Below are 55400 nucleotides of genomic sequence, written 5' to 3'. Positions count from 1 at the left end.
CGCCGTGCTCAAGATCAAGAGCCCGGACGACATCCGGGCGATGCCGATCGGCGATTCCGACCATCTCGAGGTCGGCGACTTCGTGATGGCGATCGGCAATCCCTTCGGCGTCGGCCAGACGGTGACCCAGGGGATCGTCTCGGCGCTGGCCCGGACGCAGGTCGGTTCCTCCGACTACCAGTTCTTCATCCAGACGGACGCAGCGATCAATCCGGGCAATTCCGGCGGCGCGCTCGTCGATTTGCGCGGGCATCTCGTCGGCATCAACACCGCGATCTACTCGCAATCCGGCGGCAGCCACGGCATCGGCTTCGCCATCCCCGCCAGCATGGTGCGCACGGTGGTCGAGACCGCCAAGAACGGCGCCAGCATGGTGCGCCGGCCCTGGCTCGGCGCCCGGGTCCAGACCGTGACGCCGGACATCGCCGAGAGCGTGGGCCTCGACCGCCCGAGCGGCGTGCTGGTGGCGAGCCTGCAGGCCAAGAGCCCGGCGGAGGAGGCCGGCCTGAAGCGCGGCGACGTGATCCTGACCATCGACGGCCAGCAGGTCGACGACCCGGAGGCCTTCGGCTACCGCTTCGCCCTCAAGGGCATCTCCGGCTCGACGCATTTCGGGATCCTGCGCGGCTCGAAGCGGCAGACGCTCGCCGTGAAGCTCGGCCCCGCCCCGGAGACGCGCCCGCGCGACCCGATCAAGGTGAAGACCCGCTCGCCCTTCGTCGGCGCCACCCTCGTCAACACCTCCCCGGCGGTGGCCGAGGAGATCCAGGTCGATCTGCCCGCCGAGGGCGTCGCCGTGACCGCCGTCGATGACGGCTCGATCGCCAACCGGGCGGGGTTCCGCAAGGGCGACGTGATCGTCGCCATCAACGGCACGCCGATCACCTCGACCAAGGACGTCGAGAAGGTCTCCCGCAACAGCCTCGGCATGTGGGAGGTCTCGATCAACCGCGGCGGCGAGGTGCTGACCTCGGTGTTCGGGGGCTGAGACCGCGTCCGCGGTATCGGCAAGCCAGCGCGGCGCCTGAGCGAAGGCGGAATCCGCATCGCGAAGCGATCGGCGGGATTTCGTATGACGTCAGCCCTGTGGGCGCGGCCACCGGGGGCCTTGCTTGATCGGCCACAGCGGAGTGTTGATGCGGCCATGTCCGATCTCTTCGCCTCGGCCGGCCTCGACCGGGCCGCGCCCCGGCCGCTGGCCGACACCCTGCGCCCGCAATCCCTCGCCGAGGTGGTCGGCCAGGAGCACCTGACCGGCCCGGACGGGGCGCTGACCCGGCTGCTGGCCTCCGGTACCCTCGGCTCCCTGGTGTTCTGGGGGCCGCCGGGCACGGGCAAGACCACGGTGGCCCGGCTGCTCGCCCGCGAGACCGACCTGCATTTCGAGCAGGTCTCGGCGATCTTTTCCGGCGTGGCGGACCTGCGGAAGGTGTTCGACGCCGCGCGCAAGCGCCGTTCGACGGGGCAGGGGACCCTGCTCTTCGTTGACGAGATCCACCGCTTCAACCGGGCCCAGCTCGACGCCTTCCTGCCGGTGATGGAGGACGGCACGGTGACCCTCGTCGGCGCCACCACGGAGAACCCCTCCTTCGAGCTCAACGCGGCGTTGCTCTCCCGCGCCCGGGTGCTCCTGTTCCGGGCGCTCGACGAGGCGGCCATCGCCAAGCTGCTCGCCCGGGCCGAGGACCTGACGAAGAAGCCCCTGCCGCTCACCGAGGAGGCCCGCTCCGTCCTCGTGCGCATGGCCGACGGCGACGGGCGCGCGGCCCTTACCCTGGCTGAGGAGATCTGGCGCTCCGGACGGCCCGGTGAGACCCTCGATGCGGAGATGCTCCAGACCCTCGTGCAGCGCCGGGCGCCCATCTACGACAAGTCGCAGGAGGGCCATTACAACCTGATCTCGGCCCTGCATAAGACCGTGCGCGGCTCGGACCCCGACGCAGCGCTCTACTATCTCTGCCGCATGCTCGACGGGGGCGAGGATCGGCTCTTCATCGCCCGGCGGCTCGTGCGCATGGCGGTGGAGGATATCGGGCTCGCCGACCCGCAGGCCCTGGTGGTCGCCACCGCCGCCAAGGACGCTTTCGATTTCCTAGGCAGCCCGGAAGGTGAGCTCGCCCTCGCGCAGGTCACGGTCTATCTCGCCTGCGCGCCCAAATCGAACGCGGTCTACACCGCCTACAAGGCGGCCACCCGCGTCGCCAAGGAGCACGGTTCCCTGCCGCCGCCCCGCACCATCCTCAACGCCCCGACCAAGCTGATGAAGCGCATCGGCTACGGCGAGGGCTACCGCTACGACCACGACGAGCCGGACGCCTTCTCGGGCCAAGATTACTGGCCGGAAAAGCTCGGCCGCCAGCAATTCTACGCGCCGACCGACCGGGGCATGGAGACCCGCTACGCCGAGCGCCTCGCATGGTGGGAGCGCCTGCGCCGGGAGCGGCGGGAGACGGAATAGGGGGCTATCCCGCCAGCAGCCGTTCCTCCAGCCGCGCCAGCAGCCGCGTGAACAGGGCCGGGTCGCGCAGGGCCCGGGCGGCGACGAGGCCGCCCTGGATCGCGGCGACCGCGTCCTCGGCCCGGGCTCGCGCCTCCACCGCGTCGAGACCGTAGCGCCGGAGGGCCTCGGCGAGGGCATCCCGCCAAGCGGCGAAGTAGCTGTCGATCCGCTCGGCGAAGCGGTCGCGGACCTCCCCGAGCGCCAGCACCCCGACGAGGCAGACCCGCCGGCCCGAGCGGAAATACGTGTCCGTCGCCCCGAGCATATTCCGCACGGCCCGCGCCGGATCCTCCGCCTCCCGCAGGGGCCGGAACATCTCCGCCTCGAACCACGCTTCGATCGAGGCGAGCACGGCCTCGGCCATCTCCTCCTTCCCCCCGGGGAAGAAGTGGTAGAGGCTGCCCTTGCCGAGGCCGGTGCGCTTCCCGATCAGGGTCAGGCTCGCACCCTCGAAGCCGTGCTCGCGAAACACCTCCGCGAGCACGGGTAGCAACTCCTCCCGCCCGGACGCCACCCGCGCCATCGGCGGCCCGTCAGAGCCCAAGTTCGGTCAGGCCCGGATGGTCGGCCGGGCGCGGACCGGAGCGGTCCCAGTGGAACAGACGCTCGCTCTCTCGGATCGGGATGTCGTTGATGCTGGCATGCCGAACCCGCATCAAGCCGTTGGCGTCGAACTCCCAGTTCTCGTTGCCATAGGCGCGGAACCAGTTCCCGGACGCGTCGTGGAACTCGTAGGCGAAGCGCACGGCGATACGGTCGTCGGTGAAGGCCCACAGCTCCTTGATCAGCCGGTACGCGTCCTCCTGCCCCCATTTGCGGGTCAGGAACGCCACGATGGCCGGGCGACCCTGGAAGATCTCCGAGCGGTTCCGCCAGCGGCTGTCGACCGTATAGGCCAGGGACACCTTCTCCGGGTCGCGCCCGTTCCAGCCATCCTCCGCCGCGCGAATCTTCTGAATCGCCGTCTCTCGGCTGAAGGGCGGGAAGGGCGGACGGGACTCGACCATGGCTGCGCTCCTGGCTCCTGGGCTTCTGTACCGATCGGTACAGAAACGAGGGGTAGGCCGCGATGCCGGGCGTGTCAACGCGGCCGGCGCCGCAGACCCAGTCCCGCCGCAGCGCCGCGCTGACAGCTACCCCTCGCCCCCGTCACCCCCTAAACAGGCTCAACCCTCATCCCAAGGACGCCGCACGATGCAGGCCTACGACGCCCTCGCCGCCACCTTCATCCGCATCGGCGCCATCCAGGACGCGGCGGGCATCCTGGGCTGGGACATGCAGACCCTGATGCCGGACGGGGCGGCGGAGGGGCGGGCCGAGCAGCTGGCGCAGTTGAGCGTGGTCGCCCACGAGATCCTGGTGGCACCGCGCACCGGCGACCTCCTGGGGCAGGCGCAGGACGAGACGAAAGACCTCGGCGAATGGGAACGAGCGAATCTGCGCGAGATGCGCCGGGCCTATCTCCACGCCTCCGCCGTCCCGGCCGACCTGGTGGCGGCCAGCTCCAAGGCGGCCTCGCGCTCAGAGATGGTCTGGCGCGAGGCGCGGCAGAATTCCGACTTCGCCCTGCTCGCCCCGCATCTGGCCGAGACCCTGCGGCTGCAGCGTGAGGTCGGGCAGGCCAAGGGGGCCGCCCTCGGGCTCGATCCCTACGATGCGCTGCTCGACGGCTACGATCCCGGCATGCGTCGGGCTGCCATCGATCCGCTCTTCGCGGCCCTGCGGGCGGAGCTGCCGGGCCTGATCGCCGCGGTGCAGGAAAAGCAAGCAGCGGAGGCCGCGCCGCTGCCGCTGCCCGGCCCCTTCCCGGTGGAGGCGCAGAAGGCGCTGGGCCTCACCCTGATGAAGGCGGTCGGCTTCGATTTCGCCCGCGGCCGGCTCGACGTCAGCCTGCACCCGTTCTGCGGCGGGGCCACGGACGACGTGCGCATCACCACCCGCTACGACGCGGCGAGCGCCACCGGCGCTCTGATGGGCGTGCTGCACGAGACCGGCCACGCCCTCTACGAGCAGGGCCGCCCGGCCCGCTGGCACCACCAGCCGGTTGGCAGCGCGCGGGGCATGAGCCTGCACGAGAGCCAGTCGCTGCTGGTGGAGATGCAGGCCTGCCGCAGCCCGGAATTCTGCGCCTATCTCGCTCCGCAGCTCGCCGCCACCTTCGGCGGGGAGGGGGCAGCCTGGACGGCGGAGAACCTCCACCGGCTCTATACGCGGGTGGCACCGGGCTTCATCCGGGTCGATGCGGACGAGGTCACCTACCCGGCCCATATCCTGCTGCGCTACGCCCTCGAATCCGCGATGGTCGCCGGCGACCTCGCCGTGGCCGACCTGCCCGGCGCCTTCAACGAGGGGATGCGCGACCTGCTCGGGCTCAGCGTGCCGAACGACCGCCTTGGCTGCCTGCAGGACATCCATTGGCCCGGCGGCAGCTTCGGCTATTTCCCGACCTACACACTGGGCGCCATGGCCGCCGCGCAGCTCTTCCGCGCCGCCTGCGCCGCGGAGCCCGGCATCTTGCCGGGCCTCGCGCAGGGCGATTTTACCCAGCTGCGGACTTGGCTGCGCGACAACGTGCACGCGAAGGCGAGCTTGCTCGAGACCGACGAGATTCTGCTCGCCGCCACCGGCAAGCCGCTGGGCGCGGAGGATTTTGGCCGGCACCTGCGCCGGCGCTATCTCGGCGAGGCTTGATCCGTTCTCCGGAAGCCGGGATTGCGCGGCGCAGCAAGGCGCCTTAACGGAGCCGCCCCCCTTCCTGAGCAAGACCGGTTCCCATGGCGGCCTGCGGCCTCGATTTCGGCACGTCCAACACCACCCTCGGCCTCGTGAAGGCCGGGCTGCCCACTCTGCTGCCCCTGGAAGGACGCCACCGCACCATCCCGAGCGCGATCTTCTTCCCGCCGGGCCGGGAGCCGGCGATCGGTCGGGCGGCAATCGAAGCCTATGTCGAGGGCGTGCCGGGCCGGCTGATGCGGGCGCTGAAATCCGTGCTCGGTTCGCCGCTGATCGAGGAGACCACCCCGGTCGGGCGTGAGCGCATCCGCTTCCGCGACGTCATCGCCCGCTACCTCACCGCGGTGAAGGCGCGGGCGGAGGCGGAGGCCAATGTCTCCTTCGACACGGTGGTGCATGGCCGCCCGGTGCACTTCGTCGACGGCGATCCGGAAGGCGACCGCAAGGCGGAGGAGACCCTGCGGGAAATCGCGCAGAGCATCGGCTTCCGCCATGTCCGCTTTCAGTACGAGCCCATCGCCGCGGCGCTCGACTACGAGCAGCGGGTGACGGGGGAGGAGATCGCCCTCATCGCCGATATCGGCGGCGGCACCTCGGATTTCTCGATCGTGCGACTCTCCCCGGAGCGGCATCGCCGGGACGACCGCGTCGAAGACATCCTGGCCAATGACGGCGTGCGCATCGGCGGCACGGATTTCGACCGCGGCCTCAGTCTCGGCGCGGTCATGCCGCTGCTCGGCCTCGGCAGCCCGATGAAGCGCGGCGACCTCGCCGTGCCCAATGCGTATTTCCACGACCTCGCGACGTGGTCGAGCATCAACCGGCTCTACAATCCCAAGACCCTGCGCGAGATCGACGAGGTGATTCGCGACGGCGCCCGGCCGGATCTCGTCACCCGCCTGCGCAGCGTGGTGGAGGCCGAGCGCGGCCACAGCCTCGCCATGCAGGTGGAAGGAGCCAAGATCGCCGCCTCGGAGACCGGGCGCGGTAGCGTCGATCTCGGCTTCGTGGAGCGGGAGCTCGAAGTCGGGATCGACCGCGACCGCCTCGTCGGGCACACCGAGGACCTGTCGCGCCGCGTCGCCGCCCGGATCGGCCGCTGCCTGGAGCAGGCCGGCCTGCCGGCGGAACGGATCGACGCCCTGTTCCTCACCGGCGGCTCCACCGGCCTGCCGCATGTGCGCGCCGCCCTGACCGCGAGCCTGCCCCGCGCCAAGGTGGTGGAGGGCGACACCTTCGGCTCGGTCGGCCTCGGCCTCACCATCGAGGCGGGGCGCCTGCCGGGATAAGCATCAGGCCTCGCCCGCATGTGTGCTCTGGGCGGCAGCTTGCACCCTCGGACTGGGCGAAGACGGCCCGTCAGAAGGCGACCGCCTCCTCGGCTTCCGAATCGAACCGGAGTCAGGGGGTGATCCTGGGCATTGGGGACATTTCCACGCTCGTGGCGGGCCCGTTCTTTCCGGGCCACCCGCGGCAAGGACGTGGCTTTTCCCCCGTGCCCGACAGGCCGCGGGAGACTTTTCGCAGCGGTCGCCCGCGCGGAGGCCGCTTTGCGGCGCCGGGGCACGGTGTTAGCAGCGAGCCATGAAGGGAAGACCACCACATCGCGGCGGCAAGGGCTCCGGAGGCGACGGGGCCGGAGGCAAGGGCTTCGGCGGCCCGCGCAGCCGTCCGCCCCGCGCCGGCAGCGGGCCGCGCACCTCCGCCCTCGAAGCCGCGCGCCGCGCTGCCAAGAACCGCGGCGAGGACGTCGCCGACCGTTCCCCCTGGGCGACCGAGGACGCTGCGCCTGCTCCGGAGAAGGCACCGCGCAAGCCGCGATCTGCGCCGCCCAAGGCCGCGTCCCGGGCGCCGAAGGCCGCCGTCGCAGCGGAGGCGCCCACCCGCCGGGAGCAGCGTGCCGCGGCCTCGGAGACGCTGGCCACCGGCGTGCAGACGCTGACGGTCGAGACGGACGAAGCCGGGATGCGCATCGACCGCTTCCTCACCGCCCGCTTCCCGCAGCTGCCCTTCGCCCGGGTGCAGAGCATCGTCCGCAAGGGCGAGCTGCGCGTCGACGGCAAGCGCGCCAAGCCCAACGACCGGTTGGAACCCGGGATGTCGGTGCGGGTGCCGCCGCTGAAGCTCGATCAGCCGGCCGACCGCCCGCGCAGCCCAAGCAAGGTCGCCGGGGATGCCGAATTCCTCCGTTCGCTGATCCTCTACGAGGATGCGGACATGATGATCCTCAACAAGCCGTTCGGGCTGGCCGTCCAGGGCGGTTCCGGCACCGTGCGGCATGTCGACGGGCTGCTCGACGCGCTCACCGAGCCGGGCGGCCAGCGCCCGCGCCTCGTTCACCGCCTCGACAAGGACACGGCGGGCTGCCTGATCATCGCCAAGACGCGGCTCGCCGCGGCGACGCTCGCCAAGAGCTTCCGCTCGCGGGCGGCGCGCAAGATCTACTGGGCGCTCACCGCCGGCGTGCCGCGGACCCGCCAGGGCCGCGTCTCGACCTATCTCGCCAAGGAAGAGCCGACGGATGCGGATGCCCGCATGCGCATCGCCAAGCATGGCGACGAGGGCGCGAGCCATGCGCTCACCTACTACGCCGTGGTCGATCAGGCAGCGCAGAAGCTGTCCTGGCTGTCGCTCAAGCCGGTGACCGGGCGCACCCACCAGCTCAGGGCGCATGCCGCCCATATCGGCCATCCGATCGTGGGGGATCCCAAATATTTCGACGTGGAGAACTGGGAGCTGCCCGGCGGCATCCAGAACCGGCTGCACCTGCTGGCTCGCCGGATCGTGATTCCGCATCCGCGCACCGGCAAACCGGTCGATGTCAGCGCGCCGCTGCCGCCGCACATGGCCCAGAGCTGGAACCTGCTCGGCTTCGACGCGGCCCGCTACGACCCGATCGTCGAGGCACCCGAGGCCTGACAGGAACCACCCCGACAAGGCCCGATCCGGCTGCTGAGACGATCGGCCGGGTTGGCAAATGCCAAGCGAGCGATATCCTTGCCCCATGGCTGCGCTCCGGGCCAGCGGCACGGCGCCTTCGCCGGTCGCGAGGCACCGGTCCCCGCACCGACGTGTCTCGCCGGGAACCATGAAGCCAGCGACCTTCCTCCTCCTCGCCCTTGCCGGGCTTGCCATGGCCGGACCGGTGCAAGCGGCCGCCGTAAAGCGGACGCCGTCCACCCCGACGTCCGCACCACAGACAGAGCAGGACCTCGAGACGGCGGACAAGGCCGCCCCTCAGGCGCCGCCGCCGATCAAGGCAGCCGCTCAGGCACAGACGAAGCTACCGAACGCACCCGCAGGGACGCCACGAAGCGCGAGTCGCCGGCGCGTGTCTTATGCGAGCTGCAACCGGGAATCGCATCGGCGCAATCTTCGCGGGGGTGCCCGGCGTCGCTTCCTGATCCGCTGCCGCCTTGGCTACGAACGGCGCGCACAGCCGCCGGGCCAGGGCCAGCCGCCCGCATCCGGCCGCCGGCCGTGAGGACAGTGCGCGAGGCAAACCCGTGGTGAGGCTCGTCGTCTTCGACGTGGACGGGACCCTCGTCGACAGCCAGCACCTGATCGTCGAAGCCCAGGCGCGAGCCTTCGCGGCCCATGGCATGACCGCACCCGCCCGTCGGGAGGCCCTGTCCGTCGTCGGTCTTTCCTTAGGCGAGGCCTTTCGTCGGCTCGTGGGCGATGCCGGCCCCATCGATTCGCTCTCGGACAGCTACCGCAACGCCTTCCAGGCGCTGCGCATCGATCCGAACTACGAAGAGCCTCTGTTTCCCGGCATGGGCGAACTGATCGAGCGGCTTCATGCCCGCGGGGACGTCCGGCTGGGGATCGCAACCGGCAAATCCCGCCGCGGCGTCGCCCACCTGGTCGAGAAATACGGCTGGGAGCGCTGGTTCACGACCATCCAGACCGCGGACGATGCGCCTTCGAAGCCCGACCCGACCATGCTTCGCCAAGCGATGGCGGAAGCCGGCGCCGAGGCCCCCATGACCGTCATGATCGGCGACACCACTTACGATATGATGATGGCCCGGGATGCGGGCGTGGCCGCCATCGGTGTCGGCTGGGGCTATCATACGCCGGGCGCCCTCTACGGAGCCGGCGCGGTTACCGTCGTGGACTCGGCCCAGAACCTGAACGATCTCTTCTCCGGTTCGCTCGACGACGCGCAGCAAAATTCCCTCGCCGATGCCCTGAACGCGCGCTGACGGCACCTCGCCCGAGGCCCCTCGATTGGTGTAAGGCGCCCAGAATGAGCGACGATGTTACCCGCGACTGGCTCGGCGATCCGGGCGATTCACCGCGTACCGACCCGCTGCAGGCGGCGCGGGCTCAGACCAAGCCGCCCCTGCCCAAGCGCTTCTACAAGCAGGCCGCTGCCGAGGCGGGGGAGGGCGGCTTTCGTCTGACGCTCGATGGCCGCAACGCCAACACTCCGGCCCGCAATCGGCTCTCCGTGCCGGATCGGGCCATCGCGGAAGCGCTCGCCGCCGAATGGGAGGCGCAGCGCGCGTTCATCGATCCCGCGACGATGCCCCTGACTCGGCTCGTCAACTCCGCCATCGATGGCGTAGCGTCCCGCATGGAGGCTGTGGCCGAGGATCTGTGCGCCTATGCCGGCACTGACCTCGTCGCCTATCGCGCCGCAGAGCCCGAGCGGCTCGTTGCCGCCCAGGCGGAAGCCTGGGACCCGGTGATCGACTGGGCGCATGAGGCTTTCGGCGCACGCCTGATCCTCAGCGAGGGCGTCATGCATGTTGCCCAGCCGGACACCGCGGTCGCAGCTCTCCGTCAGGCCGTGCTGACCGAGCGGAACCCTTTCCGCCTCGCGGCTCTCCACGCCATGACCACGCTGACCGGTTCGCTGCTGATCGCACTCGCCGTGCTGCATCGCCGGCTCGATGCCGAGACCGCCTGGGCCGCGGCGCATGTCGACGAGACCTATCAGGCGAGCATCTGGGGGCCGGACGCGGAAGCCGAGGCCCGGCTCGCCTACCGCAGGGCGGAGTTCGATGCCGCCGCGAAACTGGCTGCGATCTCTCCGTAGCCCCTGACGGCTGACCGGGGCTCGTCCTCTCCACCATGAAGGGCCAGGCTGAGCCCGCAAGGCCCAAGACACGCCGGCAACAGGCCTTTTTGCATACAATTCGCCCCGTTTCCGGAGGCGGCAACGCATGCTAGAGGCGGTCAGCCTGCCATGGCCAAGCCGGGCCAACGACCCGGACGGACGATTCTGGCCAGGGCAAAAATGATCACGAAGGGTGGGGCCGCCGGAAGACCATGAAGGACATCCTCGAGAAGCTGGAAGAGCGGCGCGCGCAGGCCCGCCTCGGCGGCGGCGAGAAGCGCCTCGACGCCCAGCATAAGCGCGGCAAGCTCACGGCCCGCGAGCGCATCGAACTCCTCCTCGACCATGGGTCGTTCGAGGAGTTCGACATGTTCGTGCAGCACCGCTCGAACGATTTCGGGATGGAGAAGCAGAAGATCCCCGGCGACGGGGTGGTCACCGGCTGGGGCACGGTGAACGGCCGCAAGGTCTTCCTGTTCTCCAAGGACTTCACCGTCTTCGGCGGCTCCCTCTCCGAGGCGCATGCCCAGAAGATCGTCAAAGTCCAGGACATGGCGCTGAAGATGCGCGCGCCGATCATCGGCATCTTCGATGCCGGCGGCGCGCGCATCCAAGAGGGCGTCGCGGCCCTCGGCGGCTACGGCGAGGTCTTCCGCCGCAACGTCATGGCTTCGGGCGTCATCCCCCAGATCTCGGTCATCATGGGCCCTTGTGCGGGCGGAGACGTCTACTCGCCGGCCATGACCGATTTCATCTTCATGGTCCGCGACACGAGCTACATGTTCGTGACCGGCCCGGACGTGGTGAAGACCGTAACCAACGAGGTCGTGACCGCCGAGGAGCTCGGCGGCGCCAAGGTCCACACCACGAAGTCCTCCATCGCCGACGGCTCCTTCGAGAACGACGTCGAAGCGATCCTGCAGATCCGCCGCCTGCTCGACTTCCTGCCCGCCAACAACATCGAGGGCGTGCCGGAGATCGAGAGCTTCGACGACGTCAACCGCCTCGACAAGTCGCTCGACACGCTGATCCCGGACAATCCGAACAAGCCCTACGACATGGGCGAGCTGATCCGCCGCGTGGTCGACGAGGGCGACTTCTTCGAGATCCAGGCGACCTATGCCCGCAACATCATCACCGGCTTCGGCCGGGTCGAGGGCCGCACCGTCGGCTTCGTGGCCAACCAACCCCTGGTGCTCGCCGGCGTGCTCGACTCGGACGCCTCGCGCAAGGCGGCGCGGTTCGTACGCTTCTGCGACAGCTTCGGCATTCCGATCGTCACCTTCGTGGACGTGCCGGGCTTCCTGCCGGGCACGGCGCAGGAATATGGCGGCCTGATCAAGCACGGCGCCAAGCTGCTCTTCGCCTATTCCCAGGCAACGGTGCCGCTCGTGACGATCATCACCCGCAAGGCCTTCGGGGGTGCCTACGACGTCATGGCCTCGAAGCATGTCGGGGCGGATCTCAACTACGCTTGGCCGACGGCGCAGATCGCGGTGATGGGCGCCAAGGGCGCCGTCGAGATCATCTTCCGCGCCGAGATCGGCGACGAGGCGAAGATCGCGGAGCGCACCAAGGAGTACGAGGATCGCTTCCTCTCGCCCTTCGTCGCGGCCGAGCGCGGCTATATCGACGAGGTGATCATGCCGCACTCGACCCGTAAGCGCATTGCGCGGGCGCTGGGCATGCTCCGTTCCAAGGCCATGGAGCAGCCCTGGAAGAAGCACGACAACATCCCGCTCTGAGAGAGCGGAACCGGCGGCAGGGCCGAAGCACTGCCGCCTCTTCCCCCTTACGATCCTGCTGGGCCTCAGGCCGCGTGCACGCGCGACAGGAACGTCGCCACTGACGCCTGCAGGCTCGCACTGCTTTCTCCGACACGCAGGGCCCCCGTTCGCACCTGGGCCGCCTGCGTCTCGTTCGACGAGGCGGCAGCCCGTACCCCGGCCACGTTCTCCGAGACCGTGCGGACCTCCATCGCCGCCTGACCGATCGCCTGGGCGATCTCCTGGCTGGCCTGCCCCTGCTGACCGGCGGCCGCGGCGACCTCCGTGGCGATGTCCGTCATCTGCGCAACCGTCCTGCGGATCGAGCTGATCGCCTCGGCCGTCCCCATCGAAGCGGCCTGGATCGCGCCGACCTGACCCACGATCTGGTCGGTGGCCAGCGCCGTCTGACCGGCGAGCGCTTTCACTTCGGCCGCGACCACCGCGAAGCCACGGCCGGCGGCGCCAGCGCGGGCGGCCTCGATCGTGGCGTTGAGGGCGAGCAGGTTGGTCTGATCCGCAACGCTGCGGATGAGGGCGACCACACTTCCGATCTCGGTGGCCGCCTTGGAGAGGCTCTCCACCGTCTCGCCGAGGACGGTGGTGTCGGTGAGAGCGACGCCCGCGATTTCCCGGGCATACCGGACCTGATCCGCGATCGATCCGGCCGAGCTGGAGAGTTGCTCCGCCGCGCCGGCGATGCTGTTCACGACACCGGCCGAACTGCTGGAGGAATCCGCGACGACGGAGGCCCGGCCGGTGGTCTCGGAGGCGGTCTCGGAGAGGGTGTCGGCGGCCGCCTGCATCGCCTCGGCGGAGCGGGCGAGTTCGGCGACCGCCATCCCGCTCTCCGCCTCGAACAGGCGCGTCGCCTCCGCGAGCTGCGAGGCCCGGCGCACATCCTCCGCCTGGCGATGCTGGGCGTTGAGATCGAGTTCGCGCCGCTCGATGAGCGCCTGCTGAAAGGCCGCGATCGCCTGCGCCATCTCGCCCACCTCGTCGCGACGCTGCGTGAAGGGGATGGTCTCGTCGAGACAGCCCGCCGCAAGGCCGAGCATCGTCTGCTTCAGGCGGTGGAGAGGACGCTGGATCTGCGAGATGGCAATCCAGAAGGCTGCCGCGAGCCCCAGGGTGAGGCCGACCGCGGGAATGGCCAGCAGGGCGATCGTGGCTCGGTGCTGCGACTGTGCCTCTGCCTCGCGCTGTGCGTCGAGCTTGGCGAGCACCTCGGCGCCGAGGGCGTTGATCTGTGCCACCATGCGCTCGCGGTTCTTCACCGTGGCTTCATCGGTCGCCTGGATCAAAGCGGCCTTCGGTGACACGGAGAGGCCGAGTTCGGCGGTATCTCTCTGGTAGGCGACGAACTCCTTCACGGCGAGGTCGAGCCTCCGGCTCTGCTCGGGCGTAAGCTGCCCCTCCATAGCCGAAAGAAATGGCTCGCGGGTCCGCTCCACCTGGGCCAGGGCGGTCTGCAGGGCGGCGAGGCGCGGGCGGGCTTCGTCGGCATCGGCCGCCGTGTAGAGCGCAGTCGCCTCGACCACCGCGTGCTCGATCGCATGGGCGAGGCTGCGCGCCTGCAATCCCGCATTCCAGACGGCCTCGGTCCGCTCGGACCAAGCCTGCCGCTCCGATGCCTGACCGATGGCGAAGGCCGCGATCCCGAGGGCAACGAGGCCGAGAAGGCCGACGACGGCGAACAATTTGACGCCCAGAGAGATACGCATAGGACTGCCGACAGCTATGGTGTGGGGGTTATCGCACCTATAGCCATGCATCCCTTGCATCGATCTTAAAAAGAGCCGACTAACATTGTGACACTACTATTACAGATCGTTACAATTGCTTGAATTAATTCGCTGCCAGCTGAACTGCTGCACGAACATGCATCTGAGCTTTTACAGCCGTGCGCGACCACGCCGGGTCCAGCGGATCCCAGCCTCTCTTTTGACGCCCTGGATTCTGTCGAGCCGTCGCAGCGCTCTGGAACTCGGATACCGGGCAATGCACCAGGCTTCGGCTCCGCGGCACCTTGCTTAGAAAGACAACAGCCGGCCTTCCGACAGCGCCCGAAGATCGGATCCGACCCGATGGCATCCGGCCGGCTGCTCTCGTGACATCGCGCCGTCTTTCGACGAACCGGTCTCCGCTTCGTCGGAAGGCGCCCTAGCTGCGATCCGCCTGCTCGATCACGGCGCAGAGGGTGAGCGGCCCCTTCTCCGATTTCATCAGCGAACAGGTGACGAGCGCGCCGCCCGCCGAAACGTTGCTGTGACGGGTCCGGGTCGCCGCATCGCGGGCACTCCGCGCCGCCGCCTCGAGAATATCGGGAGCGATGCCGGTGACCGCGTGCCCGGCTCGCGCGAACAGCGCGTAATAGGGATCCGGCGGCGTCTCGCCCCGGTGCTGCGCCCCGACAGAAGAGGGATGGATGCCCCCGCAGGACAGGGTCAGCGTCATGTCGGGGCCGGCCTGGAAATTGGCGAAATCCGCTGTGCGGTTGCCGACCTCGGCCTTGGCTTCGGCTGCGACCTTGTCGATCAGGTCCCCGCATTCGTCGGCCATGGCCGGTGCGGCGAAAAGGAAGACCGGGAGGAGGAAGACGGCGCGCATACCAGGAACCATAGCGCCGTCGCCCGGCGCCGTCCCCTCGAACGCTGAGGCGTTTCGACGCCGGCCGTTGCTCGTCAGGCGAAGTCGCCGGACCGGCTCGCCGCGAGGGCGGGGCGGTCCGCCAGAAGCCGCCGCTTGAGCCGTGCGACAGCCTCGCGCTGCAACTCGCTCGGGCTCGAATGGGCACCCGCGACCTTGGTCAACATCGCGACGAGCTCTAGCCGCTCTTCCGGCGTCAGAGCGTCCCTCAGCAGCGGCAGCAGTTCGTCCGCGACGAGGGAGAACGGGCGACGCTCCTGCGTGTAGGTCCAGGCCCGTTCGAACAGGGCCGGGGCGTTCTCCACCTGCAGCGGAGTCTCCAGGAAGGCGAGGATCTGCGTCTTCTCGGCGGCCGTGACCGGGCTGCCGGTGCGCACAATCTGGATCATCAGAATGGTCGCGGCGAGGCGCACGTCGCGGACGCGGGCGAGCGGCGTCCCGATCAGGTCCTGCAAGGCGGATCGGGCACGGCGCTGCAGGCCCTTGGTGTCCCGGTCGACCTCCTGCAGACCCTTCACCGTGCCATGGACCCGAAGGACCCAGAACAGCACGCCGCCCAGCACCGCGATCACCAACAGCAGAAAGGGCATCCGACCTGCCTCCCAAAAGCTCCATCGCACGCGAATCCCGGCGGCGACCGAACCATGGCCGGCAGGACGGGTCAAACCGTGGCGGGCGTCCCCAATTCGACCAGCACGATCTCCGGCGGCACGCCGAAACGGACGGCGACCTTGCTCACACCGAGGCCGCCCGAGACGATCAGATGGCGTCGACCCTCGACGACATGGCCATAGGCATAGCGCTCGCGCGGCGTCCCGATCAGCATCGGCGAGGTCCCGAAGATCCGGATCTGTCCGCCATGGGTATGGCCCGCCAGGGTGAGGGCGACCCGCTCGGGCACATGCAGGAAGATGTCGGGCTCGTGCGCCATCAGGATCACCGGCGCCGCGTCGCTCACCTTAGCCAGAGTGCCGGGAAGATCGGCGAGGCTGCGGCGGCTCCCGACCGGCAGGAACGGCTCCTGGTCGGCGAGCCCGGCGAGCCAGAAAGCATGACCGTCCTTCACGAGGCGGATGGCGTCGTTCTCCATCACCGGGATGCCCTGGGCCTCCAGCAACCGGCGTGATTCGACGGGTCCCTTGCGGGCGCGCATCGCCGCTTCGTCGTCCCACCAATCGTGGTTGCCCAGAATGGCATGTACGCCCAACGGCGCCCGCAAGCCGGCGGCGAGCTTCGCAAAATCGGTGAGCGGCACGCGCCGCCACGTCACCGTGCGGCTTGCGGGATAATCACCGAGGAGCAGGATCAGGTCCGGGGACAGCGCGTTCGCCGCCGCCACGATCTCCTCGACGCGGGCGAGCGGCATCCAGGGTTCGCAGACATGAATGTCCGCGATCACGGCGATCCGCAGATGGAGGCCCGGTGTCCAGCCGGGCGGGGTCAAGGCATAGGCCGTGGTGACGAGCCGGAAGCGCGGCTCGACACAGAAGGCGTAGCCCGCTGTCGATCCTCCGGCGAGCAGGCTCGCCGAGAGGCCGCCGAGAACCTGTCGGCGGCTCGGGAGAAGCAGCACCTGAGGGTGGCTCAGAGAGCCGGCTCGTCCTCGTGCACCATCCGCTTCGCGAAGCGGGCCGCAGCCTTGGCACGAGCGGCCTCGGCCGTCTGCGCCACGCTGCGCATCGCGGCAGCGAGCGCCGGGAGCGCTACCGGCCGGAAACGCTCATGGCCGTTCGTGGCCGCACCCTGCGGCTGCGTCTCCAGCGACGCTTCCGGGTTCCGGCTGGAGGAGTCCATGGTCTTCGTCCTGTCCGTTCTTGGAGCGGCCGTGTTCGGCCTTGGCTCTCGATCCTGGTCCGTGATCGCGACGGCGTTCGGGCGCCATTGCGGCCCGATCCGGGCAAACGCCGGATCTGCAGCCTGCTCATTGGCCGGCAAATGAGATGAACGGAAGCTTAAAGCCGAACCTCTGCCTGACATTCACGCAAGCCTGTCGCGTAGGCAGCACGCTCGATTGAATAGACTGCATTCAAGATTTCAGGCAGCCTGCATCTTCTCGACGCCCGTCTCCACAATCCATGCTGCAGTGCGATCAAGCGCCCGCAGCAGGCGCTCGAACAGAGCGTCGATCTCTTCCCGGGTGATGATCAGCGGCGGGCAGACCGCCAGCCGATCGCCGGGGAAGGCACGCAGGATCAGACCCTCGTCCTGGGCGAAGGCGACGCAGCGCGCGGCGACGGCGGCACTCGGCAAGTACTGCGCACGGCTCGTCTTGTCGGCGACGAGCTCGATGCCGCCGATCAGGCCGAGCCCCTTCGCCTCGCCGACGAGAGGATGTTCGCGCAGCGATTCGAGGCGCGCCTGGAAATGCGGCGCCTTTTCCGCCGCGCCCTCGACAATGCGGTCGCGCCGGTAGATCGCCAGGGCGCGGTTGGCCACCGCGCAAGCGACGGGATGACCGGAATAGGTAAAGCCGTGTCCGAAGCCGCCGAGCTTGCGGCTCTCGTCCAGCATGGCCTCGTAGAGGGGGGCATCGATGGAGAGGCCGCCCAGAGGCAGGTAGCCCGAGGTGACGGCCTTGGCGAAGGAGAGCGTGTGCGGGCGCATGCCCAGCGCCTCGGAGCCGAACCAGGTGCCGAGCCGCCCGAAGCCGCAGATCACCTCATCGGCGATCAGCCGCACGTCGTAGCGGTCGAGCACCGCCTGGATCTTCTCGAAATAGGTCGCGGGCGGCAGGATCACGCCCCCGGCGCCCATCACCGGCTCCGCAATGAAGGCGGCGACCGTCTCCGGTCCCTCCCGAAGGATCAGGGTTTCGAGTTCCTCCGCAAGACGGTCCGCGAAGGCCGCCTCGTCCTCATCGGGTCGCGCGCCGCGATAGGGATGCGGGCAGGCCGTGTGCAGGAAGCCCGGCAACGGCAGGTCGAAATCGGCATGGTTGCCAGGCAAGCCGGTCAAGGACGCCGTGGCGACGGTGACGCCGTGATAGCCCTTCAGCCGGGCGATGATCTTCTTCTTGGCCGGACGCCCGAGGGCGTTGTTCATGTACCAGGCGAGCTTGATCTGGGTGTCGTTCGCCTCCGAGCCCGACGAAGTGAACAGGATCTTCGAGGTCGGGACCGGCATCAGGCCCTTCAGGGTCTCGGCAAGCTCGATCGCCGGGTCGTGACTGCGGCCGGAGAAGAGATGCGCGAAGGGCAGGCGGGCCATCTGCTCGCGAGCCGCCTCCACCAATTCGGCATTCGAGAAGCCGAGGGCCGCGCACCAGAGCCCCGACATTCCTTCGAGATAGGGACGGCCCTGGACGTCGTAGACCCAAACACCTTCGCCGCGCTCCAGAACCAGCGGACCCGCTTCCCGGAAAGCCGCGAGATTCGTGTAGGGATGGATCAGGGTTTCGACGTCGCGGGTGGCGAGGTTCGACAGCATGGCGCTCGGCGGATCGTTCTGAGGGTGCGGCCACACTAACGACCTGAAGCGGCGTCAGGAACCCGGTCGACGAAGGCAGCCCCCACCCCGAACGCGATGCTCGACCCCGCCACCATCGTCGCCACGCCGGCCCCCGGCCGGGCCTGCGGCGCCTGCACGCTCTGCTGCAAGGTCTACGACGTGCCCGACGTGCAGAGCCTCGCCGGGCAATGGTGCCGCCACACCCGGCCCGGAAAGGGCTGTGGCATCCACGAGGCCCGACCGGGCCATTGTCGCGCCTTTCACTGCCTCTGGATGACCGAGAGCTGGCTTGGGCCGGAATGGAAGCCGGATCGGGCCAAGATGGTTCTCAGCCTCGATCCGGTAACACGATTCCTGAACGTGCAGGTCGATCCGGGGCAAGCCAATGCCTGGCGACGCGAGCCCTATTATGGGCAGTTGCGCAAATGGGCCGCGGCCTCGCTCCCCCTGCAGCGCTACGTGCTGGTGCACCTGAACAAGACGACGACCGTCGTGCTGCCCGATCGCGACGTTCCCCTGGGCACCTTCTCCCCCGGCGATCGCCTGGTGGCTCGGGAGCGGATGTCGCTTGCGGGCCTCACCGCGGATGTCGAAAAGATCGACGGCAGCGTGTGAGCACCTTCAGGCCATGCAGCGGCCAGGCACCATGCGTCGAGCCTCGGGACCGGCAAGGGAGCTGATGGCCGTCTCGCAACCCTCGCGGGTCATGCGCTTCGGACGGGCGGGGGTCTCCTGCACCAGTTCCGGACGGCTCGGGGCGGGCGCCACCTTCGGCTCTGGCCGCGGGGCGTTGGCCAGATGCAATGGGCTTGTCGGCAGGAGAGCCGAGCGCTGGCCCGGAAGATCCTGCACCACGCTCCGGTTCACAGCCGCCGGACGAACATCCTGCGCCATGGCCGCATCCGCGCTGGCGCGGACGGAGGGAAGAACGAGGAGGGTGAGGATCGCAGCAGGCCCGCCAACACCGAGGATGAACCCTGACCGAAGCATCTTCGCGATCTCCGACGAGCTTGACCGATTGACTTGACAACGCCTCTTGAACGCTACGGTTCCGCACCTGTCCCGGTTTGGAGCACGATGCTATAAACCCTTGTCAATCAATAACTTGATCGAAAATTCACCCGCTCTCACATTGCGTGGTCTCGTGATGAAAATGCACCACTCCACGAAAAAATAAGTGGTTCTGTGGAAAAAGTGGAACTGGGGAGGCGCCTCCTCGTTGAGAAAACACCCGGCCACCTGGTCCTCCCCGCATTCCCCTTGTGCATTGGCCGGAACCTCTGAACACGGGTCGGACATTGTCCGACCCGTTTTTTGTGCTCGTTCCTGGGCTCGCCCATCAAAAAAGCCCCGGACGAGCCGGGGCTTTTGTCGCCGAATTGAGGGCGAAGCGTCAGGCGCTCTTGGCTTCTCTGCGACGAGCCGTCTGCTGGAAGAACAGCGCTTGGCTGATCACCGCAGAGACGTTGGCCGGCTGGAACGGCTTGGCGATGAGGAAGGCCGGCTCCGGACGCTCGCCGGTGAGGAAGCGTTCGGGATAGGCGGTGATGAAGATTACCGGGACCTCGAAGGTCTTCAGAAGATCGTTCACGGCATCGAGGCCGGACGAACCGTCGGCGAGCTGGATGTCCGCGAGGATCAGGCCCGGGCGGGTGCCCTCCGAGGCGATTTTCACGGCCTCCGTACGCGTACGGGCGACGCCGATGACATTGTGCCCAAGGCCTTCCACCAAGGCCTCGAGGTCCATGGCGATCAGCGGCTCGTCCTCGATGATGAGGATCTGCGTCGCCATGTCAGCCGCGAGTTCGCGGCCGGCCTCGTCGACGAGCTCACGCACCTGCGCCACATCCACCTCGAGGATGATCGCAGCGTCCTCCTCCGAGAATCCCTCAAGGCAGGAAAGCAGGAAGGCCTGACGTGGCAGCGGCGTGATCTGCCCGAGCCGGACCTCGGCCGGAAGATCATGCTGCACCTGCTCGCTATGGCCGTTCACGGAGAGCGAGTTCCAGATCCGCGTGAAGACGCGGAACAGGTCCGCCTTGACGTTGCTGCTGCGGCCCAGCGTCTCCGGCTCGTTCACCAGCGTCTCGAGCGTGGCAGCCACGTAGGCGTCGCCCGCGACCTGACTGCCGGTGAGCGCGCGCGCGTAGCGGCGCAGATACGGCAGGTGCTGCACGACGAGTTGCGCTGTGGACATGTCTTCCCCTGACCTTTGCCGGTCTTGCGTTGCTTCCGCCCTAACGCAGCCGGAACGACTCCGTTCCGGTCAAACGGAACCCTTCCCAGGCAGGGGCGTTTGCGCGAAAGCCATGGCTCATATGGAGCTGCAAGACAATCGCGGTACACCGCGGGTGCAGCGCAAGGGATGTTCGGGCGGATGAGTAGCGAAGAGGATGCCGGGGCGCCGCAGGGCGGCCACCGACAGTGGGGGCCGCGCACGCGCAGCCGGGGGATGGAGGAGCAGACGCAGAAGCGGATCGGTATCCATCTGCGCGCCCTCTACGATTCCGTCGTCGAGCAACCGATTCCCGATAGGTTCAAGGACCTGATCGCTCGCCTCGACGACTCCGAAAGCGCCCCGCCGGCGTCGACCGAGAGCTGAACAGGGCTGACCGCGCTGCAGAAGCAGCGCGGCCCTTTTCCTGCGGACGCGTCAAAGTGTCGACGAGCGACCGCGGATGAGGCCGATGACGGCCGAGATCGCGAACAGGACGATCGCTACGAAGAAGACGAGCTTCGCAGCCTCCATCGCCGTGCCGGCGATGCCGCCGAAACCAAGCAGGGCGGCAACGAGGGCGACAACGAGAAATGTGACGGCCCAACCGAGCATTTGCCGATTCCTTTCGAAGACGTGGCGCGACCCGTGCCGCGGCCTTTGACCCAAATAACGTCAAGGTTTGAGCGCCGGTTCCGCTCCTTTCGGCGCTATCCACGACTTCCTCAGCCTTGATCCGGCTGCGCATTGGTCCGACGTTAAGGATCGATGCCGAAGATTTGCGACGGCAGGCGGTCCGAACGGCCCAAATCCTGCCGCAACCACCGGGATGCTGACACAGCGCCGGAACCGACTAGCGGGACGCGGGGTTCGTCACCATCTGTTCGATCGTACCGAGGCAGGGAGCAGCGATGACCACACGTCCGAGAACAGCTGCGAAGAGCCGCTTCGGCGGCGCCATTCGGGCGGTCGTCGAGAAGATCGGGCGCGCCCTCGAATCGCTGCAGCCGGTACCCCGCTATCAGCCTGTCCCCGTACGCGTTCGCCGCAGCTCCGAGATGCGTCGCTGACGTCTTCGGACGGTCTGATCCGTGACGTCGGTCGGCGCCGTCCTCCCCCGGGCGGCGCCTTTTTTCTGACACCTCAAAGGGTCTGGCGTCCCGCCCTTGCTCGAAGACGAAGAGATCAGTCTGCTTCTCAAGGGCCATCCCGAATTTCGGAACTTGCCGGAGTCCTCGAAAGTCCCTCGCCCGGGTTTGAGGATCCGCTGGGGCTGTCGTAGGGCAGGAAAGAGGCGCGGCGCCACCGGTCGGGCCGCCGACAATCGGCCTCCGGAGCCACGATGACGCTTTCCTCCGCGAGCGGCCAGGACAACCCCGCCCTCGATCCCTCCCTGCCGGCGAATGGCCGGCTCGAACAACTGACGCCGCTCGTGCGGCGACGAATCTGCACGAATGCCGGCCCGTTCACCGCGAGCGGCACATGCAGCTACATCGTAGGCCAGGGGCGCGTCGCCGTGATCGATCCGGGACCGGAGGATCCGATGCATGTGGACGCGTTGCTGGAAGTCCTAGCCGGCGAAACGGTGGACGCGATCGTCGTCACCCACACCCATCGTGACCATTCCCCCGGTGCACGGCTGCTGCAGGCCCGCACCGGCGCCCCGATCGTCGGATGCGGCCCCCATCGCGCTGCCCGTGGTCTCGCCGAAGGGGAACTTCCGGCGCTGGACGCCAGCGCGGATCGCCAGCACCAGCCCGACCGCTCCCTCAGCGAAGGCGACGCGGTGTCGGGGCCGGGCTGGACGCTCATCGCCCTGGAAACGCCGGGGCACACCATGAACCATCTCGCTTTCGCCTTCCCGGAGGAGAACGCCTTGTTCTCGGGCGATCACGTCATGGCCTGGTCAACCACCGTCGTGGCGCCCCCGGACGGCTCCATGCGCGCCTACATGGCCTCCCTCGAACGCCTCCGGGACAGAACCGAGACGGTGTTCTGGCCCGGCCATGGCGGCCCGGTGCGCGACCCGCGCCGCTTCGTGAGAGGGCTTGCCGCCCATCGCCGCCAGCGCGAGGCCGCGATCCGTGCGCGGCTCGCGGCCGGCGACCGGGAGATCGGTGCGATCGTCGCGGCCGTCTATCAGGGCTTGAGGCCGGCCCTGCGGGGGGCCGCGGCCCTCTCGGTCTTCGCCCATTTGGAGGACATGGTGGAACGCGGCCTCGTCCAGGCGGACGGGCCGCCGACCCTGCACGCTCGCTTCGCGCCGGCCTGAAGACTATTTCAGCGCGATCGCGAGATTGGCGATCTCATCGAGATAAGTGCGGATCCGGTCGGCATTGTCGCCGAGGTCGCGGCTTCCGAACCGGGAGGCCGAGCGCACGTCGATGCGCGCCCCGTCCGCCCGCGGATGGATGCGGATCGTGACGTCCGCGGGCAGGTTCAGGACGCGGCTATAGGCGATAGCATCGATGCGCCCGTTGCCGACCCGGCCGCCCGGGCGCAGGGCTTCGACGATCTGCCACTTGCGATTGACCGCCGCGGTGCGGGCTAGGGTGAAGGCCTCGTCGGGATCCACGTCGAGGGTGAGCGGCGCAATCTGCGGATACGCCGCCTTTTGGGCCTGACGCGCCTCCGGGCCCGGATCCAACGGAAACCGGCCGCCACGGGCGGCGAAGGCGGCACGGGAACGGGAGAAGGCCGGAGCATTGTCCGTATCAGTGCTGACATCCGCAATCGCCGGCAGACGCAGACCACGCAGGGCGGCATAGGCCGGATAGGCCAGCACCACGCAGGCGATCGCCACCCCGACCAGAGCCGCACCGAGACCGCGCGCGCCCTCGCGCCAGACCCTCAGAAAAGCGAAACCTGCCAGGACGAGGGCGAACACCGCGACGAGGAGACCGCCCGCGAGCGTGGCAAGGGCGGGCCCCGTCTCCGTCCCTGGCGCACGCACGACGAGCACGGCGATGGCGCAGACCAGCAGGGCGAACACGGACAGATTGCGCGCATAATGGCCGGCGCGGGTGACGGGTTCCTCGATCAGCAGGCGACGCATGACAGGACAGGCATGAGAGGAAACCGCTTTCAAACGCGCGCCCGAGACCAAGGTGACCGGACGCGACAGCTCAAGCCTTACAGGGCGGGAGCGTCCATCGCCAAGCGAATGAGCAAGGGATCAAAAACCTGAGGTCTGCTATATCCTGGCGCGTGATGCCAATTTCTCCTTCGCGCCAGAACCCTGCACCCGACGCGCAACTGATGCGGGTCTGGTTCCGCTTCCTTCGCCTCAACCGGCGCGTCACCGTCGCGGTCGCAGGAGAGTTGCGCGAAGTGGGATTGTCGATCCCCCAGTTCGACGTGCTCTCGACTCTCACCGAGCAGCAGGGCCTCACCCAACAGGATCTCGCCGCGCGTCTCTACGTCACGAAGGGGAACGTCTCGGGTCTGATCGACAGGCTCGTCGATGCAGGGCTGGTGGAGCGGCATCCAATCCCGGGCGACCGGCGCTCCCATGCCCTCCATCTCACCGCCCATGGCGCCGATCTCGCCCGGCGCGGCATGGCCGTGCAAGAGGGTTACGTGCGCCGCACCTTCGGACGCCTTCCGCCCGAAGCCATCGCCGAGTTCGAGCGGCTGATCCTCCTCTGGCGCGGCTATGCGCGGGAGGATTCCGAGACCCAGGCATAACGGAGCAGGCGCCCCCGCCCTGGGAGCGCCCGCCCGGCACCGTCAAGGTCAAAGCCTTTCCGGAGGCGAGCTCCGGAACGGGAGGCTCAGGCGTCGCCGGCACGGCCGGTCGACTGGCCACCCTTCCGCCCGGCTGTCGAGGCGAGTTCGCGGTCCTGCGAGAAAGAGCGCTTCTCGGCCGGCACGGAGCGGCCGCCCTTGCTCGCGATTTCGCGTTGCCTTTCAATATTCATCGAGGCGAAACCTCGCTTGGAGGTTGAATTCCCAGTTGCCATCTGCGCCTCCTCGGCTTTTTCTCACACCGGTGACAACCTTCAGCAATATCGATGGTTCCTTGGCCGTAACGGGCGGCCTCCCGAACCCCCGGCAGCGGCGGAGCGTTGACGGGTCTGGAGAGGGGCGCTTGCGCGGCCAAAATCGCCAACTCAGGATGCTCACATGACCAACCGCTCGATGGTGAAGCCGTCGGCCACCGTAAAGGCCAACACGACGCCGTTACCCCCGATGCCTGCGCCGGAGGACAGCCCCACGCCGACGACGACCCACGAACCGACCGATTCTCCGCAGCCGAATGCCAGCGCGGCGCACACGCCGGGCGATAAGCCACGACCGAAGGTCTGATGTCCTGTCCGGTGGAACGCTCCGCCGCCTCCTACCTCAGATCCAGCCCTGCAGCTCCTTGCGCACGATGTGTTCGATCACACGCATGCCGAGGTCCGTGTCATTGAGACAGGGGATATAGGCGAAGCGCTCGCCGCCATTCTCCTCGAAATAGTGGCGGTTCTCGCCGTCGAGCTCTTCGAGGGTCTCGAGGCAATCGGCGGAGAAACCCGGCGCGACGATCGCCATGCGCTTCACGCCGGATTTGGCGAGCGCCTGCACCGTCTCGTCCGTATAGGGTTTCAGCCATTCCTCGTTGCCGAAACGGGACTGGAAGGTGACCTGCATCTTCTCCGGGCTGAAGCCGAGCGCTTCCCGGATCAGGCGCCCGGTCTTGCGGCACTGGCAGTGATAGGGATCACCCTTGAGCAGGTAGCTCTTCGGCACGCCGTGGAACGAGGTGAGGATCACCTCCGGCTCGAAATCGAGCTTGGCCAAACCGTCGCGAATCGAGTCGGCCATGGCCCGGATGTAGACGGGATCGTCGTGATAGGGGGGCGAGACGCGCACGGTAGGCTGCCAGCGCATCTGCATCAGCGCCTTGAAGGCCTGATCGCAGGCGGTCGCCGACGTCGCCGCGGCATATTGCGGATAGAGCGGCACCAGCAGGATGCGGTCACAGCCCTGGTCGAGCAGGGCCTGGATGCGGAGCGAAACCTCGGGCTTGCCGTAGCGCATCGCCCAGTCGACCACGACCGCATCGCCCATCGCCGCCTGCAGCTTGTCGCGCTGACCGCGGGTGATGGTCTTGAGCGGGCCCTCGTCGAGCTCGTTGTTCCAGATGCTGGCATAATCGCGGCCCTTCGGCCCCGGGCGCTTGCTGAGGATGACGAGGTTGAGGAGCGGCCACCAGATCAGCCGCGGCACCTCGATGACCCGACGGTCGGACAGGAACTCCTTGAGATAGCGCCGCATCGGCCAGTAGGTCGTGCCCTCGGGCGTACCGAGATTCATCAGCAGCACCCCGACGCGGCCGCTGCGCACGACCGGATGATCGGAGGGGAGGGGGCTCGCCGCCACCGGACGGGCGGTTTTCAGCACGTCGGGTTCCACACGTTCGTTCATCGGGCTTCCGGTCGGGGCTTCGGCACCCGCGCCAGGATCGGTCGCAGCGCTCATGGGGCAGCGGTCCGGTTGTGCACGGGCTGAGTTCGATCTAGAGGACGCGGCTTGCCAGCGAAGATCCCGAAGGTCAGCGCGACATGCCGTCTCCCCGGTATTTCCTGAAGCACTTCGTGCCCTTCACGGGGTACCCCTACACGGGCTCGCCCACGGCCTGCAATCTATGCGGCTCGCCGCATTCGGTCACCGTCGCCGAGACCGATCGCCGGCTGAAAGTGCTCAAATCGGTCGCCTGCACCGATTGCGGCCTGATCCGCACCGATCCGATGCCGACCCCGGACGAGCTGTCGGAGTATTATGCGACCGCCTACCGGGCCGATTACCAGCTCGCCTTCGCAGGCGGCCCGCCGCGCCATCACCTCAACCGCTCCGCCCGGGAGGCAGCGTTCCGCGCGGACCTGCTGGCGCCCAAACTCGTGCCGGGGGCTCGCCTGCTCGATTTCGGCTCGGGCTCCGGCGAATTCCTGGCTGCGGCCCGCAGTCGCGGGGTCGAGGCGATCGGCGTCGAACCGGGCCGCGACTACGCGAATTTCGCGCGCGCGCAGCACGGCGTCGAGGTGCTGGACGATGCGGGGGAGGGCCGCTTCCCCGATGGGCATTTCGACGTGATCTCCTCGCATCACGTCTTCGAGCACCTGCGCAACCCGGCGGACGTGATGGAACGCCTCGCCCGCTGGCTGAAGCCCGACGGCATCATCTATGCGGCGGTGCCCAACATGGCCGCCACCGGCAAACCGCCGCATGAGCGGTTCCATTTCGCCCATGTGCACGGTTTCGTGCGCGAGACCTTCGACCTGATGGCGCGCCGCGCCGGTCTGGTGCCGCATACGGACTATCAGCGGGAGGACACCACGGTCGTCTACCGCAAGACCGATGCGCCGCCGGTGCGCCTGACCAATCCGGGCCTCGCGAACAGGCTCGTTTCCGAGCTTCGCCCGATGAATCCCGGCATCTATCTCGCCTCCGGTGCCTGGATCTGGCCAGCTCTGCGGCGGAACGCCAAGGCCGTGCGCGACGGGCTGGCACGGCGCTAGGCAGGGCGCCTGCGTCGTCAGCCCGTCACGGAAGGCGGCGAGAGCACCAGCATGGCCTCGTCCCTCAACCGCCGTGACCTCATCGGTGCCGGTCTCGCCTCGGGCCTCGCCGTGCAGAACGGCCCGGCCCAGGCTCAGGAGAGTGCGCGGCCAACCTTCAGCCTGCTCCTCGTCAACGACATCTACCTGATGAGCGCGGTCGAGGGCCGTGGCGGCTTCGCCCGGCTCAACGCCGTGGTGAAGGCCGAACGGGCCCGCGGCGTGCCCATGCTCTACTGCCACGCGGGCGATTGCCTTTCGCCCTCGTTGATGTCGGGCTTCGACAAGGGCGCGCACATCGTCGCTCTCCACAACCTCGCGCCGCCGGACGTGTTCGTGCCGGGCAATCACGAGTTCGATTTCGGGCCGAAGAACTTTTCCGAGCGCATGGCGCAGGCGCGCTTTCCCTGGTTCGCCGCGAACCTGCGCGATGCGGAGGGCCAGAAGCTCCCCGGCGGCCGCGACCGAGCCCTGTTCGAACTCGGCGGCGTGAAGGTCGGCCTCGTCGGCATTGCCCTGCAATCGACACCGCAGAAGTCGCAATCGGGCGACCTGCGCTTCGGCCCCGAAATCGAGACGCTGGCGCGGGAGGCGGCGGCCATCCGCGCCGAGGGTGCCGAGATCGTGGTCGGCGTCTGCCATACGGCGCGACCGGTGGACGATGCGATCCTGCGCGGGCGCGTGGTCGACATCCTGCTCTCGGGCCACGACCACGATCTTTACCTGCACGATGACGGGCAGGGAGTCGTGGTCGAATCGAGCCACGATGCCCTCTTCGTCACCGCGGTCGATGTCACGGTGACGCGTAACGGCAAGGGCAAGCTGGCTTGGCGCGCGGGCTTCCGCATCCACGACACCGCGCAGACCGTCCCCGACCCAGAGACGGAAGCACTGGTACGCCGCTACGAGGGCGAACTCTCGAAGGAGCTCGACGTACCGATCGCGACGACGGCGGTCCCCCTCGACAGCCGGGTGGCGACGGTGCGCGCCAGGGAATCGAGTTTTGCTGACCTCGTCGCCGACGCGGTGCGCGCTCGGACCGGGGCCGAGATCGGCCTGATGAACGGCGGCGGTATCCGCGGTGATCGGCTCTATCCGTCCGGCACGGTGCTGACCCGCCGGGATGTGCTGACCGAACTGCCCTTCGGCAACACCACGGTGCTGGTCGAGATCACCGGCAACGTGCTGCGGGCCGCGATCGAGCACGGCTATGCCGATCTCGGTCGAACCTCGGGCCGCTTCCTCCAGATCTCCGGCCTCCAGGTCACTCTCGACCCGACCTCGCCACCGGGTAAGCGACTCGTCTCGGCCCTCGTCGGCGGCGTGCCGCTGCAGGACGAGAAGCGCTACCGGGTCGCCGCCAATAACTTCATGCTGGATGGCGGCAACGGCTACGGCATGCTGGCCGAGGGTCGGGTGCTGATCGGCCCCACCGACGGCACGCTTCTCGCCGATGCGGTGATGACCTATCTGCGCGAGCGCTCGCCCGTCACGGTCGAGGAAGGACGGATTCTTCTACGCTGATGCCTGCTCCGGTCGCCGCTGCCCTTTCCGCCTTCCGGGCTACCGGCTCACCCTGGCTGGCGCTCCCCTTCTTCCGCGACGGCTCAGCGGAAGCGGTGGCGCGGAAGGTCGACGACCGGGTCGCGACGGGGGCACAGGTTCTACCGGCCCCTGAGAACATCTTCCGCGCGCTCACCCTCACGCCCCTCGACCAGGTGAAGGTGGTGATCCTGGGCCAGGATCCTTATCCGACGCCAGGAGATGCCAACGGGCTCGCCTTCTCCTATGTCGGCCCCCGCCGCCTGCCGGCTTCCCTCAAGGTCATCCTAGCCGAGGTCGATCCGCCCCCGGAGGGCGTGAAGCCTGTTTTCCGCACCGGTGATCTGACGCCCTGGGCAAAGCAGGGCGTGCTGCTCCTCAACTCCGCGCTCACTGTCGAGAAGGGGGCTGCCGGAGCGCATCTGCGCTACGGCTGGGCGCGGCTCGCCGACGAGGCCGTGGCCGCTGTCTCGGCCCGCCCGGGACGAACGGCCTTCCTGCTCTGGGGGGCGCAGGCGCGGGCTCGCAAGGTGCTGATCGACACCGGCCGCCACCTCGTGATCGAGAGCGGCCACCCCTCACCCCTCAACCGGGCCCGGGACTTCCCCGGATCGCGTCCTTTCGCCAAGGCCAATGCCTGGCTCGACGAGCAGGGCCTCGACCCGATCGACTGGTCCCTCGAGAAGACCGCCTGAGGCGAGCTGCCCCCTTGCGGGTTGAGGCCCCTCCTGTATCCGGAACCGGCTTAAGCGGCTCGTAAGATGCCGCGGCCCCGAGGAACCGCCCGATGACCACCCGCCCGCTGCTCGCCGCCTTGCTCTTCGCCGGCCTGTCCCTACCCGCCTTCGCGGAGGAGGCGGCCAAGCCCGATGCGCCGCAGACCCCGGCCCCTTCGGAGCCCCGCCCGATCCGCAATGCGCCGTCGCCCCGGGCGCTGGAATTCGCCGCCTACATCTTCTCCGCCGCCAATGTGTGCGGCTATCGGATCGGCGTGAAGGACTTCGAGGCGCTGCTCGCCAAGCAGAATGTCCGGCCCGAGGACGTGAGCCCGCGCGGGCCCTTCGGCGCCCGCGTCCAGGGCATCTTCGCCCTGATGTCGAACCAGATGCAGATCAACCGCGAGCAGGCCTGTTTGGCAGTAGCCGGTGAATACGGCCCCGAGGGCAACATCGCCAAGAACGTTCTGCTGCCCCCCGGCAGCGGCGAGCCGGCGCCCGAAACCAAGCCCGCACAGTAAGCACGAAAGGCCCGCGATGCGTCGCAAGCCGGATCACGGCCGCTATGAGTACAGTGGCCTGCCCGACAGGCCGGTCTATGACTGGCCCGGCGGCAAGCGCCTCGCCGTCTACATCGCCCTCAACCTCGAGACCTTCGCCTTCGGCGAGGGCCTCGGCGCCGAACTCGCCCCCGGCGGCCCGCAGCCGGACGTGCTGAACTATGCGTGGCGCGATTGGGGCAACCGGGTCGGCGCTTATCGCCTACTCGACCTGTTCGACAGCCTGTCCCTGCCCGTCGCCATCCTCGCCAACAGCGATCTCTACGCGGATTGTCCGGGCCTGATGGAAGCGGTGCGGGTGCGCGCCGCCGCACTCGGCCACGAGATCGTCGGGCACGGCCGCACCAATGCCGAGCGCCAGGGGGACCGCGACGAGGCGGCCGAGCAGGCGCTGATCACGGAGGCGACCGCGACGATCGCGGCGCAGGAGGGCAGGGCGCCCGCGGGCTGGCTCGGTCCCTGGATCTCCCAGTCCCGGGTCACGCCCGACCTCCTGAAGGAGGCCGGCTACACCTACCTGCTCGACTGGGCCCATGACGACCAGCCAGTCTGGTTCGCAACGCGCGATGGTGGCCGGATCCTGTCGGTGCCCTATCCCCAGGAATTGAACGACATTCCGGCCATCGTCGCGCGCAAGGAGACGGGCCGCGCCTTCGCCGAGGCGATCGAGGAGGCCTTCGCGGAGATGCTCATCGCCGCCAAGGCGGCACCTCTCGTCATGGGCATCGCGCTCCATCCCTACATCGTGGGCCAGCCCCACAGGCTTGGCCCGCTGCGACGGGCTCTGACGCGAATCGCCGCCCATCGGGACGCGATCTGGATCACGACCCCGGGCGCCATCGCCCACCACGTGGCCGGACTGCCGGAAGGCACGATTCCGGCTTGAGGCGCGGCGCTTGCGAGAGAGGCGGGATCCGTCGAAAAGCAGAAGCGTGCCACCTGCCGGCCGGAAGCGGAACTGACGAAAGATCCGGATGACGACACGCAGCTATTTCCACCTGCATCTCGTCTCGGATTCGACCGGCGAGACGCTGATCAATGTCGGCCGCGCCGCCGCCGCGCAGTACGAGGGCGTCTCGGCGATCGAGCACGTCTACCCGCTGGTGCGCACGGGCACGCAGCTCGCCCGCGTCATCTCGGAGATCCGCGCGGCCCCGGGCCTCGTACTCTACACCCTGATCGGCCACGAGCTGAGCGAGCAGCTCGAATCCGCCTGCCGGGAGGCGAACTCGCCGACGCTCAACGTGCTGGAGCCGGTGCATTCCCTGCTGCGCTCCTATCTCGGCGCCAGTTCCACGGAGCGGCCGGGCGCCCAGCACATGCTGAACGCGGAGTACTTCAAACGCATCGACGCGATGAACTTCACCCTCGCCCATGACGACGGAAACCTGCCCGTCGACATCGACGAGGCGGATGTTGTCCTGATCGGCGTCAGCCGCACCTCGAAGACGCCGACGTCGATCTACCTGGCGAATCGCGGGCTCAAGACCGCCAACATTCCGCTGGTGCCCTCCATGCCGATCCCGCCGGCCCTGGAGAACGCGCGCAAGCCCCTCATCGTCGGGCTGATCGCCTCGCCGGAGCGCATCGTACAGATCCGCCAGAACCGGCTCCTCAGCCTCAAGGCGGATGACAGCTCGATGTATGTCGACCGCGATTCCGTGGCGAGCGAAGTCGCCGCCTCCCGCCGGCTCTGTGCCAAGTACAATTGGCCGACGATCGATGTGACCCGGCGCTCCATCGAGGAAACGGCGGCGGCGATCCTCGACCTTTATCGCGAGCATCGCCTCAAGTTCATCTCGACCTGACCGGAAGCCCATCGTGACCGAGCAACCGACCGGCATCGCCCGGGAGCCGATCATCCTCGCTTCGACGAGTCGCACGCGCCGCGATCTCCTCCTCGGCGCCGGGATCGAAGCCGAGGCGGTCGCGCCGCAGGTCGATGAGCGCGCGATCGAACGGGAGGCCGAGGGCCTCCCCCCCGCCGATCTCGCTCTTCGTCTCGCCGAGGCGAAGGCCCGCGCCGGGGCGACCCTGCGGCCCGGCCGCCTCGTGATCGGGGCCGACCAGGTGCTGGAGGAAGGCGGCCGCGTCTTCCACAAGCCCGCGGATGCGGAGGCCGCTTGCGCCCAGATCGCGGCCCTGCAGGGGCGGACCCATCGCCTGCTCTCGGCGGTCGCCGTCGCTCGCGACGGCGCGGTGGAGTCCTTCGTCGAGGAGGCGCGCCTGACCATGCGGTCGCTCCCCGGGGAAGCCATCGCGCGCTACGTCAGCCTCGCCGGCGAGCGTGCGGTGACGGGAAGCGTCGGCGGCTACCAGCTCGAAGGGCTCGGCGTGCATCTGTTCGCGCGCATCGAGGGCGACCACAGCACCATCCTCGGCCTGCCCCTCCTCCCGCTGCTCGCACGCTTGCGGGCCCTGGGCGCACTGGCCTTCTGAATCTCGAGGACACAGACGTGACGCGCAGAGCCTTCGTGGTCGGCCATCCGATCGCCCATTCCCGCTCGCCGCTGATTCACGGCCACTGGCTCGCCGAGCTGGGTATCGACGGCACCTACGAACGCATCGACGTGGCACCGGCCGACTTCCCGGACTTCGTGCGAAGCCTTGCCGCGAAAGGCTTCGCCGGCGGCAACGTCACCATCCCGCACAAAGAGGCCGCCTTCGCGCTCTGCGATACCCTCACCGAACGGGCGGACAAGATCGGCGCGGTCAATACCCTGATCGTCGACGCGGATGGGCGAATCAGGGGTGACAACACGGATGCCGAGGGCTTCGTGCGCCACGTCGAACAGAGCGTCGGCGCGGAACGGCTCGACGCCGTCGACCGGGCTCTGGTTCTCGGAGCGGGGGGCGCGGCTCGGGCGATCGTGGTCGGTCTGCGCGAGCGCGGCATACCCTGCGTTCTTGTCGCCAACCGCACCCTGGAGCGGGCGCAGAGCCTCGCGTCGATTGAGAAGGGGATCGAGGCTATCGCCTGGGACGATCTGCCCAAAGCGCTCGCGGCGACCCGGCTTCTCGTCAACACGACCTCGCTGGGAATGACCGGACATCCGCCCCTCGCCCTCGACCTGTCGACTCTCCCACCCGACGCCATCGTGTCGGATATCGTCTATACGCCCCTCGACACCGATCTGCTGCTCGCCGGCCGTGCCCGCGGCCTCGCGACGGTCGACGGGCTCGGCATGCTGCTGCATCAGGCGGTGCCGGGTTTCGCGGCCTGGTTCGGCGTGAGACCCACCGTCACCGCGGCCCTGCGCGAGACGATCGTGGCCGATCTCACGGCGACACGTCGATGAGCGCTGCCGGGCGCCCGACGATCCTCGGCCTGACCGGCTCGATCGGCATGGGCAAGTCGGCCACCGCCGCGATGTTCGCCGAGCACGGCGTGCCAGTGCATGATGCCGATGCCGCCGTACACGCCCTCTACGCTCCCGGCGGCGCGGCCGTCGACAAGATCGGCGCTCGCTTTCCCGGCACCCTCAATGCAGCAGGCGGCGTCGACCGCGCCAAGTTGCGCGCCCTCGTCCTCGACGATCCGGAGGCGATGCGCGATCTCGAACAGCTGGTTCATCCCCTCGTGGCCGAACAGGAACGGGCCTTTCTTGCCCGCCACGCACAGGCGCCTCTGGTCGTTCTCGACATCCCCCTCCTGTTCGAAGGCGGGGCGGCGGCACGCTGCGACGCCGTCCTCGTGGTCACAGCGCCACCGGAAATCCAGCGCGAGCGGGTGCTCGCACGGCCCGGCATGACGGAGGAGGCTTTCACGCGTATCCTCGCCAAGCAGATGCCCGATGGGGAGAAGCGCGCCCGGGCCGATTACCTGCTCGACACGAGCCTTGGCTTCGCGGAGGCTGGAGCGCGGGTGGCCGAGATCATTGTGGATCTCACCCGAGGCCGGGCTGCCCAGCGGCCTGTTTCGGAGGGATGATCGGGCTAGACCCGCGAAACGGAAGACAGATGCTGCGCGAGATCGTTCTGGACACCGAGACCACGGGCACCGACGCCCGCGGCGGCGACCGCATCATCGAGATCGGCGGCGTCGAGCTGATCAACCACATCCAAACGGGACTCACCTTCCACGAGTACATCAACCCGCAGCGGCCGGTCTCTGAAGGCGCCTTCGCCGTGCACGGCCTGTCCGATGCCTTCCTCTCCGACAAGCCGGTCTTCGCAGATGTCGCCGAGAAGTTCGCCGCCTTCTGCGGCGATGCCCGCCTTGTGATCCACAACGCGGCCTTCGACGTCGGCTTCCTCAATGCCGAGTACCAGCGGCTCGGCCCTGCCGCTCCGCCACAGATCGTGCTCGAAGAGGTCGTCGACACGCTGATCATGGCCCGGCGCAAGCATCCGGGCGCCGCCAACAACCTCGACGCGCTCTGCAACCGCTACGGCATCGACACGACCCGCCGCACCAAGCACGGGGCGCTCCTCGACGCGCAGATCCTGGCGGAAGTCTATATCGAGCTGCTCGGTGGCAAGCAGACCCATCTCAGCCTGACGGTCGAGGAGGCGCCCCCGCCGATCGCCGAGATCGCGACCACGGCGGAGATTGTCGCGCTGCCTCAGATCGTCGCCCGCAGCCGCCTGACGGCGGAGGAACGCGAGCGCCATGCCGGCCTGCGCCGCAGTCTCGGCGCTCATGCGCTCTGGCTCGACTACATTGCGGACGAGGCGGCGGGCGCCTGACCGGCACCGTCACCGCGTGACGCCCTCATGCGGGCGTCACCGGCAGGTTGTCGATGAGGCGGGTGTTCCCGAGATAGGCCGCCGCCAGGAGCCGCGCCGGCCGTGACGCCGTCGTGACGGACGCCAGCGTCTCGGCATCGCGCAGTTCAAGATATTGGGGACGGAAACCCGCCGTCTCCAGCGCAGAAAGGCCCTCGCTCAGGAGTGGGCCGGCGGCGGCGCCCGCACCGAGGCGGCCGGCAAGATCGGCCATCACCCGATGCAGTTCCGGCGCCTTGGCGCGCTCCTCCGGGCTCAGGTAGCGGTTGCGCGAGGACAAGGCGAGCCCATCCGGCTCGCGCAGGGTCGGTACGCCACGGATGTCGAAGGGCATGTCGAGGTCGCGCACCATGCGCTGGATGACCTTGAGCTGCTGGAAATCCTTCTCTCCGAACAGCGCGATCTCGGGCCGGACCTGATGGAGGAGCTTCGTCACCACGGTGGCGACGCCGGAAAAGTGGCCGGGGCGCAGGTCGCCGCAGAGTCCCCCGCTCGGACCGCCGACTTCGATGCGGGTCGCGAAGCCCTCCGGATACATGATCTCGACGCCGGGCAGCCAAGCGAGATCGGCCTGCGCCTCCCGAAGCAGGACGAGATCGGCCTCGAGCACCCGCGGATAGCGCGAGAAATCCTCGTTCGGCCCAAACTGGGTCGGGTTCACGAAGATGCTCACGACGACACGCTGCCCGACCCGTTTCGCCTCCTCGACGAGGCTCAGATGGCCGGCATGCAGGGCACCCATGGTCGGCACCAGCACGATTGTCTCGCCGGCCGCCCGCCAGCGGCCGGTGGCATCCCGCAGGGCCTCGATGGTCCCGACCCGGAGGAGGGATTGATCCGACATCGCAACACGACCTTCGCCAGCACGCTTCTCGGCCGCCTCATAGCGGATCCCGCCGATAGCGCCACGGGAGAAGCCGCATGTCGGGATCCCGCGCCAGAGCGGAAAGGTCAGGGGCAGTAGCGTAGCGGCCGGCCGAAGGGATCGTCGCGGCCAAGGGGCGGCCTGAAGCCGTAATAGCTCGGCTTGCCGAGGCCGTAGGGCGAGCCGACGTAGCTCGGATCGTCCGGCGCGTCGGTGGGCACGGGCGCACGCCGCGGCGCGCAGCCGACCACCCTCTGCGGCCCTGCCGGCACACCCGTCACCACCCCGTCCCCGTCGCTGCGGGGGAAGAAACGCGCCGAAGGGGGAGGGGCGGGATAAGGCTCGTACAGATCCGCGGCCGAGGCCGGGAGACCGGCCGCGCCGAGACAGAGGAAGGCCGCGAGGCCACGCCACCGAGCCATCGCCCTCTCCGCAGACAGAGCCGGACGATGGCGCAGCATGGTAAACAGCCGGTTAGCGCCGCGGCTCAGCCGAAATGCCGCCCGAGCACTTCGCGGACGCGATCGACCATCTCGGCCACTGGCACGGAGAACTGCGCCGGCCGGGCAGCCTTCCACTCGGCGTTGCTGGCGATGGACTCGGCCGCCTTGGCGCCCTCGATCAGGTCCTTGATCTGGACCTCGCCGGCCTCGCGCTCGTTCGAGCCCTGGATGATCGCCACCGGCGCCCCGCGACGGTCGGCATACTTCATCTGAGCTTTCATGCCTGAGGCGCCGAGATAGAGTTCCGAGCGGATGCCGGCCGCGCGCAAAGCCGCGACCAGGGCCTGATACTCGGCGATGTTCTCCCGATCCAGGACCAGCACGACCACAGGGCCGGCCTTGGCAGCGCCAGCGAGCAACGGGCTCTTCACGAGCTGCAGCGCCGAGAACAGGCGGGAGACGCCGATGGAGAAGCCGGTTGCTGGCACGGGCTCGGACCGGAAGCGGCCGACGAGGCCGTCGTAACGGCCGCCGCCTGCTACGGAGCCGAAGCGCACCACCTGTCCCTCCTCGTTGGTCACGGGGAAGGTCAACTCCGCCTCGTAGACGGGACCGGTATAGTATTCGAGGCCGCGCACCACGCTCGGATCGGCACGGACCCGGTCGGGCCCGTAGCCGGCAGCCGCACAGAGGCGCAGGATCGCATGCAGCTCGGCGATGCCCTCGCGACCGGTCTCGGAGCTGCCGACCACGTCGTGCCAGGCACCGAAGAAGCTCTCCCAGAAAGCCATGCGGTCGCCGTCCTGGGTGGGCGAGGCCTGGAAGGCGACATAGGCGAGGATGCGCTCGATCGCGTCCTCGGCCAAGCCGGCGCCCTTGGTGAAGTCGCCGCTCTCGTCCTTGCGGCCGGCGCCGAGGAGAAGCCTCACGCCATCCGGGCCGAGACGGTCGAGCTTGTCGATGGCGCGTAACACCGTAAGCCGCTGACCCGCCTTGTCGGCTCCGGAGAGGCCACAGGCCTCCATCACCCCATCCAAAACCTTCCGATTATTGACCCGCACCACGTACTGGCCGGCGAGGCCGAGACGGTCGAGGGTATCGGCCATCAACATGCAGACTTCCGCATCCGCAGCCACGGAACCGGCACCGACGATGTCCGCGTCGAACTGCATGAACTGACGGAAGCGGCCCGGCCCCGGCTTCTCGTTGCGGAACACGTAGCCCGCGCGGAAGCTGCGATAGGGCTTCGGGATCACATCGAAATGCTCCGCGACATGCCGGGCGAGCGGCGCCGTAAGGTCGTAGCGCAGCGATAACCAGGATTCGTCGTCGTCCTGGAACGAGAAGACTCCCTCGTTCGGACGGTCGAGGTCGGGCAGGAATTTTCCGAGCGACTCCGTGTACTCGATGAAGGGCGTCTCCAGCGCCTCGAACCCGTAGAGCTCGAAGGTCGCGCGGATCGTCTCCAGCATGCGGCCCTGGGCGGCGATCTCCGCCGCACCGCGGTCGACAAAACCGCGCGGGAGGCGGGCTTTCAGGGTCTCGGCCTTGGCCATTTCAGGCTTTCAGAACAGGGGGCAACGTCGTTCGGCTCTATCGCAGGCGCGCGGCGGGCGGCAAGCGCCCTCGGGATTCACCGGCTTCGCACAGGTCACGCCCGCTGCTCCGCACCTGCCCGACGCCGTGCCCGGCGACGCTCCCGCGCACTCTCTTCCGTCGTCGCGCTGAGCCAGAACACCAGCACCAAAGCTGCGACACCCGCCACCCCGAGGGCGAGGAAGGCGGCTTCCCAGCCGAACCACGCCTGAACCAGGCCGCCGAACCCCGCAGAGACCGCGCCACCGACACCCTGCACGGCGTTGATCGAACCGAAAGCGGTCTGCGTACGTCCCGACCCCCAGGTCAGGTCGGCCACCACGACCGGTACCGCCACGCCGATGATGCCGGAGGCGACGCCGTCCAGCACCTCGGCGGCGATGAGCCAAGCCGGATCGTCGATGAAGGCGGAGAGAGCCGCCCGCAGGGGCAAGGCGAAGCAGGCGGCGATCAGGAGCTGACGCCGCCCACGCCGATCCGCGAGCGAGCCCGCGAAATAGGCGACCGGGATCATCACCCCCTGAGCAATCATCACATAGGCTGCCGTCCAGCCCGTGGCGCTGAAGCCCGTCGCCACGAGCTTCTGCCCGAGGAGGGACAGCATGCCCCCATTGCCGAGCTGGAACAGAGCAAGGGCGATCGCCAGCACGAGCAGGCGGCGGTTCGCCAAGACACTGAGGATCGAGGAGCGCTCGGGATCCTGCTGGTCCTCCTCCTTCCAACCCACGGCCCTACGCTTGTTCCAGCAGCGAGCCGGCGTCGCGATCGTGGCAAGGATCGCCGCGACGGCCATCGCGCCGAGCACCCAGAATGCGATGGAAGGTCCGAGGCGAACGGTCCCGAGCCCGACGGCCGCGGCCGCAGCGAGGATGCCGAGATGGTTGAAAGCCTGATTGCGACCCTGCTGCCGGGGAAAGGCGTCCTTGCCGACCATGCCGAGGGTGAGCGCCGTGACGGCTGGCAAAAGCAGCGTGCCTCCCGCCGCCGCGATCATCTGCGCGGCGAACACGGCCGCAAAGCCCCGGGCGGGGAGAAGCAACAACGTTCCCGCAAGAATCGCGACGCAGGCGACGATGATGAGGAGGCGCGGCCGCCCGAGCCTGTCGACCAGCGCTCCGAACGGGCCGCTGAGGAGCAGCGCCCCGATGCCGGAGAGCATGGTGACCAATCCGACCCGAGAAGGGCTCCAATCGCCGAGCTGCGCGAGCCAAGTCCCGAGAAAGGGCCCCAATCCACCCTGGATGTCGCCGATGAAGACGTTGATCAGGGCGAGATGAGTCGCGGGCGCCATGCGTTTCCGTCATTGCCGCGCGCATGCCGGGCCAAGCCGGCCGGCTGCAAAGGCAGCTCTGACCGTTCGGCCAAGCGGATAGGCGGGCGGGAAGTTCCGGAGCGGTTGTCCGGACGGGAAAGACGGAGACCCTCCGCGGGCGCGCCGCGGAGGGTCTCGACGATAAAATCGAACCTACGAACCAGATCAGGAAGCCAGCGGCGCGCCGGGCTGACCACCGGCCTGCTGAGCTTCCATCATCTTCTGGCGGTACAGGCTCACGAAATCGATCGGGTCGATGTACAGGGGCGGGAAGCCACCGTTGCGCACGGCCTCGGCCACGATCTGGCGAGCGAAGGGGAAGAGCAGACGCGGGCACTCGATCATCACAGCCGGATGGATCTGGTCCTGCGGGATGTTCCGCATGCGGAAGATGCCGGCATACTTCAGCTCGAAGGCGAAGAGCACATCGTTGTTGATCTTCGCGTTGCCCTCAAGGGTCAGCTCGACCTCGAAGTCGGCCTCGGCGATCTGCTGCGCGTTGACGTTGACCTGAATGTTGATCTGCGGGCTCGCCTCCTGCGGCTGCAGGGAGCGCGGCGCGTTCGGGTTCTCGAACGAGAGGTCCTTCGCGTACTGAGCCAACGCGTTGATCGCGGGGGCGAGATCCCCGCCCTGCGCCGCCGCGCCGTTGCCGTTCGGAGCCGGGTTGTCGGCCATGGCGTTTGTCCTCTCTATCGAAAACACGTCTTGCGCAGGTCCGACCGTCCGGCCCACACTCGTCCGATGATGGGTTGGGAACGGGTCTCGACGGACAACCCCCCTCGACGGCCGTGCCGCTATCACGCCCGTTTGCGACGAACAAGCGCAGCGCCCCGCGGAGAAGGGCTCACGTTTCCTCACAAAGCTGTCCCGGCAAGCGCGAACCCGCCTGGATCCCGCTCGCGGAGCACACCATATCGATTCCGGTCTCGTGCCGAGGACGTCGGACTGCTATGCGGCTCGTTCTTTGCGCCCGGAGCCCCTGCCGGATAACGGGCGGCCGAGGGGGTTTTCGTCGAGGCGCCCCGGAGACCGCCGCGTTGGCCAACGCGCGACACGATTTGGATCGGTGATGCAGGATTCCTTCGACGTTACGACCCTGATCTTCCTGGCCCTGGCCGTCTTCGTCATCTGGCGGCTGCGTTCGGTGCTGGGGCAGAAGACCGGCGCCGAGCGCTCGCCGTTCCGCCCGATCGAGCGCAATCGCACGGAGCCGCAAGCGGGCCGGAACGAGGGCGACAATGTCGTGCGTCTGCCTGGGGCCGACCGTGTGCAGCCGGCAGCCGCCCCGGCGACAGAGACGCGCGATTGGCGCGGGATCGCCGAGCCGGGCTCGGCGGTCGCGCGCGGACTCGAACTCGCCGTGCAGGCCGAGCCCGGCTTCGATCCCCGCGCCTTCCTCGAGGGGGCAAAGAGCGCCTACGAGACCATCGTGATCGCCTTCGCGAAGGGTGACCGGAAGACCCTGCGCTCGCTTCTATCCCGAGAGGTCGGAGAGGGCTTCGAGAGGGCCATCGCAGAGCGCGAGAAGCGGCGCGAGACCGTCGAGACCACCTTCGTCTCGATCGACAAGGCCGAGATCGTGGCCGTGGACGTGCGCAACCGTGTCGCACAGATCACGGTCCGCTTCCTGTCGAACCTCATCACCGCGACCCGCGATGCAGACGGCAAGGTCGTGGATGGCAGCCCGGAGACCGTAGTCGAAGTCCCCGACGTTTGGACCTTCGCCCGCACTCTCGGCAGCCGGGATCCGAACTGGCAGCTCGTGGCGACCGAGGCCGGCAACTGACCTGCCCGGGCGATGGCGCGCCTTGCACGATATAGGTTCGCTTTCGCCGCGGCCGTCTGCGCCCAGGCCGGGTTGGCCACGGCCGACGACACGGTCAAGGTCGGCGGTGCGCTTCTCGAACCGGTGCGTCTCGGGAGCCTTCCCGGCTTCCACAACGATGATCTCGGGGCCGCTCTCGACACCTTTCGGCAGAGCTGCGCAACCCGCCAGACGGTTCCGGCCCAACTGGATGCTGCGGGGAATACGGATGATCTCGAAGCCGCCTGCGCGGCCTCGAACGGGATCACCTTCGAGAAGGCCAACGACTTCTTCGAGCAGAACTTCAACGCCTACCGCATCCTGCGCCCTGACCGTTCGGGAAACGAGATCCGCCAGGGCTTCCTGACCGGTTACTTCGAGCCCGAACTGATCGGCTCCCTTGTTGAGAAACCCGGCTTCACGACTCCAGCCCTGGCACGCCCCGACGATCTTGTCAGCTTTGAACAGGGACAGAGTGCGCCCGGCCTGGATCCCGAACTGCGCGCGGCACGTCGGATCGGTGAGGGTTTCGTGCCGTTCCCCACGCGCGCCGAGATCGAGGATGGAGTCCTGGGAAACGGCACCCGGCCCGTCCTATGGCTACGCGATGCGGTCGACCTCTTCGTCCTGCAGGTGCAGGGCTCGGGACGGGTTCGCCTGCCTGATGGCCGCATCGTGCGCCTGACCTATGACGGCAAGAACGGGCGCCCCTATACCTCGATCGGGAAGCTGATCGTACAGGAGGGCCACCTTCCTCTTGAGGGACTGACGCTCGCGCGTTGGACAGGCTGGCTGCGGGCGCATCCGCAAGAGGCGCGGCGCCTGATGCGTGCCAATGCATCCTATGTCTTCTTCCGCCCGGAAGACATCGCAGATCCGCGGCTCGGGCCGCCGGGCGCGGCCAAGGCGCCGCTCACGCCGGGTCGCAGCCTGGCGGTGGATGGGGGGATTTGGCGGTATGGGTTGCCGTTCTGGCTGGAGGGGCGTCTGCCGGGAGGCACGGCGGACGGCCGGATGGTGATCGCGCAAGATACCGGAAGCGCGATTATTGGCCCGGCACGGGGCGATCTCTTCGTCGGCACCGGCGAGGCGGCGGGAATCGCCGCCGGAAACTTGCGCGATGCTGTGGGCTTCGTCGTTCTGCTTCCCAAGCACATCGGCAAGACTGGGACGGCGGACGCCGCGCGATGAGGAAGCCCCGCCGGCCCCGGACGCTCACGGAGGGTGAGGCGCGTCTCTGGGGGGAGATCGCCAAGCTGATCACCCCGCTGCGCGCGCGCGCGAAACGCGGCCCGACGACGGCCGCGCCTGAAAAAGCCTCACAGCAAACCATTGAAAAAGAAAAGATTTCCCGGCCAGCCGAGCACCCGGCTCCCCCGCGTCCGAAGCCGGTCGCAGCGGCCCCCAAGCCCGCGCCCGTGCTGCCCGCGGCGCGCCCGGGGCAGCGCCCGCTCAAGCTCGGCGACCTCCATCCCAGCGTCGCGGTGCCGAAGCCGAGCCCCCCTGCGGTGGCGGCAGCGAAGCCGACGCGGACCGCCCCCTCCGGCCTGGAGCGGCGCGAGCATCGCGGCCTGAAGCGCGGCCTGCTGCCGATCGAGGCGCGTATCGATCTACACGGTCTCTACCAGGCGGAGGCGCATGCGGCCCTGGTCGGCTTCCTGATGCGCTCGCGCGCGGCCGGCCATGCCCGCGTCCTCGTCGTCACGGGCAAGGGCGGGGAGGGCGCCCGCGATCCCTTCTCCGAGCGGGGCGTGCTGCGCCGGAGCGTGCCGCACTGGTTGCGCGGGCCGGACCTGCAGAGCGTCGTCGTCGGCTTCGAGGAGGCGGCCCGCCATCATGGCGGAGCGGGAGCCCTCTACGTGCGACTGCGACGCCGCTGACCGCAGCTCCAAAAAAGATCATATAAATCATAGACTTACAGCATCCACAGCCCGCATTGCCCGCGCCGCGCCGGGGGACTTGAGCCAGATCACGAAAAGCGGTATTGACAATTGCTCTCCTTGTTGAGCCATGCCGCATCCCCAGGGCCTCCCGGCTCCGACGAGACGATGTGCGGGCTCCCTCGCTTCCTGCGATGACGAACCGGATCGTGGTGCCCCCGGCACCCGGTGCAAGGCTCCCCAACCGACCCGCGCCACCCCGCCTTTCTCGCCTTCTCCTGAAGTCATCAATCACCACATGACGTCATCGAACGACGCTCTCGCTCCCGCAGACATTCCCGCCGAGCCGACCCTGGCGGCGACGGATCTCGACACGGTTCGTGAAGTAAAGCTTCAGGACCTGAAGTCGAAGACGCCGACCGAGCTCATCGCCTTCGCCGAAGAGGTCGAGGTCGAGAACGCCTCGACCATGCGCAAGCAGGAATTGATGTTCGCGATCCTGAAGCAGCTCGCTGCCAAGGAGGTCGAGATCATCGGCTCGGGCACCGTCGAGGTCCTGCAGGACGGTTTCGGCTTCCTGCGCTCGTCGGATTCCAACTATCTGCCGGGCCCGGACGACATCTACATTTCCCCGACCCAGATCCGCCGCTTCGGCCTGCGCACGGGTGATACCGTCGAAGGTCCCATCCGGGGGCCGAAAGATGGCGAGCGGTATTTCGCGCTGATCAAGGTCAACACGATCAATTTCGAGAACCCCGAGAAGATCAAGCACAAGGTTCACTTCGACAACCTGACGCCGCTATTCCCGACGAAGCGCTTCAAGCTCGAGCTGGACAATCCCACCAAGAAGGATTTCTCGCCGCGCATCATCGACATCGTCTCGCCGATCGGGAAAGGCCAGCGCGCCCTGATCGTGGCGCCGCCCCGGACGGGTAAGACGGTGCTGATGCAGAACATCGCCCAGTCGATCACCCTGAATCACCCCGAGTGCTACCTGATCGTGCTGCTCATCGACGAGCGGCCGGAGGAAGTCACCGACATGCAGCGCTCGGTGAAGGGCGAGGTCATCGCCTCCACCTTCGACGAGCCGGCCACCCGCCACGTCCAGGTCGCCGAGATGGTGATCGAGAAGGCCAAGCGTCTGGTCGAGCACGGCCGAGATGTCGTGATCCTTCTCGACTCGATCACCCGTCTGGGCCGCGCCTACAACACGGTCGTGCCGTCCTCCGGCAAGGTTCTGACCGGCGGCGTCGACGCCAATGCTCTGCAGCGGCCGAAGCGTTTCTTCGGCGCGGCGCGCAACATCGAAGAAGGCGGCTCTCTGTCGATCATCGCCACGGCGCTGATCGATACCGGCTCGCGCATGGACGAAGTGATCTTCGAAGAGTTCAAGGGCACCGGCAACTCCGAGATCATCCTCGACCGGAAAGTCTCCGACAAGCGCATCTTCCCGGCGATCGACATCACCCGCTCGGGCACGCGCAAGGAAGAGCTTCTGGTTCCGCCGGATTCTCTCAAGAAGACCTATGTCCTGCGCCGGATCCTCAACCCGATGGGCGTCACCGACGCGATCGAGTTCCTGCTGGACAAGCTGCGCCAGACCAAGAGCAATGCCGATTTCTTCGACTCGATGAACACCTGAGCCGAAGAAGCACAGCCCAAGTCTTCGCAAGTAACGCGAAAAACGCAGCCCCGCTTCCGGCTCCGGCACGGCTCCGAAGCCGGGCGCCCGGGGCTTCGAAGCCCTGGCCTCGGGGCTTCGAGGCGGCTGAGCAGAACCCCGCTCCGCCGGGATTGTGTCGCCGCCCCGCAGCCAGACGTCGCATCCGCCACCCGGTCACACCAGGACCGGGTGCGGACCCCGGGAAGGACGGGAGCCCGGAGCACCCTTGCCCGACGAGGCCACCATCTTCGCCCCCGCGAGCGGCTTCGGCCAGGCCGCGATCTGCCTGATCCGCATCAGTGGCCCGGCCTCGGCGCCCCTGCTCGCATCGCTGTCCGGCGCCCTGCCGCCGCCCCGCCGCCAATCGCTGCGAACCCTGCGCGCCGCCGACGGCACGCTGCTCGACCGGGCGGTCGTGGTGTTCATGCCCGGCCCGGCCACCTTCACCGGGCAGGACATGGCCGAGCTGCACCTGCATGGCGGGCTCGCCGTGCGCGCGGCGGTGCTGCGGGCGCTGCACGCCTTTCCCGGCTGCCGGGCGGCGGAGCCGGGTGAATTCGCCCGACGGGCCTTTCTGGCCGGGCGCATCGACCTGACCGAGGCGGAGGCCACCGCCGACCTGATCGACGCCGAGACCGAGGCCCAGCGCCGGCAGGCCCTGCGCCAGCTCGAGGGCGCCCTGGGCCGCCAAGTCGCGGAATGGCGCGAGACCGCGATCGGGCTCCTCGCTCAGGCCGAGGCCGCCCTCGATTTCGCCGACGAGGGCGATGTCGCGGACGAGGCGCTGGACGCGGCCCTCGGCCGAGCCGCTTCCGCCCTGCGCGACGCGATCCGCGCCGCGCTTCGCGACGGGCGCCGGGGCGAGCGCCTGCGCGAGGGCTTCTGCGTGGTCCTGGCCGGCCCGCCCAATGCCGGCAAATCGACCCTGCTCAACACCCTGGCCGGCCGCGACGCGGCCATCGTCTCCCACATCCCCGGCACCACCCGGGACGTGATCGAGGTGCGCTGCGATCTCGGCGGGCTGCCCGTGGTGCTCGTCGACACGGCGGGCCTGCGCGAGACCACCGACCCGATCGAGGCCGAGGGCGTCGCCCGCACCCGCCGCCGCATCGCCTCCGCCGACCTCGTCCTGCATCTCGTCCCGCCGGAGGGGGCGGAGGAGCAGGCACAGGGCGAGGTGCCCTGCCTCGTCGTGCGCACCAAGGCGGATCTCGGAGAGGGGGGAGCGGAGGAGGCCGAGGCCCTCGCCCTCTCCGCCAAGACCGGGGAGGGGATCGAGGCCCTGCTCGCGGCGATCCAGCGGAGCGCCGAATCCGCCCTCGGCGGCGGCGAGGCCCTGGTCACCCGCGAGCGTCACCGCGACGCCCTCACCCGCGCCGCCGCGCATCTCGACCGCGTCGCCGCGCCCGCGACCGACCTGCCGGAGCTGATCGCCGAGGACCTGCGCCTCGCCGTGCGTGCCCTGGGCGAAGTCGGCGGCCATGTCGGTGTCGAGGAGATGCTCGACCGGTTGTTTTCGGGGTTCTGTATCGGGAAGTAGCCGAGGCGCCTCCGCGGTGTCCGGCTGGGCGCGCCGGCCGCGCGCAGTCCCTCTCTCCGCGTGCGGGGAGAGGAGGGTGCCTCCACGGTGTCCGGCTCGCGCGCCAGTCGTGCGCAGCCCCTCGCCCCGCTTGCGGGGAGAGGGCCGCGACGACCTCGTCGTCGGCGCGGCGAGGCGGCAGCCGAGGGTGAGGGGGCGCAACCGGATGAGGCTCTTCCGGAATCGCCCCCTCACCACCGCTCCGGCTGCGCCTGCGCTTCCCGCATGGACGACGAGGTCCATGCGGGCCTCTCCCCGCGTGCGGGGAGAGGGGGGTGCTTCTGCGGTTTCCGGCTCGCACGTCGGTCGCGTGCAGCCCCTCGCCCCGCACGCAGAGAGAGGGGGGTGCCTCCGCGGTTTCCGGCTCGCGCATTGGTCGTGCGCGTCCCCTCGCCCCGCTTGCGGGGAGAGGGCCGCGACGACCTCGTCGTCGGCGCGGCGAGGCGGCAGCCGAGGGTGAGGGGGCGCAACCGGATGAGGCTCCTCCGGAATCACCCCCTCACCGCCGCTCCGGCTGCGCCTGCGCTTCCCGCATGGACGACGAGGTCCATGCGGGCCTCTCCCCGCGTGCGGGGAGAGGGGGGTGCCTCCGCGGTGTCCGGCTCGCGCATTGGTCGTGCGCATCCCCTCTCCCCGTGTGCGGGGAGAGGGGTGGCTCTGCGGTTTCCGGCTCGCACGTCGGTCGCGTGCAGCCCCTCGCCCCGCTTCCCACGTTCCGATCCGGCCGAAAGCCGTCCCGAACGAGAACGGGCCCCAAAAGGGGCCCGCTTCGTGTCCGTGGCCGCGGCGGCTTACCGGTAGGGGTTCAGTCCGGTGCGGGAGACGTAGGAGGTCGGGTCGATCGCGTCGACCGCCGAGAAGTCGACGTTGCGGATCGCGGTCGAGCGGGCGCCGATGAACGGGCCGTTGGTGATCGGGTCGGGCAGGTTCGAGCCGCCATAGAGGTCGTTGCGGCCGTAGACCGGGCTCAGGGCGTTCGAGGCGGCGATGAAGGCCGGGTTGGTAGCCGGGTTCATCACGGAGCCGTTGCCGGGCTCGGTGACGTTGCCGGCGTCGAGCCAGCTGCGCGGACGGATGCGGATCGGCAGCGGCTGGCTCACGCGCACGTAGCCCGGATTGCCGTAGGGGCCCTGTGCCTCGGCGGCCGTGCCGAAACCGATGGCGGAGAGCGTAAGGGCGCCCAGCAGGGCTATCTTGGTCGAGCGCATGGGACCACCTTGTTGAAACCGGGGACAGTATGGCCAAGCTTCCTTAAGGAATCCGGCCTTTGGCGAATAGACGTGTGAGCGGGGCCGTTGTTCCGGCCCTAGCGCGAAGCTTGTGCGTTTTGCCGCAATAACGCCTCATTTTTTCGTGCGCGTTTCTGAGCGGCGGAATGCGCGGTGGGCTTAGCCCCGGCTTTCGCAGGGGTGATCGAGCCGGTGGCCTCCCCCGCCTGGGCCGCCTCGGCGCCCGTGCCGGCCTTGCAGGAGGGGTCGCGCCGCGCCTCGGCCTGGGTGAAGGCGGTCTCCAGCGGCGACACCGATGTGCCCTTCAGCACCAGCCGATCGACGGCGCAGGCCAGATCCCGCGGTTCCGGCATCTGGCCGAGGATGCCGCAGAGCCAGCCATCGAGGCGCATGGCCTGGGTCTCCAGGCTCTGGAAGCCGAGGCAGGCCCGGCTGCCCTCGCCGGACAGCGTCGCCGCCACGGTCTCGAAAGCGCCGAACTTGGTGGCGAGCTGCCCGCGCTCGCCCGTGCGCGTCACGGCGAGGCCGCGCCCGTCCGCCGCCCGGCGGGCGAGGGTGACGAACAGGCTCGACCCGGTCTCGGCGCCATCGGTCATGGTCAGCACCAGATAGGGCGCCTCGATCGCGTCGAAGCTGCCCGAGGTCAGCGCGTCCTCGCGCAGGCCCGTGGCGGCGTTCCAGCGGGGCGGCTCCGTGCGCAGGAGCAGGTCCGGCTGCGCCGGCTCCAGGCCGAGCAGGGGCCCGCCGGCGGCCACGGGCGTGGCCGCGCGGACGGGGGCAAGCGCCCGGGGCGGGTCGCTCCAGGGCGCCGGGGCCGGGGCGCCGGGCCGCGGTCCCGGGCCACCAGGGCGAGGCCGGCGATCAGGGCGGCGGCGCTGGCGATCTGGCCGGCGCGCCGCAGGCGGCGGAAGGGTTTGGCCCGCACCAGCAGGCGCGGGGCGGGCTCCTCGGCGGCGCTCTCGTCGGGCTCGAAGCTCGGCTCTCTGCGCATCGGCGGCACTCCCGAAAGGGGGCGGAAGGCAGCGCGCCTTCCCGGCCTTCCGCTGTGCGGCCGCGGGCCCCAAGCTTCGGTTTCCGGGGGAAGGGACGAGCCGGATTCGTCCCCGGCTGCCTCCGGTTACAGTGAACGCTTTCTTTCGCCGCGCCTCCGGCAGGATCCTGCCGGTCGCTCCGGGCCGCCCTTGACAGCACGCGCGCGTGGGCGCTTTGTGCACCCGCGAACGGAGCCCACCCCGCCTGAGCGGGGGCGGGCTCGTTTGCTTGGGGCACCCGCGATCCCGGCTTTCCGGAACGGCAGGCCCGCCCCTTTCGGCAAGGCCGCCCGCCGCGAGGGTCGCGACGAGGCGGCACGGTCCCTTCGGCGCAGAACGCCCGGGACCCGCGAAGCGGAGCGGATGAGATGGGTTACAAGGTCGCCGTCGTCGGAGCCACGGGCAATGTGGGCCGCGAGATGCTCGACATCCTGGCCGAGCGCGCCTTCCCGGCCGACGAGGTCGTGGCGCTGGCCTCGCGCCGCAGCCAGGGCCAGGAAGTCTCCTTCGGCGACAAGATTCTCAAGGTCAAAGCCCTCGACACCTACGACTTCACCGACACGGACATCTGCCTGATGTCGGCCGGCGGCGAGGCCTCGAAGGAGTGGAGCCCGCGCATCGGCCAGCAGGGCTGCGTGGTGATCGATAACTCCTCGGCCTTCCGCTACGACGCCGACGTGCCGCTGATCGTACCCGAGGTGAATGCCGACGCGGTGGTGGGCTTCACCAAGCGCAACATCATCGCCAACCCGAATTGCTCCACGGCGCAGCTCGTGGTCGCGCTCAAGCCGCTGCACGAGGCGGCGACCATCAAGCGTGTGGTGGTCTCGACCTATCAGTCGGTCTCCGGCGCCGGCAAGGACGCCATGGACGAGCTGTTCAACCAGACCCGCGCGGTCTTCACCGCCGGCGAGGTGGTGCAGAAGAAGTTTACCAAGCGGATCGCCTTCAACGTCATCCCCCACATCGACGTGTTCATGGAGGATGGCTACACGAAGGAAGAGTGGAAGATGGTCGCCGAGACCAAGAAGATGCTCGATCCCAAGATCAAGCTCACGGCCACCGCAGTGCGGGTGCCGGTCTTCATCGGCCATGCCGAGTCGGTGAACATCGAGTTCGAGCGTCCGCTCTCCCCCGAGCAGGCGACCGAGATCCTGCGTGCGGCCCCGGGCGTGCTCGTGATCGATAAGCGCGAGAACGGCGGCTACATGACCCCGCACGAGGCGGCGGGCGAGGACGCCACCTACATCTCCCGCATCCGCGAGGACGCCACCATCGAGAACGGCCTGAACTTCTGGTGCGTCTCCGACAACCTGCGCAAGGGCGCGGCGCTGAACGCGGTGCAGATCGCCGAGGTGCTGATCAACCGCAAGCTGCTGCAGAAGGGCCAGCAGGCGGCCTGATCCGGCCCTCACAGAGGACTGTGCTCGAGAGGCGCCGCTCCGGAAGGGGCGGCGCCTCTCGCGTTCAGCCGGGCACCCGCGGCATCCGGAACGGCAGCATCAGCTGCACCAAAGGGTTGCGGAAGCGGGTGAGCGACAGGCTCTCGTGCACCGGCCGCACCGCCTCGCCGTCGAGGCGGGTGGCGAGCAGGGAGCGGGCGTAGAAGGGGGTGTCCTCGAAGGTGCGCAGCACCCGGGCGGCGCCGTCGTCGCTGCGGGTCGAACGGCCCATGCGCCAGAGCCGCGTCGGCGGCAGCGCGGCGGGGAGCGGCGGGCGCAATTCCCGGCGGCGGCCGTCCCGGGCGAAGCGCAGGGACAGGTTCTGGCCGCTGCCGTCCTTCCGGCGCACGTCGTAGAGGATGGCCGCCCCCTCGGAGAGGTCGGCCCGGCACCAGGTCCAGTCGGAGAAGGTGTCCTCCAGGCGGCCGTCGCCGTCATTGGTGTCGAAATAGCCGGTGCCGCGCCAGCGCAGGGCCGGCTCCTCCAGCGCGACCTCGACCGCGGAGGAGGGCGCCATCGGCCACCAGCGATGCAGGCCCGGCGCGTCGAGGGTGAAGGGGCCTTCCGTGATCCCGTGGGGGCTGAGCCGTATGGTGCCGCGGATCGGGTAGGGCAGGGGCGCGGCCCGCTCGTCGAGGCGGATCGTCAGCGCCGTGCCGTCCCATTCCATGGCGCTCGCGCCGATGGCGATCGAGGCGGCGTCGCGGGAAAGCGCCCGGGCACCGCGCTCGGTCATGGCGAAGCGGTTCGCCCGCTCGCCGTAGAGCACCACATTCATGGCGCAATGGGCGAAGGGGTCCTGGGCGCGGTCGAGGACGTAATAGGGCGAGAACACGCTGCCGATGAAGGCGATGACGGTCAGCCCCTGGCGCCCGTCCGCGCTCAGCGCGTCGACATACCACCAGGCATAGCCGCCCGTCGCGACCGGGCCGTCGAAGCGAGGTCGGCGAGCACCGCCTGGGCCGCCAGCCGCCCGGACTGGGCCGCCATCGGCACGCCCGGCCCCGGATGCACGCTCCCCCCCGCCAGGTAGAGGCCCGGCAGGCGGGTGCGCGCCCCCTGACGCTTGAAGGTCGCGCTCCAGCCGTGGGAGGCCCGGCCGTAGAGGGCGCCCCCCGTCCCCGGAAACAGCGCCTCGAAGCCCTCCGGCGTGGTGATCGCCGGGGCCGCCGCCGGGGTCAGGGTGAGCCCGCAGGCCGAGAGCCGTTCCGTCAGAGTCCTCTCGCATCGGGCGATCTCCGGGCTGGTGGGCGGGCGCTCGCGCCCATCGGCGGGGGCGTTGACGAGGACGAGCAGGCGCTCCGGCCCCGAAACCGCGCCGCCCTCCGCCGCCCGATCCTGGGCGCAGACATAGACGGTCGGGTCGGAGGGGAGCTGGCGCCGGGTCAGGATCTCGGCGAACTCGGCCCGGTAATCGGCGGAGAAGAACACGTTGTGGTGGGCGAGGGGAAACCCCTCGGCCCGCGCGTTCAGGCAGAGGGTAAGGGCGGAGAGCGAGCGCTCCGGCGGCGCGATCCGGTCGCCGGCGCAGGCCGCCGCGCGTCCGAACAGGCCGAGCCCGAAGGCCGCCGCATCGGCATTGGCGACGACCACGTCCGCGGGGATGCGCTCGCCGCTGGCGAGCAGCACGCCGGTCACGCTCCCGGCCTCGGTGAGGATGCGGTCGACCTCCGCACCGTAGCGCAGCCGCGCCCCGTTCTCGGCGGCGAGCGCCGCCAGCACCCGGGCGAGGCCGGAGAGGCCGCCCTCGAGGGTCCAGAGCCCGGCCTGCTCGACATGGGCGACGAGCATCAGGGTGGCGGGGGCGGCGAAGGGCGAGGCGCCGCAATAGGTGGCGTAGCGGCCGAAGAGCTGGCGCAGGCGCGGATCGCGAAAGTACTCGCCGAGCGCCGACCAGAGCGTGGCGAAGGGCTGGATGCGCCAGAGGTCGCCGAGGCCCGACAGGCCGACCCGCCGGCCGAGCTCGACCGGCCCCGGCCGCTCGCCGCGGATGAAGGGACCTTCGAGGGTGCGGTAGACCTCCGCCGCCCGGGCGCAGAAACGGCGATAGCCCTCGGCCTCGCGGGCCCCGGCGAAGTCGGCGATGGCCCGGGCCGAGGCCTCCTCGTCGGCGAAGAGGTCGAGCCGCTCGGTCCGGCTCCAGGCGTGGCGGGCGATCAGGCGCGCGGGCGTCAGGCGCACCCTCTCCTCCAGGGCCGCGCCCACCTCGGAAAAGATCTCGTCGAAGACCCAGCGCATGGTGAAGACGGTCGGCCCGGCCTCGACCGGGCGGCCGTCGACCTCGAGGCTGCGCATCTTGCCGCCCGGGCACGCGGCCCGCTCCAGCAGGAGCACGTCGAGCCCGGCATGGGCGAGCCGCAGGGCGGCGACGAGCCCCGCCACCCCGGCTCCGACCACGACGATCCGCTCGGAGGCCACGATCCCACGCTCCTGGCGGCCATTGATCCTGACGCCATTAAGTGTCAATCTTTGTTGACATACAAGACCGACAAACAAACGATACACCGGGAGAGAGCTATGGATGCCGGCGGACGGATCGAGGCGGCGCTCGATATGGCGGTGGCGCGGGCGGAGGCGCCGGGGGCGCCGCCGCGGCTGGCGGAGGCGATCCGGTACGCGGTGTTTCCCGGGGGCCACCGGATCCGGCCGCGGCTCTGCCTGGCGGTGGCGCGGGCCTGCGGCGACGACGATCCCGAAGCCTCCGACGCGGCGGCCGGCGCCATCGAGCTGCTGCACTGCGCTTCGCTGGTGCATGACGATTTGCCCTGTTTCGACGACGCGCCGATGCGCCGGCAGAAGCCGAGCGTACACTTGGCCTTCGGCGAGCCCCTGGCGGTGCTGACGGGGGACGCCTTGATCGTGCTGGCCTTCGACACGCTGGCCCGGGGCGCCGCCCGGCGGCCCTCGCGCCTCGCGGCCCTGGTCGGGCTGGTCGCCCGGGCGGTGGGTTCGCCCGCCGGCATCTGCGCCGGCCAGGCCTGGGAATCGGAGCCGACGGTGGCGCTCAGCGACTACCAGCAGGCCAAGACCGGCGCCCTGTTCGCCGCAGCCACGGTGGCGGGCGCCACCGCGGCGGGGGAGGCGGCCCTGCCCTGGCGGCTGCTCGGCGAATGCCTGGGCGAGGCCTATCAGGTCGCCGACGACCTGCGGGACGTGGCCTGCCGCCAGGAGGAGATCGGCAAGCCCGCCGGCCGCGACGTGACCCTCGGCCGGCCGAACGCCGCGGCCCTGCTCGGCATGGGCGGGGCCATCGAGCGCCTGCGCCGGCTCTGCCGCGACGCGATCGAGGTGATCCCGGATTGCCCCGGCGCCGAGGCGCTGCGCGCGGAGATCACCGCGCAGACCCGGCTGTTCCTGCCGGCGAGCCTGCGCCTGGCCCCGGCCTGACGGAGCGCGCCATGCCCGCTTCCCCCGCGGAAGCCCGAGCGGTGGCGGCGCTGCCCTGGCGCGAGCGGGTGCTCGCCTGGCGCAATCGGCTGGTGGCGAGCCCCCGCTTCCAGCTCTGGGCGGCGGGCTTCCCCCTGACCCGGGGGCGGGCGCGGCGCAACACCCGCGCCCTGTTCGATCTCTGCGCCGGCTTCGTCTACGCCCAGGTGCTGTTCGCCTGCGTGCGGCTCGACCTGTTCCGCCTGCTCCAGGCCGGCCCGCTCGCGGCGGAAGCGGTGGCGCGGCGCCGGGACCTGCCGCCGGAGCGGGCGGAGCGCCTGCTCAAGGCGGCCGTCTCCCTCGCCCTGCTGCACCGGCTGAAGGACGGCCGCTTCGCCCTGGCCGATCTCGGGGCGGCGATGATCGGCAATCCGGCGATCGCGGCGATGATCGAGCATCACGCCCTGCTCTATGCCGACCTCGCCGATCCGGTGGCCCTGCTGCGCGGGACGGGCGGCCCGACCCGCCTCGCACGCTATTGGCCCTATGCGGAAAACCGCGATGCCGAGGCGATCCAGGAAGCGGCGGTCGCCCCCTATGGCGGGCTGATGGCGGCCTCCCAGGCCATGATCGCGCAGGACGTGCTCGACGCGGTCTCGCTCCAGGGCCGCAGCGGCCTGCTCGATGTCGGGGGCGGGGAGGGCGCCTTCGCCGCCTCGGTGGCGCGGCGCTACCCGGACCTGCCCCTCGCCCTGTTCGACCTGCCCGCGGTCGCCCGCCGGGCGCAGAGGCGGCTGGCGGAGGAGGGGCTCGGCGGCCGGGTCGCCTGCCATGGCGGCAGCTTCCATGCCGATCCGCTGCCGCGGGGCTACGACGCGGTCTCCCTGGTCCGCATCGTCCACGACCACGACGATGCGGAGGCGCTGCATCTCCTGCGTGCCGCGCACACCGCCCTGCCACCGGGGGGACGGTTGATCCTGGCGGAACCCATGGCCGGGACGAAGGGGGCCGAGCCGATCGGCGACGCGTATTTCGGATTCTACCTGCTCGCCATGGGCAGCGGACGGCCCCGCACCGCCTCGGAGCTGGCTTCGATGCTGGCTTCGGCCGGCTTCGAGGCCATCCGCGAAGCCGGCACCCGCCGGCCGCTGCTGGTGCGGGTGCTGATCGCGGATCGAGGTTGAAAGTCGTAAGTTATACTTGACGTCGTGAAGTGTCATTCTAAACTTACACTCAGCGACAACGTCCCTTGACGGAGTCGCCCGGCCGCCAGGGAGCGTCCGGACAGGCCAGGCGCCGGCGGCCCGAGCAAATCGGGCCGAAGACGGCGACCGGGAAGAGCGGAGGCTCCAGCCATGGACGCACTCGCCGTCATCCTCGAACGTCCCGAGTGGCTGGCCCTGACCCGCCTGCCGCTGACGGAGGCCGGCGCGGCCGATGCGGTGGTGGCGATCGCCTGGAGCGGGATCAGCACCGGCACGGAGCGGCTGCTCTGGTCGGGCCGGATGCCCGCCTTCCCCGGCATGGGCTACCCCCTGGTGCCCGGCTACGAGTCGGTCGGCACCGTGGCCTGGGCCGGCCCCGAATCGGGGCTGCGCACCGGGGAAACGGTGTTCGTGCCCGGCGCCCGCTGCTTCGGCGAGGTGCGGGGCCTGTTCGGTGGCGCCGCCTCGCATCTGGTGGTGCCCGGCGCCCGCCTCGTCCCCGTTTCCCCGGCGCTCGGCGAGCGGGCCTGCCTGATCGCGCTCGCCGCCACCGCCTACCGCGCCCTGTCCGGCGTCACCCCCGGCGAGCCCGCCCTCATCGTCGGCCACGGCGTGCTCGGGCGGCTGCTCGCGCGCCTCACCCGGGCCGCGGGCGGCCAGCCGGTGGTCTGGGAGACGAGCCCGGTCCGCCGCGACGGGGCATTCGGCTACCCGGTCCTCGCCCCGGGGAAGGACCCGCAGGGCGCCTACGCCACCATCACCGATGCCAGCGGCGATGCGAACGGGCTCGACGCCCTGATCGCCCGCCTGGCGCCCGGCGGCGAGATCGTGCTCGCCGGCTTCTACGAGGCGCCCCTCGCCTTCGCCTTCCCCCCCGCCTTCCTGCGGGAGGCCCGCATCCGCGTCTCGGCGGAGTTCAAGCCGGGCGACCTCGCCGCGGTGACCGCGCTCATCACCGGCGGCCGCCTCTCCCTCGACGGCCTGATCACCCACCGCCTGCCCGCGGCCAGGGCCGAGGAGGCCTACCGCACGGCCTTCGGCGATCCGGCCTGCCTGAAGATGATCCTCGACTGGAGAGCCTGTTCATGAACCTGCAGCTGAACAAGGCCGCCCTGGAAGCCGCCGCGCATCTGCGCGCCGAGGCCGCCATCGCCCCCGACCCCGTCGCCACCGCCCCGGCGAAGAAGGAGACGCAGATCATCGCGATCTACGGCAAGGGCGGCATCGGCAAGTCCTTCACCCTGGCCAATCTCAGCTACATGATGGCCCAGCAGGGCAAGCGGGTGCTGCTGATCGGCTGCGACCCGAAGAGCGACACCACCTCGCTGCTCTTCGGCGGCCGGGCCTGCCCGACCATCATCGAGACCTCGACCCGGAAGAAGCTCGCCGGCGAACCGGTCGCCATCGGCGACGTCTGCTTCAAGCGCGACGGCGTCTACGCGATGGAGCTCGGCGGGCCGGAGGTCGGCCGCGGCTGCGGCGGACGGGGCATCATCCACGGCTTCGAGCTCTTGGA

Annotated in this window: 56 protein-coding genes (2 of these 56 running past the window's edge); 33 read left to right on the top strand and 23 right to left on the bottom strand. The window is 69.3% G+C overall.

Going from position 1 to position 55400, the window contains the following annotated elements; all coding sequences use genetic code 11:
- Together MMB17_RS24160 and MMB17_RS24155 are read left to right on the top strand one after the other, a co-directional pair.
- On the top strand, positions 1–988 hold the 3' portion of the coding sequence (locus MMB17_RS24160) for a DegQ family serine endoprotease (RefSeq protein WP_241100535.1). The gene continues 455 nt to the left of window position 1, outside the view; the window shows 988 of its 1443 coding nt (coding positions 456–1443); the start codon falls outside the window, past its left edge; the stop codon is at positions 986–988.
- 156 nt (positions 989–1144) lie between these two features.
- Positions 1145–2458 carry a replication-associated recombination protein A gene (locus MMB17_RS24155; protein WP_238310052.1) on the top strand — a complete coding sequence of 438 codons (1314 nt, stop codon included), beginning with the start codon at positions 1145–1147 and terminating at the stop codon, positions 2456–2458.
- A 4-nt stretch (positions 2459–2462) separates the two neighbouring features.
- Here MMB17_RS24155 and MMB17_RS24150 read toward each other — a convergent pair whose 3' ends face one another.
- Both MMB17_RS24150 and MMB17_RS24145 read right to left on the bottom strand, forming a co-directional pair.
- Positions 2463–3023 (bottom strand): TetR/AcrR family transcriptional regulator, encoded by a 561-nt coding sequence (locus MMB17_RS24150; protein WP_241100534.1) that lies wholly within the window; start codon positions 3021–3023, stop codon positions 2463–2465.
- 10 nt (positions 3024–3033) lie between these two features.
- The gene (locus tag MMB17_RS24145) at positions 3034–3507 is read right to left on the bottom strand and encodes a nuclear transport factor 2 family protein (protein WP_241100533.1); all 474 of its coding nucleotides are present in this window, start codon (positions 3505–3507) and stop codon (positions 3034–3036) included.
- Between the two features lie 187 nt (positions 3508–3694).
- On the opposite strand from MMB17_RS24145, the gene MMB17_RS24140 reads away from it, so the two are divergent.
- From MMB17_RS24140 to MMB17_RS24115, 6 genes are all read left to right on the top strand, one after another.
- Complete coding sequence (locus MMB17_RS24140; protein WP_241100532.1) at positions 3695–5191, top strand: carboxypeptidase M32; 1497 nt, start codon at positions 3695–3697, stop codon at positions 5189–5191.
- Between the two features lie 83 nt (positions 5192–5274).
- Entirely contained in the window at positions 5275–6522 is a 1248-nt protein-coding gene (locus MMB17_RS24135) for an Hsp70 family protein (RefSeq protein WP_241100531.1), read from the top strand.
- Positions 6523–6817: 295 nt separating this feature from the next.
- Positions 6818–8152 carry an RluA family pseudouridine synthase gene (locus MMB17_RS24130; RefSeq protein ID WP_241100530.1) on the top strand — a complete coding sequence of 445 codons (1335 nt, stop codon included), beginning with the start codon at positions 6818–6820 and terminating at the stop codon, positions 8150–8152.
- 587 nt (positions 8153–8739) lie between these two features.
- Positions 8740–9441: an HAD-IA family hydrolase gene (locus tag MMB17_RS24125; RefSeq protein ID WP_241102284.1), complete on the top strand. Its 702-nt coding sequence runs from the start codon at positions 8740–8742 to the stop codon at positions 9439–9441.
- Between the two features lie 44 nt (positions 9442–9485).
- Positions 9486–10280: an ATP12 family chaperone protein gene (locus MMB17_RS24120; RefSeq protein WP_241100529.1), complete on the top strand. Its 795-nt coding sequence runs from the start codon at positions 9486–9488 to the stop codon at positions 10278–10280.
- A gap of 233 nt (positions 10281–10513) precedes the next feature.
- Positions 10514–12046, top strand: coding sequence for an acyl-CoA carboxylase subunit beta (locus tag MMB17_RS24115; protein ID WP_238310060.1), 1533 nt, complete (start codon positions 10514–10516; stop codon positions 12044–12046).
- A gap of 65 nt (positions 12047–12111) precedes the next feature.
- Here the strand turns inward: MMB17_RS24115 and MMB17_RS24110 are convergent, their stop codons facing one another.
- The 6 genes from MMB17_RS24110 to MMB17_RS24085 all read right to left on the bottom strand — a co-directional run bounded on the left by MMB17_RS24110 (position 12112) and on the right by MMB17_RS24085 (position 18142).
- Complete coding sequence (locus MMB17_RS24110; RefSeq protein ID WP_241100528.1) at positions 12112–13842, bottom strand: methyl-accepting chemotaxis protein; 1731 nt, start codon at positions 13840–13842, stop codon at positions 12112–12114.
- A 388-nt stretch (positions 13843–14230) separates the two neighbouring features.
- Positions 14231–14677 carry a hypothetical protein gene (locus MMB17_RS24105; RefSeq protein WP_238310062.1) on the bottom strand — a complete coding sequence of 149 codons (447 nt, stop codon included), beginning with the start codon at positions 14675–14677 and terminating at the stop codon, positions 14231–14233.
- Between the two features lie 74 nt (positions 14678–14751).
- Positions 14752–15306, bottom strand: coding sequence for a TerB family tellurite resistance protein (locus MMB17_RS24100; RefSeq protein WP_241100527.1), 555 nt, complete (start codon positions 15304–15306; stop codon positions 14752–14754).
- 71 nt (positions 15307–15377) lie between these two features.
- The gene (locus MMB17_RS24095) at positions 15378–16289 is read right to left on the bottom strand and encodes a metallophosphoesterase (protein ID WP_241100526.1); all 912 of its coding nucleotides are present in this window, start codon (positions 16287–16289) and stop codon (positions 15378–15380) included.
- An 11-nt stretch (positions 16290–16300) separates the two neighbouring features.
- Positions 16301–16510 (bottom strand): hypothetical protein, encoded by a 210-nt coding sequence (locus MMB17_RS24090; protein WP_241100525.1) that lies wholly within the window; start codon positions 16508–16510, stop codon positions 16301–16303.
- Between the two features lie 240 nt (positions 16511–16750).
- Complete coding sequence (locus tag MMB17_RS24085) at positions 16751–18142, bottom strand: aminotransferase (protein ID WP_241100524.1); 1392 nt, start codon at positions 18140–18142, stop codon at positions 16751–16753.
- Between the two features lie 96 nt (positions 18143–18238).
- Here MMB17_RS24085 and MMB17_RS24080 point away from each other — a divergent pair, with 96 nt between their 5' ends.
- Positions 18239–18778 carry a hypothetical protein gene (locus MMB17_RS24080; RefSeq protein WP_241100523.1) on the top strand — a complete coding sequence of 180 codons (540 nt, stop codon included), beginning with the start codon at positions 18239–18241 and terminating at the stop codon, positions 18776–18778.
- A gap of 6 nt (positions 18779–18784) precedes the next feature.
- Here MMB17_RS24080 and MMB17_RS24075 read toward each other — a convergent pair whose 3' ends face one another.
- Together MMB17_RS24075 and MMB17_RS24070 are read right to left on the bottom strand one after the other, a co-directional pair.
- Complete coding sequence (locus MMB17_RS24075) at positions 18785–19153, bottom strand: hypothetical protein (RefSeq protein WP_241100522.1); 369 nt, start codon at positions 19151–19153, stop codon at positions 18785–18787.
- 403 nt (positions 19154–19556) lie between these two features.
- A complete protein-coding gene (locus MMB17_RS24070) occupies positions 19557–20360 on the bottom strand; it encodes a response regulator (protein WP_238310068.1) in 804 nt (267 codons plus the stop codon).
- Between the two features lie 180 nt (positions 20361–20540).
- Between MMB17_RS24070 and MMB17_RS24065 the strand changes: the two genes are divergently transcribed.
- On the top strand, positions 20541–20765 hold the full coding sequence (locus MMB17_RS24065) for a NepR family anti-sigma factor (RefSeq protein WP_238310069.1): 225 nt from the start codon (positions 20541–20543) through the stop codon (positions 20763–20765).
- Positions 20766–20816: 51 nt separating this feature from the next.
- On the opposite strand, the gene MMB17_RS24060 is transcribed toward MMB17_RS24065, so the two are convergent.
- Complete coding sequence (locus tag MMB17_RS24060) at positions 20817–20993, bottom strand: DUF1328 domain-containing protein (protein WP_238310070.1); 177 nt, start codon at positions 20991–20993, stop codon at positions 20817–20819.
- 727 nt (positions 20994–21720) lie between these two features.
- On the opposite strand from MMB17_RS24060, the gene MMB17_RS24055 reads away from it, so the two are divergent.
- A complete protein-coding gene (locus tag MMB17_RS24055; RefSeq protein ID WP_241100521.1) occupies positions 21721–22650 on the top strand; it encodes an MBL fold metallo-hydrolase in 930 nt (309 codons plus the stop codon).
- Between the two features lie 3 nt (positions 22651–22653).
- Here the strand turns inward: MMB17_RS24055 and MMB17_RS24050 are convergent, their stop codons facing one another.
- Positions 22654–23433: a DUF1499 domain-containing protein gene (locus MMB17_RS24050; protein ID WP_241102283.1), complete on the bottom strand. Its 780-nt coding sequence runs from the start codon at positions 23431–23433 to the stop codon at positions 22654–22656.
- A gap of 203 nt (positions 23434–23636) precedes the next feature.
- Here MMB17_RS24050 and MMB17_RS24045 point away from each other — a divergent pair, with 203 nt between their 5' ends.
- Positions 23637–24065, top strand: a complete 429-nt coding sequence (locus MMB17_RS24045) for a MarR family winged helix-turn-helix transcriptional regulator (RefSeq protein WP_241100520.1) — start codon at positions 23637–23639, stop codon at positions 24063–24065.
- Between the two features lie 86 nt (positions 24066–24151).
- Here MMB17_RS24045 and MMB17_RS24040 read toward each other — a convergent pair whose 3' ends face one another.
- Complete coding sequence (locus MMB17_RS24040) at positions 24152–24340, bottom strand: con-10 family general stress protein (RefSeq protein WP_238310074.1); 189 nt, start codon at positions 24338–24340, stop codon at positions 24152–24154.
- Between the two features lie 163 nt (positions 24341–24503).
- On the opposite strand from MMB17_RS24040, the gene MMB17_RS24035 reads away from it, so the two are divergent.
- Positions 24504–24686 carry a hypothetical protein gene (locus MMB17_RS24035; protein ID WP_241100519.1) on the top strand — a complete coding sequence of 61 codons (183 nt, stop codon included), beginning with the start codon at positions 24504–24506 and terminating at the stop codon, positions 24684–24686.
- A gap of 36 nt (positions 24687–24722) precedes the next feature.
- Here the strand turns inward: MMB17_RS24035 and hemH are convergent, their stop codons facing one another.
- Positions 24723–25790 (bottom strand): ferrochelatase, encoded by a 1068-nt coding sequence (gene hemH / locus MMB17_RS24030; protein ID WP_241100518.1) that lies wholly within the window; start codon positions 25788–25790, stop codon positions 24723–24725.
- A gap of 137 nt (positions 25791–25927) precedes the next feature.
- Here hemH and MMB17_RS24025 point away from each other — a divergent pair, with 137 nt between their 5' ends.
- From MMB17_RS24025 to dnaQ, 10 genes are all read left to right on the top strand, one after another.
- Complete coding sequence (locus MMB17_RS24025; protein WP_241100517.1) at positions 25928–26881, top strand: class I SAM-dependent methyltransferase; 954 nt, start codon at positions 25928–25930, stop codon at positions 26879–26881.
- A gap of 51 nt (positions 26882–26932) precedes the next feature.
- Positions 26933–28444: a bifunctional metallophosphatase/5'-nucleotidase gene (locus MMB17_RS24020; RefSeq protein ID WP_241100516.1), complete on the top strand. Its 1512-nt coding sequence runs from the start codon at positions 26933–26935 to the stop codon at positions 28442–28444.
- On the top strand, positions 28444–29157 hold the full coding sequence (locus MMB17_RS24015) for a uracil-DNA glycosylase (protein WP_241100515.1): 714 nt from the start codon (positions 28444–28446) through the stop codon (positions 29155–29157). Before MMB17_RS24020 ends, MMB17_RS24015 begins: the two co-directional genes overlap by 1 nt.
- Positions 29158–29249: 92 nt before the next feature.
- Complete coding sequence (locus tag MMB17_RS24010) at positions 29250–29699, top strand: hypothetical protein (RefSeq protein ID WP_241100514.1); 450 nt, start codon at positions 29250–29252, stop codon at positions 29697–29699.
- A gap of 16 nt (positions 29700–29715) precedes the next feature.
- A complete protein-coding gene (locus tag MMB17_RS24005; RefSeq protein ID WP_241100513.1) occupies positions 29716–30624 on the top strand; it encodes a polysaccharide deacetylase family protein in 909 nt (302 codons plus the stop codon).
- Between the two features lie 88 nt (positions 30625–30712).
- Positions 30713–31546 (top strand): pyruvate, water dikinase regulatory protein, encoded by an 834-nt coding sequence (locus MMB17_RS24000; protein ID WP_241100512.1) that lies wholly within the window; start codon positions 30713–30715, stop codon positions 31544–31546.
- Between the two features lie 13 nt (positions 31547–31559).
- Entirely contained in the window at positions 31560–32177 is a 618-nt protein-coding gene (locus MMB17_RS23995; protein ID WP_241100511.1) for a Maf family protein, read from the top strand.
- A gap of 17 nt (positions 32178–32194) precedes the next feature.
- Positions 32195–33037, top strand: a complete 843-nt coding sequence (locus MMB17_RS23990) for a shikimate dehydrogenase (RefSeq protein WP_241100510.1) — start codon at positions 32195–32197, stop codon at positions 33035–33037.
- Positions 33034–33669 carry a dephospho-CoA kinase gene (gene coaE, locus MMB17_RS23985; protein WP_238310085.1) on the top strand — a complete coding sequence of 212 codons (636 nt, stop codon included), beginning with the start codon at positions 33034–33036 and terminating at the stop codon, positions 33667–33669. Before MMB17_RS23990 ends, coaE begins: the two co-directional genes overlap by 4 nt.
- Before the next feature lie 29 nt (positions 33670–33698).
- Complete coding sequence (gene dnaQ, locus MMB17_RS23980) at positions 33699–34427, top strand: DNA polymerase III subunit epsilon (RefSeq protein WP_238310086.1); 729 nt, start codon at positions 33699–33701, stop codon at positions 34425–34427.
- 25 nt (positions 34428–34452) lie between these two features.
- Here the strand turns inward: dnaQ and panC are convergent, their stop codons facing one another.
- The 5 genes from panC to secB form a co-directional block, all read right to left on the bottom strand.
- On the bottom strand, positions 34453–35310 hold the full coding sequence (gene panC / locus MMB17_RS23975; RefSeq protein ID WP_241100509.1) for a pantoate--beta-alanine ligase: 858 nt from the start codon (positions 35308–35310) through the stop codon (positions 34453–34455).
- A 107-nt stretch (positions 35311–35417) separates the two neighbouring features.
- On the bottom strand, positions 35418–35753 hold the full coding sequence (locus tag MMB17_RS23970) for a hypothetical protein (RefSeq protein ID WP_238310088.1): 336 nt from the start codon (positions 35751–35753) through the stop codon (positions 35418–35420).
- Between the two features lie 65 nt (positions 35754–35818).
- Entirely contained in the window at positions 35819–37330 is a 1512-nt protein-coding gene (hisS, locus tag MMB17_RS23965; protein WP_241100508.1) for a histidine--tRNA ligase, read from the bottom strand.
- 95 nt (positions 37331–37425) lie between these two features.
- Positions 37426–38661 carry an MFS transporter gene (locus tag MMB17_RS23960; RefSeq protein WP_238310090.1) on the bottom strand — a complete coding sequence of 412 codons (1236 nt, stop codon included), beginning with the start codon at positions 38659–38661 and terminating at the stop codon, positions 37426–37428.
- 186 nt (positions 38662–38847) lie between these two features.
- Complete coding sequence (gene secB / locus MMB17_RS23955) at positions 38848–39360, bottom strand: protein-export chaperone SecB (RefSeq protein WP_238310091.1); 513 nt, start codon at positions 39358–39360, stop codon at positions 38848–38850.
- Between the two features lie 394 nt (positions 39361–39754).
- Here secB and MMB17_RS23950 point away from each other — a divergent pair, with 394 nt between their 5' ends.
- The 5 genes from MMB17_RS23950 (at position 39755) to mnmE (ending at position 45572) form a co-directional block, all read left to right on the top strand.
- The gene (locus MMB17_RS23950) at positions 39755–40471 is read left to right on the top strand and encodes a Tim44/TimA family putative adaptor protein (RefSeq protein ID WP_238310197.1); all 717 of its coding nucleotides are present in this window, start codon (positions 39755–39757) and stop codon (positions 40469–40471) included.
- 12 nt (positions 40472–40483) lie between these two features.
- Positions 40484–41680 (top strand): murein transglycosylase A, encoded by a 1197-nt coding sequence (gene mltA, locus MMB17_RS23945; protein ID WP_241100507.1) that lies wholly within the window; start codon positions 40484–40486, stop codon positions 41678–41680.
- Positions 41677–42369 (top strand): Smr/MutS family protein, encoded by a 693-nt coding sequence (locus MMB17_RS23940; RefSeq protein ID WP_241100506.1) that lies wholly within the window; start codon positions 41677–41679, stop codon positions 42367–42369. The genes mltA and MMB17_RS23940 overlap by 4 nt, the downstream gene beginning before the upstream one ends.
- Before the next feature lie 298 nt (positions 42370–42667).
- The gene (gene rho / locus MMB17_RS23935) at positions 42668–44011 is read left to right on the top strand and encodes a transcription termination factor Rho (RefSeq protein WP_238310198.1); all 1344 of its coding nucleotides are present in this window, start codon (positions 42668–42670) and stop codon (positions 44009–44011) included.
- Between the two features lie 247 nt (positions 44012–44258).
- The gene (mnmE, locus tag MMB17_RS23930; RefSeq protein ID WP_241100505.1) at positions 44259–45572 is read left to right on the top strand and encodes a tRNA uridine-5-carboxymethylaminomethyl(34) synthesis GTPase MnmE; all 1314 of its coding nucleotides are present in this window, start codon (positions 44259–44261) and stop codon (positions 45570–45572) included.
- Between the two features lie 830 nt (positions 45573–46402).
- On the opposite strand, the gene MMB17_RS23925 is transcribed toward mnmE, so the two are convergent.
- A complete protein-coding gene (locus tag MMB17_RS23925) occupies positions 46403–46819 on the bottom strand; it encodes a hypothetical protein (protein ID WP_238310095.1) in 417 nt (138 codons plus the stop codon).
- Positions 46820–46917: 98 nt separating this feature from the next.
- Positions 46918–47595 (bottom strand): hypothetical protein, encoded by a 678-nt coding sequence (locus tag MMB17_RS23920; protein WP_241100504.1) that lies wholly within the window; start codon positions 47593–47595, stop codon positions 46918–46920.
- 644 nt (positions 47596–48239) lie between these two features.
- On the opposite strand from MMB17_RS23920, the gene MMB17_RS23915 reads away from it, so the two are divergent.
- Positions 48240–49274: an aspartate-semialdehyde dehydrogenase gene (locus MMB17_RS23915; protein WP_241100503.1), complete on the top strand. Its 1035-nt coding sequence runs from the start codon at positions 48240–48242 to the stop codon at positions 49272–49274.
- Positions 49275–49338: 64 nt separating this feature from the next.
- On the opposite strand, the gene MMB17_RS23910 is transcribed toward MMB17_RS23915, so the two are convergent.
- Entirely contained in the window at positions 49339–50199 is an 861-nt protein-coding gene (locus MMB17_RS23910) for a carotenoid 1,2-hydratase (protein WP_241102282.1), read from the bottom strand.
- Positions 50196–51731, bottom strand: a complete 1536-nt coding sequence (crtD, locus tag MMB17_RS23905; RefSeq protein WP_241100502.1) for a 1-hydroxycarotenoid 3,4-desaturase CrtD — start codon at positions 51729–51731, stop codon at positions 50196–50198. The genes MMB17_RS23910 and crtD overlap by 4 nt, the downstream gene beginning before the upstream one ends.
- 99 nt (positions 51732–51830) lie before the next feature.
- Between crtD and MMB17_RS23900 the strand changes: the two genes are divergently transcribed.
- The 4 genes from MMB17_RS23900 to MMB17_RS23885 all read left to right on the top strand — a co-directional run.
- Positions 51831–52700: a polyprenyl synthetase family protein gene (locus MMB17_RS23900; RefSeq protein WP_241100501.1), complete on the top strand. Its 870-nt coding sequence runs from the start codon at positions 51831–51833 to the stop codon at positions 52698–52700.
- Positions 52701–52711: 11 nt separating this feature from the next.
- Positions 52712–53863 carry an acetylserotonin O-methyltransferase gene (locus MMB17_RS23895; RefSeq protein WP_241100500.1) on the top strand — a complete coding sequence of 384 codons (1152 nt, stop codon included), beginning with the start codon at positions 52712–52714 and terminating at the stop codon, positions 53861–53863.
- Between the two features lie 171 nt (positions 53864–54034).
- The gene (gene bchC, locus MMB17_RS23890) at positions 54035–54973 is read left to right on the top strand and encodes a chlorophyll synthesis pathway protein BchC (protein WP_241100499.1); all 939 of its coding nucleotides are present in this window, start codon (positions 54035–54037) and stop codon (positions 54971–54973) included.
- A protein-coding gene (locus tag MMB17_RS23885; RefSeq protein WP_238310102.1) for a chlorophyllide a reductase iron protein subunit X crosses the window boundary here: on the top strand, positions 54970–55400 show its 5' end (the start). Its footprint extends 574 nt past the window's final position; 431 of the gene's 1005 nt are visible here — the first part of the coding sequence; it begins with the start codon at positions 54970–54972; its stop codon lies off the right edge, out of view. Before bchC ends, MMB17_RS23885 begins: the two co-directional genes overlap by 4 nt.

This window comes from Methylobacterium organophilum (assembly GCF_022533465.1).
Lineage (GTDB): Bacteria > Pseudomonadota > Alphaproteobacteria > Rhizobiales > Beijerinckiaceae > Methylobacterium > Methylobacterium organophilum.
This window is presented reverse-complemented; position numbering and strand designations above follow the sequence as displayed.

Coding starts and splice junctions, on each gene's coding strand:
- MMB17_RS24155 (WP_238310052.1), top strand. CDS start 1,145: ATGTCCGATCTCTTCGCCTCGGCCGGCCTCGACCGGGCCGCGCCCCGG.
- MMB17_RS24150 (WP_241100534.1), bottom strand. CDS start 3,023: ATGGCGCGGGTGGCGTCCGGGCGGGAGGAGTTGCTACCCGTGCTCGCG.
- MMB17_RS24145 (WP_241100533.1), bottom strand. CDS start 3,507: ATGGTCGAGTCCCGTCCGCCCTTCCCGCCCTTCAGCCGAGAGACGGCG.
- MMB17_RS24140 (WP_241100532.1), top strand. CDS start 3,695: ATGCAGGCCTACGACGCCCTCGCCGCCACCTTCATCCGCATCGGCGCC.
- MMB17_RS24135 (WP_241100531.1), top strand. CDS start 5,275: ATGGCGGCCTGCGGCCTCGATTTCGGCACGTCCAACACCACCCTCGGC.
- MMB17_RS24130 (WP_241100530.1), top strand. CDS start 6,818: ATGAAGGGAAGACCACCACATCGCGGCGGCAAGGGCTCCGGAGGCGAC.
- MMB17_RS24120 (WP_241100529.1), top strand. CDS start 9,486: ATGAGCGACGATGTTACCCGCGACTGGCTCGGCGATCCGGGCGATTCA.
- MMB17_RS24115 (WP_238310060.1), top strand. CDS start 10,514: ATGAAGGACATCCTCGAGAAGCTGGAAGAGCGGCGCGCGCAGGCCCGC.
- MMB17_RS24110 (WP_241100528.1), bottom strand. CDS start 13,842: ATGCATGGCTATAGGTGCGATAACCCCCACACCATAGCTGTCGGCAGT.
- MMB17_RS24105 (WP_238310062.1), bottom strand. CDS start 14,677: ATGCGCGCCGTCTTCCTCCTCCCGGTCTTCCTTTTCGCCGCACCGGCC.
- MMB17_RS24100 (WP_241100527.1), bottom strand. CDS start 15,306: ATGCCCTTTCTGCTGTTGGTGATCGCGGTGCTGGGCGGCGTGCTGTTC.
- MMB17_RS24090 (WP_241100525.1), bottom strand. CDS start 16,510: ATGGACTCCTCCAGCCGGAACCCGGAAGCGTCGCTGGAGACGCAGCCG.
- MMB17_RS24085 (WP_241100524.1), bottom strand. CDS start 18,142: ATGCTGTCGAACCTCGCCACCCGCGACGTCGAAACCCTGATCCATCCC.
- MMB17_RS24080 (WP_241100523.1), top strand. CDS start 18,239: ATGCTCGACCCCGCCACCATCGTCGCCACGCCGGCCCCCGGCCGGGCC.
- MMB17_RS24075 (WP_241100522.1), bottom strand. CDS start 19,153: ATGCTTCGGTCAGGGTTCATCCTCGGTGTTGGCGGGCCTGCTGCGATC.
- MMB17_RS24070 (WP_238310068.1), bottom strand. CDS start 20,360: ATGTCCACAGCGCAACTCGTCGTGCAGCACCTGCCGTATCTGCGCCGC.
- MMB17_RS24065 (WP_238310069.1), top strand. CDS start 20,541: ATGAGTAGCGAAGAGGATGCCGGGGCGCCGCAGGGCGGCCACCGACAG.
- MMB17_RS24060 (WP_238310070.1), bottom strand. CDS start 20,993: ATGCTCGGTTGGGCCGTCACATTTCTCGTTGTCGCCCTCGTTGCCGCC.
- MMB17_RS24055 (WP_241100521.1), top strand. CDS start 21,721: ATGACGCTTTCCTCCGCGAGCGGCCAGGACAACCCCGCCCTCGATCCC.
- MMB17_RS24050 (WP_241102283.1), bottom strand. CDS start 23,433: ATGCGTCGCCTGCTGATCGAGGAACCCGTCACCCGCGCCGGCCATTAT.
- MMB17_RS24045 (WP_241100520.1), top strand. CDS start 23,637: ATGCGGGTCTGGTTCCGCTTCCTTCGCCTCAACCGGCGCGTCACCGTC.
- MMB17_RS24040 (WP_238310074.1), bottom strand. CDS start 24,340: ATGGCAACTGGGAATTCAACCTCCAAGCGAGGTTTCGCCTCGATGAAT.
- MMB17_RS24035 (WP_241100519.1), top strand. CDS start 24,504: ATGACCAACCGCTCGATGGTGAAGCCGTCGGCCACCGTAAAGGCCAAC.
- hemH (WP_241100518.1), bottom strand. CDS start 25,790: ATGAACGAACGTGTGGAACCCGACGTGCTGAAAACCGCCCGTCCGGTG.
- MMB17_RS24025 (WP_241100517.1), top strand. CDS start 25,928: ATGCCGTCTCCCCGGTATTTCCTGAAGCACTTCGTGCCCTTCACGGGG.
- MMB17_RS24020 (WP_241100516.1), top strand. CDS start 26,933: ATGGCCTCGTCCCTCAACCGCCGTGACCTCATCGGTGCCGGTCTCGCC.
- MMB17_RS24015 (WP_241100515.1), top strand. CDS start 28,444: ATGCCTGCTCCGGTCGCCGCTGCCCTTTCCGCCTTCCGGGCTACCGGC.
- MMB17_RS24010 (WP_241100514.1), top strand. CDS start 29,250: ATGACCACCCGCCCGCTGCTCGCCGCCTTGCTCTTCGCCGGCCTGTCC.
- MMB17_RS24005 (WP_241100513.1), top strand. CDS start 29,716: ATGCGTCGCAAGCCGGATCACGGCCGCTATGAGTACAGTGGCCTGCCC.
- MMB17_RS24000 (WP_241100512.1), top strand. CDS start 30,713: ATGACGACACGCAGCTATTTCCACCTGCATCTCGTCTCGGATTCGACC.
- coaE (WP_238310085.1), top strand. CDS start 33,034: ATGAGCGCTGCCGGGCGCCCGACGATCCTCGGCCTGACCGGCTCGATC.
- dnaQ (WP_238310086.1), top strand. CDS start 33,699: ATGCTGCGCGAGATCGTTCTGGACACCGAGACCACGGGCACCGACGCC.
- panC (WP_241100509.1), bottom strand. CDS start 35,310: ATGTCGGATCAATCCCTCCTCCGGGTCGGGACCATCGAGGCCCTGCGG.
- MMB17_RS23970 (WP_238310088.1), bottom strand. CDS start 35,753: ATGGCTCGGTGGCGTGGCCTCGCGGCCTTCCTCTGTCTCGGCGCGGCC.
- hisS (WP_241100508.1), bottom strand. CDS start 37,330: ATGGCCAAGGCCGAGACCCTGAAAGCCCGCCTCCCGCGCGGTTTTGTC.
- MMB17_RS23960 (WP_238310090.1), bottom strand. CDS start 38,661: ATGGCGCCCGCGACTCATCTCGCCCTGATCAACGTCTTCATCGGCGAC.
- secB (WP_238310091.1), bottom strand. CDS start 39,360: ATGGCCGACAACCCGGCTCCGAACGGCAACGGCGCGGCGGCGCAGGGC.
- MMB17_RS23950 (WP_238310197.1), top strand. CDS start 39,755: ATGCAGGATTCCTTCGACGTTACGACCCTGATCTTCCTGGCCCTGGCC.
- mltA (WP_241100507.1), top strand. CDS start 40,484: ATGGCGCGCCTTGCACGATATAGGTTCGCTTTCGCCGCGGCCGTCTGC.
- MMB17_RS23940 (WP_241100506.1), top strand. CDS start 41,677: ATGAGGAAGCCCCGCCGGCCCCGGACGCTCACGGAGGGTGAGGCGCGT.
- rho (WP_238310198.1), top strand. CDS start 42,668: ATGACGTCATCGAACGACGCTCTCGCTCCCGCAGACATTCCCGCCGAG.
- MMB17_RS23925 (WP_238310095.1), bottom strand. CDS start 46,819: ATGCGCTCGACCAAGATAGCCCTGCTGGGCGCCCTTACGCTCTCCGCC.
- MMB17_RS23915 (WP_241100503.1), top strand. CDS start 48,240: ATGGGTTACAAGGTCGCCGTCGTCGGAGCCACGGGCAATGTGGGCCGC.
- MMB17_RS23900 (WP_241100501.1), top strand. CDS start 51,831: ATGGATGCCGGCGGACGGATCGAGGCGGCGCTCGATATGGCGGTGGCG.
- MMB17_RS23895 (WP_241100500.1), top strand. CDS start 52,712: ATGCCCGCTTCCCCCGCGGAAGCCCGAGCGGTGGCGGCGCTGCCCTGG.
- bchC (WP_241100499.1), top strand. CDS start 54,035: ATGGACGCACTCGCCGTCATCCTCGAACGTCCCGAGTGGCTGGCCCTG.